The organism is Vibrio sp. 10N.247.311.47 (assembly GCF_041467535.1).
GTDB classification, from domain to species: domain Bacteria; phylum Pseudomonadota; class Gammaproteobacteria; order Enterobacterales; family Vibrionaceae; genus Vibrio; species Vibrio crassostreae_C.
Genome location: NZ_JBFSUR010000014.1, coordinates 1 through 57,671 on the forward strand (window position 1 = coordinate 1; position 57,671 = coordinate 57,671).

42 protein-coding genes and 2 pseudogenes (1 of these 44 running past the window's edge) are annotated in these 57,671 nt (G+C 43.4%); 20 read left to right on the forward strand and 24 right to left on the reverse strand.

Annotation, left to right across the window (positions count from 1 at the left end):
* Window positions 1–113 precede the first annotated feature (113 nt).
* Window positions 114–524, reverse strand: coding sequence for a hypothetical protein (locus AB6E51_RS11150; protein WP_372058130.1), 411 nt, complete (start codon window positions 522–524; stop codon window positions 114–116).
* A gap of 66 nt (window positions 525–590) precedes the next feature.
* Here AB6E51_RS11150 and AB6E51_RS11155 point away from each other — a divergent pair, with 66 nt between their 5' ends.
* From AB6E51_RS11155 to AB6E51_RS11170, 4 genes and pseudogenes are all read left to right on the forward strand, one after another.
* Window positions 591–953 (forward strand): hypothetical protein, encoded by a 363-nt coding sequence (locus tag AB6E51_RS11155; protein ID WP_372058129.1) that lies wholly within the window; start codon window positions 591–593, stop codon window positions 951–953.
* 9 nt (window positions 954–962) lie between these two features.
* Window positions 963–2,154, forward strand: a pseudogene (locus AB6E51_RS11160) (tyrosine-type recombinase/integrase).
* A 145-nt stretch (window positions 2,155–2,299) separates the two neighbouring features.
* Window positions 2,300–3,238 (forward strand): DUF2971 domain-containing protein, encoded by a 939-nt coding sequence (locus tag AB6E51_RS11165; RefSeq protein ID WP_372058132.1) that lies wholly within the window; start codon window positions 2,300–2,302, stop codon window positions 3,236–3,238.
* A 637-nt stretch (window positions 3,239–3,875) separates the two neighbouring features.
* A complete protein-coding gene (locus tag AB6E51_RS11170) occupies window positions 3,876–5,144 on the forward strand; it encodes an O-acetylhomoserine aminocarboxypropyltransferase/cysteine synthase family protein (protein ID WP_136973934.1) in 1,269 nt (422 codons plus the stop codon).
* A gap of 221 nt (window positions 5,145–5,365) precedes the next feature.
* On the opposite strand, the gene AB6E51_RS11175 is transcribed toward AB6E51_RS11170, so the two are convergent.
* Entirely contained in the window at window positions 5,366–6,493 is a 1,128-nt protein-coding gene (locus tag AB6E51_RS11175; protein WP_372098810.1) for an IS4 family transposase, read from the reverse strand.
* 466 nt (window positions 6,494–6,959) lie between these two features.
* Between AB6E51_RS11175 and AB6E51_RS11180 the strand changes: the two are divergent.
* Window positions 6,960–7,512, forward strand: a pseudogene (locus AB6E51_RS11180) (IS21 family transposase); the annotation flags it as partial.
* Window positions 7,513–7,691: 179 nt separating this feature from the next.
* Here the strand turns inward: AB6E51_RS11180 and manA are convergent.
* The 3 genes from manA to AB6E51_RS11195 all read right to left on the reverse strand — a co-directional run bounded on the left by manA (window position 7,692) and on the right by AB6E51_RS11195 (window position 11,269).
* A complete protein-coding gene (gene manA / locus AB6E51_RS11185; RefSeq protein WP_372098809.1) occupies window positions 7,692–8,900 on the reverse strand; it encodes a mannose-6-phosphate isomerase, class I in 1,209 nt (402 codons plus the stop codon).
* A gap of 153 nt (window positions 8,901–9,053) precedes the next feature.
* Window positions 9,054–10,349 carry an anaerobic sulfatase maturase gene (locus AB6E51_RS11190; RefSeq protein WP_372098808.1) on the reverse strand — a complete coding sequence of 432 codons (1,296 nt, stop codon included), beginning with the start codon at window positions 10,347–10,349 and terminating at the stop codon, window positions 9,054–9,056.
* A 56-nt stretch (window positions 10,350–10,405) separates the two neighbouring features.
* On the reverse strand, window positions 10,406–11,269 hold the full coding sequence (locus AB6E51_RS11195; protein WP_372098807.1) for a sulfite exporter TauE/SafE family protein: 864 nt from the start codon (window positions 11,267–11,269) through the stop codon (window positions 10,406–10,408).
* A 181-nt stretch (window positions 11,270–11,450) separates the two neighbouring features.
* Here AB6E51_RS11195 and AB6E51_RS11200 point away from each other — a divergent pair, with 181 nt between their 5' ends.
* From AB6E51_RS11200 to AB6E51_RS11225, 6 genes are all read left to right on the forward strand, one after another.
* Window positions 11,451–12,989: a PTS transporter subunit EIIC gene (locus tag AB6E51_RS11200; protein ID WP_372098806.1), complete on the forward strand. Its 1,539-nt coding sequence runs from the start codon at window positions 11,451–11,453 to the stop codon at window positions 12,987–12,989.
* 57 nt (window positions 12,990–13,046) lie between these two features.
* Window positions 13,047–14,807, forward strand: coding sequence for a sulfatase (locus tag AB6E51_RS11205; protein ID WP_372098805.1), 1,761 nt, complete (start codon window positions 13,047–13,049; stop codon window positions 14,805–14,807).
* Entirely contained in the window at window positions 14,807–15,658 is an 852-nt protein-coding gene (locus AB6E51_RS11210) for a hypothetical protein (protein ID WP_372098804.1), read from the forward strand. The genes AB6E51_RS11205 and AB6E51_RS11210 overlap by 1 nt, the downstream gene beginning before the upstream one ends.
* A gap of 73 nt (window positions 15,659–15,731) precedes the next feature.
* Window positions 15,732–16,586: a MurR/RpiR family transcriptional regulator gene (locus AB6E51_RS11215; protein ID WP_372098803.1), complete on the forward strand. Its 855-nt coding sequence runs from the start codon at window positions 15,732–15,734 to the stop codon at window positions 16,584–16,586.
* Window positions 16,587–16,661: 75 nt separating this feature from the next.
* Window positions 16,662–17,024, forward strand: coding sequence for a YidH family protein (locus tag AB6E51_RS11220; RefSeq protein WP_372098802.1), 363 nt, complete (start codon window positions 16,662–16,664; stop codon window positions 17,022–17,024).
* Between the two features lie 6 nt (window positions 17,025–17,030).
* Window positions 17,031–17,330, forward strand: coding sequence for a DUF202 domain-containing protein (locus AB6E51_RS11225; RefSeq protein ID WP_372098801.1), 300 nt, complete (start codon window positions 17,031–17,033; stop codon window positions 17,328–17,330).
* Window positions 17,331–17,388: 58 nt separating this feature from the next.
* Here AB6E51_RS11225 and AB6E51_RS11230 read toward each other — a convergent pair whose 3' ends face one another.
* The 7 genes from AB6E51_RS11230 to AB6E51_RS11260 all read right to left on the reverse strand — a co-directional run bounded on the left by AB6E51_RS11230 (window position 17,389) and on the right by AB6E51_RS11260 (window position 27,881).
* Window positions 17,389–19,080: a hypothetical protein gene (locus AB6E51_RS11230; protein ID WP_372139894.1), complete on the reverse strand. Its 1,692-nt coding sequence runs from the start codon at window positions 19,078–19,080 to the stop codon at window positions 17,389–17,391.
* Window positions 18,971–20,512: a TnsD family Tn7-like transposition protein gene (locus AB6E51_RS11235; RefSeq protein WP_372098799.1), complete on the reverse strand. Its 1,542-nt coding sequence runs from the start codon at window positions 20,510–20,512 to the stop codon at window positions 18,971–18,973. Before AB6E51_RS11235 ends, AB6E51_RS11230 begins: the two co-directional genes overlap by 110 nt.
* A gap of 56 nt (window positions 20,513–20,568) precedes the next feature.
* Window positions 20,569–22,152 (reverse strand): ATP-binding protein, encoded by a 1,584-nt coding sequence (locus tag AB6E51_RS11240; RefSeq protein WP_372098798.1) that lies wholly within the window; start codon window positions 22,150–22,152, stop codon window positions 20,569–20,571.
* Window positions 22,145–24,226: a Mu transposase C-terminal domain-containing protein gene (locus AB6E51_RS11245; RefSeq protein WP_372098797.1), complete on the reverse strand. Its 2,082-nt coding sequence runs from the start codon at window positions 24,224–24,226 to the stop codon at window positions 22,145–22,147. Before AB6E51_RS11245 ends, AB6E51_RS11240 begins: the two co-directional genes overlap by 8 nt.
* Window positions 24,216–25,037 (reverse strand): TnsA endonuclease N-terminal domain-containing protein, encoded by an 822-nt coding sequence (locus AB6E51_RS11250; protein WP_372098796.1) that lies wholly within the window; start codon window positions 25,035–25,037, stop codon window positions 24,216–24,218. The genes AB6E51_RS11245 and AB6E51_RS11250 overlap by 11 nt, the downstream gene beginning before the upstream one ends.
* Window positions 25,038–25,170: 133 nt before the next feature.
* Window positions 25,171–27,003 carry a glutamine--fructose-6-phosphate transaminase (isomerizing) gene (gene glmS, locus AB6E51_RS11255; RefSeq protein WP_017061405.1) on the reverse strand — a complete coding sequence of 611 codons (1,833 nt, stop codon included), beginning with the start codon at window positions 27,001–27,003 and terminating at the stop codon, window positions 25,171–25,173.
* 107 nt (window positions 27,004–27,110) lie between these two features.
* Entirely contained in the window at window positions 27,111–27,881 is a 771-nt protein-coding gene (locus AB6E51_RS11260) for a DeoR/GlpR family DNA-binding transcription regulator (RefSeq protein WP_017061404.1), read from the reverse strand.
* A gap of 429 nt (window positions 27,882–28,310) precedes the next feature.
* On the opposite strand from AB6E51_RS11260, the gene pykF reads away from it, so the two are divergent.
* Both pykF and AB6E51_RS11270 read left to right on the forward strand, forming a co-directional pair.
* A complete protein-coding gene (pykF, locus tag AB6E51_RS11265; RefSeq protein WP_017061403.1) occupies window positions 28,311–29,723 on the forward strand; it encodes a pyruvate kinase PykF in 1,413 nt (470 codons plus the stop codon).
* 176 nt (window positions 29,724–29,899) lie between these two features.
* The gene (locus tag AB6E51_RS11270; protein WP_080582236.1) at window positions 29,900–30,571 is read left to right on the forward strand and encodes a GntR family transcriptional regulator; all 672 of its coding nucleotides are present in this window, start codon (window positions 29,900–29,902) and stop codon (window positions 30,569–30,571) included.
* A 576-nt stretch (window positions 30,572–31,147) separates the two neighbouring features.
* On the opposite strand, the gene AB6E51_RS11275 is transcribed toward AB6E51_RS11270, so the two are convergent.
* From AB6E51_RS11275 to AB6E51_RS11320, 10 genes are all read right to left on the reverse strand, one after another.
* A complete protein-coding gene (locus AB6E51_RS11275) occupies window positions 31,148–33,031 on the reverse strand; it encodes a diguanylate cyclase (RefSeq protein ID WP_372058128.1) in 1,884 nt (627 codons plus the stop codon).
* 113 nt (window positions 33,032–33,144) lie between these two features.
* Window positions 33,145–33,639, reverse strand: a complete 495-nt coding sequence (gene ilvN / locus AB6E51_RS11280; RefSeq protein WP_008219984.1) for an acetolactate synthase small subunit — start codon at window positions 33,637–33,639, stop codon at window positions 33,145–33,147.
* A 1-nt stretch (window position 33,640) separates the two neighbouring features.
* Window positions 33,641–35,398 carry an acetolactate synthase 3 large subunit gene (locus tag AB6E51_RS11285; RefSeq protein WP_017062926.1) on the reverse strand — a complete coding sequence of 586 codons (1,758 nt, stop codon included), beginning with the start codon at window positions 35,396–35,398 and terminating at the stop codon, window positions 33,641–33,643.
* A gap of 460 nt (window positions 35,399–35,858) precedes the next feature.
* Window positions 35,859–37,667: a long-chain fatty acid--CoA ligase gene (locus AB6E51_RS11290; protein ID WP_017066937.1), complete on the reverse strand. Its 1,809-nt coding sequence runs from the start codon at window positions 37,665–37,667 to the stop codon at window positions 35,859–35,861.
* A 201-nt stretch (window positions 37,668–37,868) separates the two neighbouring features.
* Window positions 37,869–38,828: a transcriptional regulator LeuO gene (leuO, locus tag AB6E51_RS11295; protein WP_372058127.1), complete on the reverse strand. Its 960-nt coding sequence runs from the start codon at window positions 38,826–38,828 to the stop codon at window positions 37,869–37,871.
* A 346-nt stretch (window positions 38,829–39,174) separates the two neighbouring features.
* Window positions 39,175–40,230: an MJ1255/VC2487 family glycosyltransferase gene (locus AB6E51_RS11300; protein WP_372058126.1), complete on the reverse strand. Its 1,056-nt coding sequence runs from the start codon at window positions 40,228–40,230 to the stop codon at window positions 39,175–39,177.
* A 54-nt stretch (window positions 40,231–40,284) separates the two neighbouring features.
* Entirely contained in the window at window positions 40,285–40,809 is a 525-nt protein-coding gene (locus AB6E51_RS11305; protein WP_017062930.1) for a phosphatase PAP2 family protein, read from the reverse strand.
* Between the two features lie 293 nt (window positions 40,810–41,102).
* Window positions 41,103–44,210, reverse strand: a complete 3,108-nt coding sequence (locus AB6E51_RS11310; protein WP_372058125.1) for an efflux RND transporter permease subunit — start codon at window positions 44,208–44,210, stop codon at window positions 41,103–41,105.
* Window positions 44,207–45,544 (reverse strand): efflux RND transporter periplasmic adaptor subunit, encoded by a 1,338-nt coding sequence (locus tag AB6E51_RS11315; protein WP_017062932.1) that lies wholly within the window; start codon window positions 45,542–45,544, stop codon window positions 44,207–44,209. Before AB6E51_RS11315 ends, AB6E51_RS11310 begins: the two co-directional genes overlap by 4 nt.
* Window positions 45,544–46,203, reverse strand: a complete 660-nt coding sequence (locus tag AB6E51_RS11320) for a TetR/AcrR family transcriptional regulator (RefSeq protein ID WP_372058124.1) — start codon at window positions 46,201–46,203, stop codon at window positions 45,544–45,546. Before AB6E51_RS11320 ends, AB6E51_RS11315 begins: the two co-directional genes overlap by 1 nt.
* A gap of 568 nt (window positions 46,204–46,771) precedes the next feature.
* Between AB6E51_RS11320 and leuA the strand changes: the two genes are divergently transcribed.
* From leuA to AB6E51_RS11345, 5 genes are all read left to right on the forward strand, one after another.
* Window positions 46,772–48,319, forward strand: coding sequence for a 2-isopropylmalate synthase (gene leuA / locus AB6E51_RS11325; protein ID WP_017066940.1), 1,548 nt, complete (start codon window positions 46,772–46,774; stop codon window positions 48,317–48,319).
* A 97-nt stretch (window positions 48,320–48,416) separates the two neighbouring features.
* Window positions 48,417–49,508 carry a 3-isopropylmalate dehydrogenase gene (gene leuB, locus AB6E51_RS11330; RefSeq protein WP_017061390.1) on the forward strand — a complete coding sequence of 364 codons (1,092 nt, stop codon included), beginning with the start codon at window positions 48,417–48,419 and terminating at the stop codon, window positions 49,506–49,508.
* A gap of 117 nt (window positions 49,509–49,625) precedes the next feature.
* Window positions 49,626–51,038 (forward strand): 3-isopropylmalate dehydratase large subunit, encoded by a 1,413-nt coding sequence (leuC, locus tag AB6E51_RS11335; protein ID WP_017062936.1) that lies wholly within the window; start codon window positions 49,626–49,628, stop codon window positions 51,036–51,038.
* Window positions 51,039–51,052: 14 nt separating this feature from the next.
* Window positions 51,053–51,655 carry a 3-isopropylmalate dehydratase small subunit gene (gene leuD, locus AB6E51_RS11340; RefSeq protein WP_017062937.1) on the forward strand — a complete coding sequence of 201 codons (603 nt, stop codon included), beginning with the start codon at window positions 51,053–51,055 and terminating at the stop codon, window positions 51,653–51,655.
* A gap of 156 nt (window positions 51,656–51,811) precedes the next feature.
* Window positions 51,812–52,594, forward strand: coding sequence for a DUF547 domain-containing protein (locus AB6E51_RS11345; protein ID WP_017061387.1), 783 nt, complete (start codon window positions 51,812–51,814; stop codon window positions 52,592–52,594).
* A 95-nt stretch (window positions 52,595–52,689) separates the two neighbouring features.
* On the opposite strand, the gene AB6E51_RS11350 is transcribed toward AB6E51_RS11345, so the two are convergent.
* Both AB6E51_RS11350 and djlA read right to left on the reverse strand, forming a co-directional pair.
* Window positions 52,690–53,235 (reverse strand): DUF924 family protein, encoded by a 546-nt coding sequence (locus AB6E51_RS11350; protein WP_017066942.1) that lies wholly within the window; start codon window positions 53,233–53,235, stop codon window positions 52,690–52,692.
* A 57-nt stretch (window positions 53,236–53,292) separates the two neighbouring features.
* Window positions 53,293–54,147: a co-chaperone DjlA gene (djlA, locus tag AB6E51_RS11355; RefSeq protein ID WP_372058123.1), complete on the reverse strand. Its 855-nt coding sequence runs from the start codon at window positions 54,145–54,147 to the stop codon at window positions 53,293–53,295.
* Window positions 54,148–54,296: 149 nt separating this feature from the next.
* On the opposite strand from djlA, the gene lptD reads away from it, so the two are divergent.
* Entirely contained in the window at window positions 54,297–56,624 is a 2,328-nt protein-coding gene (gene lptD, locus AB6E51_RS11360) for an LPS assembly protein LptD (protein ID WP_102332753.1), read from the forward strand.
* 43 nt (window positions 56,625–56,667) lie between these two features.
* Window positions 56,668–57,671, forward strand: the 5' portion of a protein-coding gene (gene surA, locus AB6E51_RS11365) for a peptidylprolyl isomerase SurA (RefSeq protein WP_065584690.1). It continues 295 nt past the right edge of the window; the window shows 1,004 of its 1,299 coding nt (coding positions 1–1,004); the start codon lies at window positions 56,668–56,670; the stop codon falls past the right edge of the window.

A 57,671-nucleotide genomic window follows, 5' to 3' on the forward strand; every position in this document is an offset into this window, starting at 1 on the left:
AACTCTTTACCATGCTGTTCAAAAAACACTCACGAAAGATCAACACGCCCTAGTAAAAAAAAGTAAGGATGCTACATATGGCACCCTTAAATTAATTGGCATTGAAAAATAAGTTAGTGATAACTTTCCACTTCATACTCCTCTCTTTTGAAAGTTGGCTCGACCCTAACAGAACTAACCCACATTCCAAAATCAACCCATAATCGCATGTAGTATATTTCGTTTGATTTATATTCTTGGGTAGTAGCTCTGCGTATGAGTAGTGGTATTTCACCGTACACTTCATGAATGCCAGGTTTCACTGATAGCTTTAATGGCTTTTCTGAAGTAACAAGACCAACGGGTTGGCGATCTATGTAGAGTGAGAAATCATCAACCATTCCCTGTTCATGGAAGATAATGATAGTAGCTTCATCCTCTTTCAATAAGGAAGAATCCAACGGCACTGTTATCAATGAACTAGAGCTACACCCATTAATCACAGCTGCAAGTATAAAAATCAAAAAGGGTCGTATGATATCCATTTACCGTATCTACCGATTAATCAAGAGCATATTAATTTCATGATACCAATAATCATGGAGTTTAATATGATCAAGGTTGCAACTTTAGAAACCCTCTCAACCCTTCCAATCACTACTACCCTACAAGAACAAGTCAAAGCCATACTCACCGAACCATTCCACGATGAAACTGAAACCCAGCAGGCATGGGACGAACTGCAATGTGAACTTTGGTTCCTTACTTCAATTACTGACCTAAGCGCTGTCGTTGTCGACGATATTGAACTGCTGAAACGAGCTCTAACCTATATCGAATTCGAAGATGAACTAGATTACGGAGCTTCTATATCCCTAAGCATTGTCGAGGATAACGGCAAGGGTATTTACCTACTGATGCCTAAGACACTCCGTACTGAATTACACCAGCATTTCTCAATCTCTGATGAGTAAGGGGGACTGATGCAATCTCGTAAATTCAAATTCAATAAACGCCAACTTGATTCATTACCGCCGACGCCGTCGACAAGTCGAAGCAAAGAAACAGAGTATACGGATGAGCTCTGTAGCGGCCTGAAAATAATTATCAACAGACAAGGGAGACGCAGATTCCTATTCAGGTACACCTATTTTGGCAAAAAAAAATCGTTACAAATTGGCGAATATCCAGCGCTAGATATCAATACCGCTAGGCAGATAGCTAATGACCACAAGCGAGAGATAGCTCTGGGTAATGACCCTAAGGCTATGAGGGATGAAAAATCCAATGTACTAACCTTCTTCGAGTTTGCGGAAGAACACTACTTACCCTATGCCCGAATGAACAAACTCACTGCTAAGAATGATATTGGTAACTTAAAGCTTCATTTCTATCCCAAATGGGGCAAGAAAAGTATCACCGATATCAGCCAACAAGACATTCAAAAGCTACTCGATGGGGTCCTAGAAACAAGGAAACCATCAACAGTGAATAGATTACGTTCCTTAGCCCTTAGAATGTTCAGATTAGCGATGGAGTGGGGGATTCGTGGACAAGAATCCGGGGCAGTACATAAGGAAGCTTAAGGAGAATAATTTAAGAAACAGATTCCTGAACCGCAAAGAAGTTTCATCTTTCATCAAGGCATGCAACGAGGAACCCAATCGTACTCAAGGCAACGCCTTAAAATTCGCCCTGCTTACCGGAATGAGAATTGGTGAAATTACTAACTCTAAGTGGGACTGTCTTACCGTCGACGACGACGGCAATTGGAGCCTATTTCTTCCCCACACAAAATCGGGGTTATCAAGGACGGTTTTACTCAATAATTTAGCTAAGGAGGTAATAAATGACCAACGACGATTTCAGATACGTAAGAACCCCTATATCTTTGCCGGAGATGCACCCGGTAGACCTATCGCACATCCAAAGAAGGCATTCGCTCGAATCAAGAAAGCAGCAGGGATCTATGATGACTTCCGTATACATGACTTAAGGCACTCTTTCGCTTAAATTTTAATCAATAGTGGTAACGCTACGCTCTATGATGTTCAGCATCTACTTGGGCATCAGAGCCCTCAAACGTCGACTAGGTATGCTCATTTGGCTAGCTCTAGGCTAAGAGAGGTAAGTGCTAATGTTTCTGAGTTGGTGGGGGATGTGAGTAACGGGTAGTCTAAAAGCAGTGGGTATGTGGCACGCTGTTTTTTTGGCATTAAGAGCATCAGGTTCATTATCACGCTTGCTTGTTAGAAATACTTTTACTTATATTGTCAATCAGATACCCTTATGACAGAAAGGTTCTCGGTGTCTGTTAGTGATGAAAATACTATATAAATATGTAGAAAATCCAAATTTTATTTTGAAGGATGGATACATCCGAGCTTCACAATTATGCGCGTTAAATGATCCTTTTGAAGGGAACTACTGTAAAGAAGGGCTAAGTAAGCTAGCCGAAGAAATTAAGTTTGGTTATGGGATTGATACAAATTTGTGTGAGTTTGTTGAAAATAACAAACACAAAATTGGTGTTGTTTGCCTTACCGAGTCTAAAGAGAACCTGTTAATGTGGTCACATTATGCCAAAGAACATAAAGGCTGTGTAATTGGATTTATTGTTAGCTCTAAACATGAAACAGAACCATTTCACTTATTTGATGACCTTTTTGAGCATGATAATTTTGATATAGTCCCATCACCATTCAATGGAGCATTTGAAGCAGTTAGTTACAGAAAGCAGCCAAGGTATCGCATAGATAGCTTTGACTGTGATTACTCGAACTTTCATGAAGAGCAAATTTTGTACGAGATTTTTCAAAGAAAAAGCGATGAATGGATATATGAAAAAGAACACAGAGCTATTCTAAGGCTGTCACAAGCGGATAAAGTCGTTCTTACAGAAGAAGCGCTACTAACCCACAGAGATCCTTCACACTTTCTAGAGGTGGCAAACGATTTAAAATGCTACGAAAAAGTAAAAAATGAGCATCATTTCTTACTAGAAAAAATTTCAGATCGTTGTGAGCGAGGATCTATGGCAGATGCATTGGAGAATTTTTCAAAACATAGAGACGTACTATATTTGTTCAAGCTTGATAAATTATCTATTAGATCAATAACATATGGGTACAACTCTTCACTTATCGATAGCGCTTGTGAGTTTAAAGAAATTTTTTCTACTAGATTTTTTGAACACTGGGAAACCTGTTTAAATAAGACTAATTATACTCTTGATTTTAAAGAAATTGATTTTATTTAAACTATACCCACCCCATCCTAAAATCCTAAGTCTCTGGGTCGGTCACTCTAGACTGGCCCTGTAATCTCTCTCTAGCCCTTGCTCTACCTGACTTCTTCAGTAATTACTTTCCCTAGGTTTTGTTGACGGCGTCGTCGGTCCGGTCCTAGTCCGGTCTTTTGAGTCAATTCTAGGGTTGATAGAGTTAGGGGAGTTGCCGAACGGATTCATCATCTATTTCAGAACCAACCTCAGTAACCCTGTTAACCCTTCCAACTCCGACATCCCCATCAACCTCGTCGTCGACGTCAGAGAAATCATGCGGATAATCAGGTGATGTGATTTTGCTGGTGGATTTCAGAGTGATTCGGGGCAGGGTTACTATGTTGATTACAGGGCTGAAGCTTGGCTCATAATCGTTCGGTCCCCAGTTCAAATCTGGGAGGGGCCACCAAATTAGAAAAGCCAGAACAGTTCATGCTGCTCTGGCTTTTTGCTTTTCTAAATCTGTACAACTTACGCCCTGCATTTCCTAACCAATAACGAATCATCCCGCACACAATTCCAATTGCCTCTCTGTGACTAAACATACTTTTCTTTTATAAAAAAATCGGCAATATGAGTGTACACAAATCATTCAATAGTTCAGGGAAGAAACATGAAAGACGAAACACTCTCGATTCACTTCGGCTACGAAACTGATCCAACAACCAAATCGGTTGCCACACCTATTTACCAAACCGTCGCTTACGAATTCGATGACGCACAACATGGCGCCGACCTGTTTAACCTTGCGGTGCCAGGTAATATCTACACACGGATAATGAATCCAACCAATGATGTGTTAGAAAAACGCATGGCAGCCTTAGAAGGGGGGATTGCAGGCTTAGTGGTAAGTGCGGGCAGTGCTGCGATCAACTACGCGATTCAGACGTTGGCGCAAATCGGTGACAACATTGTCTCAACGCCTCAGCTTTACGGTGGTACTTACACCCTATTTGCTCACATGTTGCCAAACCAAGGAATTGAAGTTCGTTTTGCTAAAGACGACAAACCAGAAAGCTTAGCGGCACTGATCGATGAAAAAACCAAGGCGGTTTACTGTGAAAGTATCGGTAACCCAGCAGGTAATATTATCGACTTAGAGCGTGTTGCTGAACTTGCTCACGCACAAGGTGTACCTGTGATTGTTGATAACACGGTGGCGACGCCTGTACTGTGTAAACCTATCGATTTTGGTGCTGACATCGTGGTGCACTCACTAACTAAATACGTGGGTGGTCACGGTACAACGTTAGGTGGCGTGATTGTCGACTCAGGTAAATTCCCATGGGCACAGCACAAGGACCGCTTCCCTGTGTTTAATCAGCCAGAGCCTTCTTATCATGGCGTGGTTTATACCGAGGCCTTTGGTGAGGCTGCGTTTATTGGTCGTGCTAGAACGGTTCCCCTACGTAATACAGGTGCGGCACTGTCACCAATGAATGCTTTCATGTTGATGCAAGGTTTGGAGACGTTGTCGCTACGCATGGAGCGACACACAGAGAATGCCTTGAAAGTAGCGGAATACCTCAAGCAACACGAGAAAGTCAGTTGGGTAAGTTACGCTGGCCTGCCTGATTCAGAATTCTATCCACTCGCTGAAAAGTACATGCAAGGTAAGCCATCGGCCATTCTATCTTTTGGTTTAAAAGACGGTTATGAAGCCGGTGTTCGCTTCTATGATGCACTGCAAATCTTCAAGCGCTTAGTTAACATTGGCGATGCGAAATCTCTCGCTTGTCACCCAGCTTCGACGACACACCGTCAACTAAGCGAAGCTGAACAGAAACAAGCCGGTGTATCACCGGAGATGATTCGCCTATCAGTAGGTATCGAGCACATTGACGATATCTTGGCTGACCTAGAGCAAGCACTGAGCGCTTAATGACGCTACAGCTAGCTCTAACACTGATCGTTAACTAACAGACATAAAAAAGCCCATCACAGGATGGGCTTCTTATTATCTATTGTCGGAGGACAATATAGTTTGCTCTGAAATGTGCCTCTTTCGAGCTCCCTATAACGGTATGACCACTAAAGTTTGATCATTTTGAGGCGCGTTGCTAGCAACAAGACTTTATGAGATGACAATAAAGATTGATCAATTTATGAATAACTACAGGTATTGAAAATCTGGGTAGTCCGGCTCAAAGTACTTGCACTTGTGATACGTGTGATCAGCTCCAGCAGTTTTGGACATCGGGTTCTGGCGGATCCCCTCATAATTCTCCCAGTCCACCACATAATAATTTCTGCCATTAACGCCATAAGTAGCAATATGTCGATTCGATTAGTACAACGTGTCCGATTGTGACGAAGGGCTAACCCGTAAGCAGGGCTTTTCAAATCTCGAAACGACTCTTCAATTTGCATCCTTTTGGCGTATAAATGCGTTATTTTTACGCCATTTAGTACATCGTTGGGGATGTTGGTAACCAGAAGCCAAGGCTCTTTTGCGCCCTTGTGGAACACTTTCCCCGCAGAGTGCTTTTGACAGGTTCGGCTATGTCGATGTGCTTTTCTACCTTTGGGAATGCTTTTGTATAAGTAGGCAAAGCACAAGAGTGGCGAGCGTCTTGCTAACTGGCTTGCACCTAAAAACTGGACCTTGTTCGTCGCTTGAGGGTAGAAAGTTTTGTTCCACTGCCAAGGCGCTTCACCACACTTTATTGAGACCTCACCGCGTACACGCCCAAGCCAAAACCAACCCTTATTGGCAACTTGACGAAACCATGTATTCCTAAAGCCCGCATCAGAGACAACAATAGGCGTACAGCCATTTGGGAGCAGTGTTTCTAACTTATCGAGGAAGAGTTGATGGCTCTTGGGTGAGTTGTAGTTTTTATACTCAAATGCCTGTTCATAAAGGGTGATTGCTCGCCCCTTAACGGTAACAGAAGCACGCAATGTCATATATCTGAGTTGCTCTCTCACATCAGACCAATCGACGAGAACCACAGGAAAGGGATTTGCTCGGGTAATGAACGACGCATGCCATTTATAAATCGCATCTTTTTCTCTGTGCAGGTTTCGGTTCCCCAGAAGTCGGTCAATGCGTTTTATAGCGTGTTTTACGGTGGTCTTCGTCTCAAGTGCTCGTCCAATTTTAGTTAATGTAAGGTCCGAACCATCGAGTACCGTTTTAGTTGCAAGCATCAGATATCTAAGTCGTTTTTTGTGAATGTTTGGGCACTGGTTTTCGATAGTTTGCTGTAGAATTTGAACATCGCGCATCGTTAGGAATTCCTATTAAATCCATTTAATCAAGTGTGTTTTTGGCGAAATTCATTAGATCAGAATGAGCGATGTGCGTCTACTCATTGTTTTATATGGAAATTATGAGGGGATTCTTAAGCATCGGGGTAAATTGACCAGCTCCCCGCTTTCTAATCCACCCAAAACTTAGTAATGTTCATCTATCAGGAGGAAGGTGAATATGAAGAAGCAATTCAACGAACAGCAGATCATTGGCATTTTCAAGGAAGCAGAAGCGGAATTACCCGTCAAAGAATATGCCGCAAGTGCATACTCCGACCCATGCTGAACACTCATTCCGGTTCAATGTGAACACCTATTCTGGACTCACTGTGAACACTTTTGCCCACATTTTCGAAATCACTGTTCACGTTCCGCCGGAACCCCTTTCAACGTATTGATCTTCAACTTATTTGGTAATCTGTTTCCTATTTAGAGCAGGACTATGCCAGCAAAGAGACTTGCAATGCGTAAAATTCGAGATGTACTCAGGCTGAAACTGGATACCAGGTTGTCAATTCGGCAAATCAGCGCGAGCACAAAACTCAGCGTTGGTGCTATCCAGAAGCTGCTCCAGAAAGCACAACACTGAATCTGACTTGGCCGCTCCTGATTCACTGACAGATGATCAACTGGCCCAACTGTTCTACCCCGGATCCGATACGCGGACCTCGAGCCGATATCAGGTTCCCGACTGGGCAGCTGTCCATCAAGAGCTGAAACGCAAGGGGATCACCAAGCAACTGCTGTGGGAAGAATATACCCAGCAATACCCCAGCTACAGCTACTCGCAGTTCTGTGACCGTTACCTTCACTGTAATAAGCAGCAAAGACGCTCCATGAGACAGCTGCATAAGGCCGGGGGGAAAAGTGCTTTATCGACTACTACGGCCAGACGGTTACCATTATCTGCCATTGCACCGGTGAAGTCCGACATGCCCAGGAGTTCGGGCGCATCCAACTATACCTATGCGGAAGCGACAGGGTCCTTACCACTCGGTTACATTGACGCAACAGTCACTGATACAAGTAAGATTGTCATTAGCGAAATTATGTACGTTTTTCTGAGGCTGAAGAGCAAACCACCTCCTCCGCAAGAGTAGGTGGCAAACTTCCTACTACCGCCCGAACTTAAATCCGATGGAAATGTTCTGAAATGTCATGAGCGAGCAGGCTATTAGAATGCACGAGCTACCCTTCCTAAGCTTGTGACAGAAAATGACTGAGTCGCATATGGAATAAATACAGACTCTCCCTTATTAATAACAAGACAATTTCCATTGCGGTCTTCGAACCTTACATCACTATCAATGGCGAACCAAATCTCAGCACGAGTGACTTCAACAAAGCTTTGGCTTGGTTCTGAATAAACAGAAAATGAAAAATCACCAACAGGAACAGGAAACTGTTGCTCAGATCCTCTAATGATTGGCGCTGTAAAAATTTTCTCTGGATTCATTGCCTTAAAGTTGCAACGATTGACTAACTCAGGTACGTCAATATATTTCGGTGTTAGGCCAGCACGCAGCACATTGTCTGAATTGGCCATGATTTCTATCGCTGTCCCTTTTAGGTATGCATGAGGAGTTCCTGCATGCAAGAACATTGCTTGTCCCGGGCTAAGCTGTATAACATTTAACATCAATGGTGCAAGCAAGCCGATGTCATTCGGGTAAAGCTCATTTAATTCTAAGACCAATGCAGCCAAAGAATCATCTGACTCACGTGCCCATGCTAAAAGTGCCAACAGAACATCGTCTTTGACTTGGTTATTCAAATGCAGGATACCCGAGAAAAGCTGGCTTAAGCCACTCTCAGTTCGATCTCCAGAAAAACTATCAATTTGCTGTTGTAAAACAGGGCACCGAATGGCCGTAAACAAATCCACAATCTGATCGTATGGGCGAAAGCCATTCATAGCAAGGAAAGGCGTGAGAGCATAAACTAATTCTGGTTTATGGTTAGCATCCTTATAATTGCGATCAAATGCATTAATATCAATACCTTTCTTGTTCTCCATCTCAAAGCCGGCGCTTGCTTCTTCTTTTGTCGGATGAACTTGAATTGAAAGCGCTTTTTCAGCTGCTAGTACTTTCAACAGGTATGGTAGCTCAGCATATTCTTGATACGTTTTGGATCCAAGCATGGCCTCTGCGTAGATCTCAATCAACACATTTAACGACCTAGACTCACCGTTGAATGTGATAGACGAGCTTGCTTTAGGATGTGCTCCCATCCAAATTTCAGCCATTGGCTGGTTATTCTGATTTTCGATACCAAATAGCTCAGGGATTGATGTCCGACTTCCCCATGGATAATCTTGAACAATATTACTTAATTTATAAAATCCACCAACATTCATATATGCATCTCTTGTTTGGTTCATAATAGATTCATCGAAATTTGAAAGATATGAAAAAAACGCCCATATATGGGCGCTCAGTCAATAGAAGGGGGCGACTGTAAAGATTGCTTGCACAACGTATATTGTTGAACAATGTTCTAAAATAAATAGATAATTGTTCTTGTATTTTGTGATTTATTTTCCGCAACATCGCTTGTACTTTTTACCACTCCCGCAATTACATCGAGAATTTCTTTCCTGCTTATCTTGATTAATTATTTTTACCCCATCACTCTCTATAGTATTAGCAGGCTCGACCCCAAAGATAACTTGTTCTCGAATTTGGTCTAGATAAGGTTTAGCGTGGTTAAAAAAATGCTTGTATCCAGCACACAGATAATTGTGGCCCATTTGATTATCGGACGACAGTGAGAACCTATGTTTTGGACACCCCCCATTACAAGCAAATCGGAACTCGCACTTTTGACATTCGCGTGTCAATGTTGTTTGCTTATCTAATCCAAACTGGACCGCTTGCTCAGTTCGATTTAGGTCTAGTATCGATTCAGTATGAATATTGCCGAGCTTATGTTCCGGGTAAACATAGTGGTCACAGTTGTATAGGTCGCCATTGGATTCCAAAGCAAAAGCATGCCCACATGTAGGAGAGAATACACACATACTTGCAGGCTGGTTGCACCATGCTCTCAGCGCCGTATCAAACATTTGTACATAAACATGCTCAATATCCCTTTGGACCCAAGTATCGAAAATAATATTTAGGAATTCACCAAACTGCCACGATGGAACAGACCATTTAGTCAACCTAGCGGTGCTTTCTCCAGGTAAAACCAAGCGAAGTCCGTCATTTGCTGTTGTCGTAGATTCTCGTTCGATTAGCGGAATAAACTGTATATGCCGAGATCCTATCGAAAGTAGAAACTGATAGACTTCTGTTGCGTATTCAACATTGTGCTTACCTACTACCGTCAATGTGTTGAATTCAACATTATGTTTTTGCAAGATAGCAATGCCTTGCATGACTTGTTTGTGAGTTCCCTTTTTAGCTCTATTTACACGGTGTTGGTCATGAATATGCTCAGGCCCGTCAATAGAGATACCGACCAAAAAATTATGCTGAGATAGGAAAGCCCCCCACTTGTCATTTAATAAAATTCCATTTGTCTGTAAGCTATGGTGGATTCGCTTTCCGCTAGAGTGCTTGCTGCAAAGTGATACCGCCTTTTCAAAGAACTCTATACCCATTAGCGTCGGTTCTCCGCCCTGCCAAGCAAAATCGACATCCAGCCCAGGTTGTGCCTCGATATGTTGCTTAACAAACTCTTCCAACGTAGCGTCCGACATTTTCCAATTGTTTGCTCTGTCAGGGTATAACGCTTCTTTTTCAAGATAGAAGCAATATGTGCAATCAATATTGCATACAGATCCTGTTGGTTTAGCCATCACATGGCAGCCTCTATTACCATTCATAATTCGCTACCTACGTTTACAAGTGTTGTGTTTTGGACAAGTTATACATCAATTACTCAGAACAATAAGGTCAAAGCTAGAGCAAACAAGATAACACCTAATGTCAGCGTGTAGAGATACTTCTCTTCAATTTTTTTCACTATTCTCACAGCCAGTGGCACCCCCAATAGTGCTCCGAATGTCATTAGGCCTGCAGTGGTCCAATCAGCCTGCCCACCCTTGCTGTAATTGAGTGCAGTAATTGAAGACAATGCCAACGCCATAACAACTGATGAACCAATTGACTTCTTAATATCAACACCAAGAAACGAGTTGAACGCAGGTAACAGCATGACTCCCCCCCCAACGCCTGTTGAACCTAATACAGCACCACAACCCGCCCCAGTACACACCGCTTTTCGTTTCTTTATGTCGCTTGCTATAGCCTCCGAGTTTTTTCTTTTACCAAGATAGAGAGACAGCAATGAAAAAAGCATCACACCAATAATCATCCAGTCAATCACTTGATGAAGCATCACTGAATGCGCTTCGTCAGAATTAATTCTAAGAATTAATTCTGTAATAAGTAAAGTACTCGGAACAGCTCCAAGCAACATGAAGGCTACTGGACGCCAGGCTACGTTCCCTGCACTTATGTGTGATATTCCAGCACCTACTTTAACTAAGGCAGAAATAAGACTGGCAGTCCCTACTGCCAGGACCGTGCCCATGCCAAATACTACTTGAAGGATCGGTATTATTAAGACCCCGCCTCCAACGCCTGTCATACCTAAACAGAAACCGATAACCCCACCCAGAGCAAGCTTTAACAAGCTATCTAGGTTTAGTATTAACATTATCCAGTCCATAATTACCCCAAACCACTTAATTCCGGATAAATTAAAACACAAAGTAGCAAACGCTACAAACATATTTGGCATTTAAAGCTTAAAAAACCTACACTAGCAATATAACCTAACTCATAAATGTTGATTTATCTCTCATTTCACTCTATTTCACCCACCCAACATGTTAACCGCGTCAAACTCGGGCAAATAAATGTAGCATTCGCTACATCAGAGTTTACTATAGTTACTCCTAACGTGTTTTAAGGTTCGTTTCATGAAAAATCAGCTCTTTTCTAAGGCTCAAAATTTAGGCAAGTCTTTTATGCTGCCTATTGCGGTATTACCCGCTGCGGGATTGTTACTGGGTATCGGTGGAGTTTTCTCAAATCCGGTTACAGTTCAAACATACCCAATTCTCGACAACACATTTTTACAGGCTATTTTCATTATGATGAGAATGGCTGGAGAGATCGTTTTCGCCAACCTTCCACTACTATTTGCAGTAGGGATAGCTGTAGGTCTAGCAAAAAACGACAAAGGCACCGCTGGCTTAGCTGCTGTACTGTCATTTCTAATAATGAATGTAACTGTTAAGGCTCTACTCACTATATCTGGGAGTATAGCGGTTACTGATCTAGCGGTGCATGGTCAAGCTTCTGTGCTTGGTATCACAACTCTTCAAACGGGAGTGCTTGGTGGGGTGCTTTGTGGCTTGCTAACCGCATACGCTCACGGAAAGTACAACAAAGTCGACCTACCTATGCTGCTCTCCTTTTTCAGTGGCTCAAGGTTCATTCCTATCGTGACCTCGTTCTTTTCAATCTTCCTAGGTATCGCTCTTTTCTATATCTGGCCTTACTTTCAAAGTGGTATAAATGGTCTGGGATCGCTAGTTGATGAAACTGGATATTTGGGCACTTTTTTCTTTGGAGCATCTTTAAAAGCGTTGTTACCTCTTGGTTTACACCATCTATTCTATATGCCGTTTTGGTTTACTAGTGTCGGTGGCGAAATGGTCATCAATGGCGAGCTAGTTCAAGGTACTCAACCAATTTTCTTTGCCCAGTTAGCCGATCCAAACACAACGCAATACTATGAGGGTGTCTCTCGCTTTATGGCTGGTCGCTTTGCAGACTTCATGTTTGGTTTGCCTGGTGCAGCTCTTGCCATCTACCACTGTGCAAAAGTTGAAAATCGCAACAAAGTTGCCGGAATTCTTTTGTCTGGTGCGCTGACTGCCTTTGTAACCGGTATTACCGAACCACTAGAATTCATTTTCTTGTTTGCTGCACCACTACTTTATGTCGTGCATGTTATCGGAGTAGGTTTAGCCTTTATGCTTAGCCATATGTTCGAAGTCACTGTAGGGCAAACGTTCTCAGGTGGTGTCATAGATTTTATCTTGTTCGGTGTACTACAAGGAAACGATAAGACCAACTGGATTAATGTGTTACCGATTGGTGCCGCCCTATTCTGCTACTACTACTTTAGCTTCAGATTTATTATCACGTGGAAGAACTTAAAAACTCCAGGGCGTGAAGATAATGACGACGGATTAGAAATCGTAGAAGGTGAAGAAAAGCTAGCCGGCATTATCGAAGCATTTGGTGGGAAAGGTAACATCTCAATATTAGATTGCTGCGCAACAAGATTAAGAGTGACTGTATTAGATACTCAACTAGTACAAAAGGATGCCTTTAAGAAATTTGGGGCTGTTGGTACTGTTGTTAAAGGTACGGGTATTCAGGTTGTGTTTGGCCCACAAGTTTCTGTTATTAAAAATCAACTAGATGATTATCTAAAACTAGCGTAGTCAATAGTATTATTTTGAGGGAAGCGATATTTTAACTTCCCTCTTTTTGGAGTTTTTATGAAAGCTGTCGTTTTAATGTTTGATACATTAACCAAACATCATATATCTACTTATGGTGGAAGTGCCATTACACCTAATTTTGAGCGCCTTGCAAAACATAGTGTTCAATTTAATAACTTTTATGTCGGTAGCATGCCATGTATGCCGGCACGAAGAGAAATGCATACTGGTCGATATAACTTTTTACATAGAAGTTGGGGACCATTAGAACCCTTCGATTTCTCGATGCCAGAACACCTTTCAAAAAACAAGATCCATACGCACCTCGTCACCGACCATAAACATTACTGGCGTGATGGCGGAGCGACTTATCACCCTCGCTATTCAACATTCGAGTTTATTCGAGGGCAAGAAGGTGATAACTGGAAAGGTCATGTTGCCAAGCCGACGGTTAATTACGATGGTAAAGAAGAGCAAGCTGTCATTAACCGACGAGTAAAAAGAATGACTCAGGACTTCATAAACCGAGACTATATGAAGACCGAAGAAGAACATACGTTGACGAGAACCGTTGAAAAGGGACTGGAGTTTATTTCCAAAAACTCTGAACAGGATAATTGGTTTTTGCAATTGGAATGTTTCGACCCTCACGAACCGTTTTTTGTGCCTGATAAATACTTAGAAATGTATGGCTGCTGTCAAAAGGATTTTGATGGTTGGATGTATTATAACGCCAACACGGATTCTCCCGAAAAACAAACATTAATACGTAAGTTCTACCAAGCACTCATCACAATGTGCGATGAGTACTTAGGAAAAGTTCTTGATAGCTTTGACGAACATGATCTTTGGTCTGACACTATGCTCATGGTATGTACTGATCATGGTTTCTTGTTGGGAGAGCATGATTGGTGGGGTAAGAACATTATGCCCGTCTACAATGAGATCGCTAATACGCCATTTTATCTCTGGGATCCTAGAGTTGGGAAGAGAGGTGAGCAATCCAATGCCCTCGCGCAAACAATTGATATCGCTGCAACAGTTCTCGAGTACTTTGATTTTGAAATACCGAAGCAAATGGAAGGACGTTCCATTAGTCAACATCTAGCCTCAGGCGATAAAATCCGTGACTATGCTTTGTTTGGTTACTTCGGGGCTCATATCAATATCACCGATGGCCAATACGTGTATATGAGAGCGCCAAGAGATCGAAATAACACGCTTAACGAATACACGTTAATGCCTACACATATAGATAGCCGATTTGGTATCAAACAGTTATCACAAGCTGAATTGCACGATGGGTTTGACTTTACTTTGGGCGCAAAATTGCTAAAAGTTCCAACCTCGATCAACTACACAAATGCATTTCGTTTCGGTGACAAGCTATTTGATCTAGAGGCAGATCCCACGCAAGAAACAGCAATCGCAGATCACCCAAAAGCGCTAGAATTTTGCGACGCAATAAAGAAAGAACTTATACGGAATGAGGCTCCTAAAGAGCTTTATGCTCGCTATACGCTCGATGAGTTTGATTTAGCATCAATCAAACGTGAACACGATTCCTTTGTTGCGTATCAAACAAGTCTGTTTGCCAACGTGGACTTACTCCATCACTCTGTGGCTGAAGGTTTAGAAATTGTGGTTAACGTTGGCGACGATAGAGAAAGCACGCTTTCGACCGTTTTAAGCATTATCAATAAAATTGATCAACCAGTATCACCGCGAGATGTTTTTGACATTGCTGAGTCTATTTTTAAAGGTGAGCAACTTAAAAAAGCCATCTACCAACTGAACATGGCGATGAGATATTACTAATGAAATCTAGTGAGCTTATTACCATCGCGACAGGTCAGTTTGAGGCTACAATAAACACACTTGGCGCAGAGCTAAAAGAATTTTCTGCTGGCAAAGATAAAAGTAACTGGTTATGGAACGGTGAACAATGGGCGCATACCGCGCCTATACTGTTCCCTATTGTCGGCAATTTAAATAATGGTAAATTTGTGCACGATAATAGCGAGTACTCGTTACCGCGGCATGGATTCGCTAGACAAAGTTTATTTAAAGTCGTCGCCAAAGGCGATGACTTTCTCAAACTTCAGTTAACATCTAACGCTAGTACTTTTGAAAACTATCCGTTTACCTTCACGCTTACCGTTGATTTTTTCGTTAACCCGAAAGGGCTCACCGTTGAATACAACGTGGAGAATACATCTGAAAGCTCAATGTGGTTCTCTATTGGCTCACACCCTGGCTTCAATTCAAGTTCGGATACCGTAATCGAATTTGAAGACGTAGCTCAACCGTTTATAGGAAAAGAAGGCTTTACCGAGCTCAAGGAACACGCTCCGCTGTCAGTAAGGAACAACTCGGTTAAATTGGAGGAATGGGACTTTAATAAAGGTCCCCTTTACTTCAAAAACCTCAAGCGTCAGTGTATCAAAATACATGATAACAAATACGGAACCAGGTGCATAAATATACCTTGTACACCTTACTTTACTTTATGGAAAGTTCCTGACGCTGACTTCGTGTGTTTAGAGCCATGGCATGGGATCACAGCAGATCCGACAGATACAGTAAACCAACTGAGTGATAAACGAGGTATTATCCACCTTGAAAGTGGTAATAAATTCGGCACTTACTACCAGTTATCCCTTGTCTAACAACCTACGGTATTGAGCTTCCGGGTTATAGCGTTTACATTACCAATTTGAATAGTTATAAAAAGGTAAACACGTGAGTTCAATACCCATTTATCAACAATTGAAGCAAGCTCGCAGCAATATGACAAAGTCTGAACTAAAAATTGTTGACTTGCTCCTTCAAAATCCAGCATTCGTTATTCGTTCATCAGCTCGAGACTTCTCGAAACTAGCTAATGTGAGTGATGCTTCAGTGATTCGCTTTTGCCAAAAATATGGGTTCACTGGCTATTCAGAAATGAAAGAGCTACTCAATCAAGAACTTATTGTTAGTTCAGCAGCCGTTATTCCACCTTTAAGTGCAGATATTTACATAGAGGACTCACTACTAGAAACCATTGACAAAATTTCAGAGATCGTGACTGTTTCTGTAAACGATACTAAAAGCAAGCTATCGGTGGACGATTTAGAGTTGGCAATTAAGCTTATTGACAATGCTCAGCGATTGTTCTTCGTCGGCGTCGGCGGCTCAGGTTTAACCGCGCTAGAAGCCCAATATAAGTTTTCTCGTATAGGCCTTGATGCGACGGGATTTTTTGAAAATCACTCAATGGCATACAAAATACAATACACTAACGACCGAGATATCTTAGTGGCGATATCTCACTCAGGAGAAAAACACGAGATCATAGAAACTGTAAAGACCGCAAAAAGCAATAGCACATTTTGTATTGCCATAACAAACAACAGGAACTCAGAACTAGCTTCTCTATGCGACTTAACGCTTGATAATTGTAGCCAGGGGGAGTTGTATCAAGGTGACTCTATCGGTACTCGTGTATCTCAAATGTTCATCGTTGACATTCTCTATACCGAAATGCTAAAAAAAAGATTTCCTAATGTAAAGTCATCTAAGATTATGATTAAAAATAAAATTTCAAAAAGTTAACGATTTTCAGAACATAGATCGGTGGATTACGACTCACCGCTTCCACGAGGTTTTACATTGGCTATTGGAGCAAAAATGCGCAAAGTGAAATATAATGCCAACTGGCGGAAAACAGGAGTGGAGCCAGATTATCGCTTCTCTTTAGCCAATGAAAGAACGTATTTAGCTTGGATTCGAACAGCCCTCGCCTTGCTTGCTGGATCCATAGCTCTAGACCAAATGGCAACCCAACTTGCACATCCGCAGCTAAAACTAATCATATCAATGGTATTGGCCTTGTTTTCAATAGCCATTGCTATTTTAGGTTATTTGCGTTGGTCAAAGCATGAGAAAGCGATGCGTCAAGAGTTGCCTTTTCCCTATACCTCGCTGTTAAAGGTCACAAGCGTGTTTATAGGTCTCATCACGTTGCTTGTTATTGTTTTTCTATTAGTATGAACAATTATGCTTGATTCTGGCCTGCAATTAGAAAGAACTGTACTAGCTTGGATTCGAACATTGTTGCTATTGATTGTGAATATAGTACTAGTGGCTAGAGGGTTAGTAGTAGATACTTTTAATTTGTTCACTGCGCTAGGTATTGTCACAGCTATCTGGGTTTCTCTTCTAAGTTTTAGTTTATTACGCAATTTCAATAGTGGTGCTAGACGAAACTCAACTCACTTCCTGTTTGTCTCTTTGCTGAGCCTAACTTTAGTTGGGTTATATTGGATTCGCCGTATTTGTGTCATCATGCAAATTTAACTTCTACATATAATTCTCAACTCAATGCCATTCGCCTAGATAACTGAAGCTGGGTTACCTAAACACTTACTTTCCTTGGCTCTTGTGTCACTGCTCGCTTAACAGCTTTATCAATAGTTTCTATCCATGCGGTTTCATACTCAATTTCTGTTCTGAGGACACTTTCACCTTCCACTTTTTTGGTTCTAGAAGGGTGCTTAATTTCAACCACTACTGAACAGTGTTCTTGGTTTGCTTTAGCATCCCATCGAACGCCTTTCTCGGAACATGCTTTCATTACTTGAGCTAGTCCATCTTTACCATTTTCAGAAAAACCAAATAGCCTTGAACCTAAACTGTGCTTGTCGTTAATATCGCTAATATCCACCTCAATGATGACAAGCGGGGTTTGCCGGTAATAGAAATAGGCACAATGAAAGGTTCGAGCCTCCTGTGTGAGCTTATTCTTGTATATCAGGGAAGCGTTGTCCGGCTTTGGCATCGCCAAACATCGTGTCCATTGGAATTGATAATCTGGAAGCATCATTAATTTCTGAATAACCTTTTCAAAGAGCTGAAAGTTACCAGTCGGAGCTACCTCTTTTGGAGCCTCAGGAAGAGTCGTATCATCACAATCACTTCGATTAATCGCCCAGTCTAATTCTTGCGCTGACCCTGTTGCTGTTCCATGGCCAACCGCTGAAACGTCAGGTTTTGGTTCTTCTGTGGCATTAACATTAGGTACTACTCTCGATAGCGCTTTTCCTGGCATTACTTTTACATCATCTTCTAAGTCACAAATAAACCGGAATCCCTTTTCACTCACGACATCCCTTTTTCTATAGTTTCCGGGTGTAGCTTGAAAATCCAACTGCGGGTCTGGATCAGTTCGATTAATTTCGGGACGCTTTCCATCGCTCGGCCCAACAGGGATAACATCCACTTTTTTGGGGTGGTAAATCGAGACCTTTTTGTCACACTTAAAACTCGATGGGTAAACAGTTATGATTTCTTCTACATAAAACAGCATCGGGTCGTCTCTGTCGTACTCACCTGCTATCTCTAATCTCCATTTTTTTAATGGTGGCGGCTCAAAGTTAAAGTTCCACTCCGTACTTTCATCTTGCTGTAGTTTACTATAAACACTATTAAAACTTTTTGTTGCCTCAGGATTTAGCAATAACCAGCTAAGATGTTTACATGCATCTTTAGAGTTCAAGTTTTTTAGAGGGTAATCCGATGACCTATTGAAACGAATAATGCACTCTTCCCCAGCATCATCCACAACAGCCATCCCATGCAACCCATTGGGCCTTAAGGCTGTACGTGTTAGATGTACATTGTGTAAAAAGAGTGCTCGAGCGAGCTCTATACAAGTGACAACAGCCTTTAAGTTGCCCTCCCTTAAAATGATTGAATGTGATTTGTTTGAAAAAGCTCTTTGAAAGTTATCTGATATTTTTATCTCGATGATTTCGCGCTTATGTGGAACCGTGCGTTCTTTGTTCGAATAATGAGAATTAACAACCAACATTGGTATCAGTTCCGCCGGAACACGACTTTTTGGGAAACCTGAAAATTGAACGTTGATATAAGGCCGGACCTTATTATTGAGGACGCGCTTGGTGTGAATACTTCCAATGTTGATTAACGGTACGTTTTCAGGAAAGTACCGCAGCTCTCTGCCAGGCTGGGATGTCCAATCGGAGAATTTCCCGTGCAGGTTTCCTGCTACGCGCACGGCTGAGTCCAGCAAGTCGTTCAATCTCACATACAGGCCTTAAAAAATATTTACACTCAATGAGTTGAACCATAACACGGCTTAACCTCCTAATTTGGTACTCTTCTATAGATTCGCTATATCGATCAAAAAACAGACTGCAAAGCGGTAACTTATACAGTTTTTTCTCAATGAGACTCTTCTGCTTGATGCTGGATGCAAACCACGACTTAGAGTGGCGAGGGTCTTTTATCCTATTATCGGCCCTATTTTTAAGTTTAATGAGTTTTTTAACTAGCAGCAGATCTCGAACCTGCCAGTCAACACGATAATTCTGGTAATTTGATACATGATTAGGTTTGTGAGCATTGAGCCACTTACGATCATATCGATAAAGCCAAGAATATAGCCTTGCACCAAGAGATGTGGCTCTGATCTTTTTAAGTGATTCAGCTTGTGAAGACTCTACAATACCAAGCCATTGGTTTCTGTTTGTATCACGCTTTACTATGTTTATTGTCGCTCTCATTGGTTGTGCTCTCCTTTCAATTTTAGGAAACGTACTAGCGAGATTTAACTCTAGCAATAAATCAACGTTACTATCTCGAAGTGACAACCAAACAATGAAGTGTTGCAGGTAACTGAATACTCTACGATGTTTCCTGAACATTGCGACTAACCATGTATTTGTCCCACAAAATGCTAAGCCTTGTGTGTTCAACCATTCATCTGACCAATATCTCCGCACAGAATCCGAAATTGCTTTATGGTCTATTCTTGAACCAATCATCATTCCTGCATCTCTCGCTAGCTTTTGATAGTAAAGCGTCCACTGAGCTAGTGAAACCGCTCTCAACTTCGAGTTAAGTAACATCTCTACCATTTGGGATAATTTTATCTCACAAGGGTTAGCGGCCTCAGAAAAACGTGTTTGGCATTGATAGCCACTCGCACCAACAAACTGGTGCCTATGTGGGGATTGAATTGGTATATGTGTACCTATCAAAATACACTTATGTTGTGGGCACACGTTGACACCAGGGGCTTGAAACAATCGCTGCCAGTAGGTGAAACCAAGAGCATCGCTTTGCTCTTGCCAACATTGAGGGCAGATCTTATATGTCGTTGGCCACTTGATAACCGAAGCTGGAATGCCAGCACGAGACATGCTTGGGTTTACTCGACTATGAATTAAATTAGCTTGCAGCGCTATATAGCGGTGTGATTCAACGAAGGGTTTGAACAACGGAAGGGACGTATGACGCTCCACGATTTGCTTAGGGTGCACTCCCCATACGTGGCCTACATGCTCCAAAAGATACGCAATATGGCCTTGTAAAAAAGGCGAAGGAACCATCATTCTATTGCCAAATAGGATGTCTAATGCAATCTTGTCATCTTTAATTCCCATTTGCTGGATAAACCGAGCAATAATACTAGTGAGCAACTCATCTTTCTGAGCGGCTGGAAAGTGGGTCAACATCTTTAACTACCAAACAACTCGTTTCACTTCTTTGAGTATAGTTGGCTGCTTCATACCTAGAGGTATGGCGTGATGTCAAGAATCATGCCTTCACGTTTTAGGTTATTGTAGGTGGACATTGGTTTGTCACTTCTCAGTAGCCGAAGGTCGTTATCCACATAACGAGGTTCTAGCTTGGTTACTTTTGATTTTTTAGGCTTACTTTGTGTTGCAGGCTTGTCCTCTAGCGACTTTATATGAGCAACTAATCCAAACAGATCCTCGTTAGGCTTTTCATCGATGGCTTGTCTCGCCGCTAGTTTAGCCACATCCTCACCGAGTCCCATGCGAATCAACATATCAGTGAGTTGCATCAATTTGTCATCAGTTTCCTCAATAGTAACTTCAGGCGCATCCACATCGCTATCGCCAGCTTGCCCAATAATACGAACTGAATCGGCAGGTAAGTCTAAGTCCGCATACTTAACGATTTCTTCTTTTCGACCGCTTTGGAGCGCTCGAATCATAGGATGAATGATCGACAACTCTTCGTTGAACACATCTTCGACTAACTTGAGGGTAATCACTTCTTTTCCTGCAACTACCGCCCTTGCTTGGCAAAGATAAAACAATGAAACGGCCACATGTGCAACACCTTGAGTTAACTCCCAAAACAAATCTTTCATTGGTTTCGTAATCGGTGTCGGTGATTGAAACCACTGCAATTTCCACATTCTGTTGAAAAAGCGATCCCATTCGCTTTCGTCAGCTCTATTTGATAGGTGCTCAAATCGATTCCAATTCAAACTACCAAACTGTGCAGCTCGGCGAGCAGACCTCAGTGTAGGAGAAAAAAGCTCAAGAGCTTTTGGAGTGCCAATGAACAACACTGGCACTTTGATTACGTTGGTAAGAGTAACGAAGAAATTAAGTAGTTTAGTCGCACCGCCGGAGCGCGCGGCATTAAGGTGCTGGATTTCATCTATGACCAAGATACCAATAGAATGAAGGGCGCATACTCTAGCTATGTCACCCAACATAGACTCTGCTGATGATCTCGACTTAACGTAGAGCATTTCGTAGTCGCTTCCAATCGCATCGTCTACCGCACGAAAAAAGTGGATGCATAGACTCTTTGCCGAACCATCATGAGGGCAGTCAATCTTTAGCCATACCAACTGTGTATGCTGATACTCGGGATGATAGATAGCCTGATGCTTGTATGAATCTAATATCGCTTGTACCGCGGTAGTTTTACCTGTTCCAGAGCAACCAATGACAGTCGTTGCCAACGCTGCGCTACCCGCATTTATTGATGCAGTTGAAAAATCAACATTATCGACGTCTAAAAGATTTCGCTGATAGTCAATCGATGAAATGTTTCGCCCTAAATATCCTCGACGAATCATCCCTGAAATCATCTGTTCTAGTTGAAGGTGAGCTTTTGTCGGGTATAGAAACCCATCAAGTATTCGCATCATCGCATGACGACGGATGTACCCAGGCAAGGTCTTTTCAGAATCTCTCACCTTAGGGTAGCGGTTTAACTCTTTGGCCGTATTTTGCGGCGAGTTCAATAAAGGTAGTGCATTGATCAAAGGCTGATCTCGATAATCTTCTATTTCTGGAGCAGCGTATTCCGCATGGTGAATTTTAATCATCGTCATCTCCTAAAAAATCATCCAGTGACGGATATTCAATGCTATCCGAATTGTGCCCCGTTTGAATATCAATGACTTTAGCACTACTTTGTTTTGACTCAGGCTTGAGATTGACTGAGGTATTGTCTCGCTCAAATTCCCTCTCTTCATCTCGATTATCCTTAATACCGGCCAATCTTTGTGAGTCCGTTAATTTAAGCGCATTTGCCTTTTTGTTCCGCTCTCGTTTAGCGATACTCTCAATCGCTTCCTGTAGGTCAGGAGCCTCAAAATCCTTATATTGATTCGCTGAAGCCTCTGCAACTTTAGAAGACTTGAGAATACCCGCAGCATCCACAAAACTCATTCCTTTATATCGACGGCTACGATCTGAAAGCTCACATATCCAATAGGATTGATAGCTGTTATCAGGCCTCAGGTAAACGACATCGGTTCGACGCGGGTCAAAAGCCACCTCAACTGTATTCGGTCTTGTATGCTTAAATCGGTCAAACCAACCTTCAGCCATTGCTTCACGGCAAGTGTATTTCAGTCCTTTGAAACCAATACCGACCTCAGACACTGTCCCTTTTTCAGTGGGTAACAAGTTCACTTCAACCATCTCTTTACTGCATGGTCTTAACTTACCGGTGCGATTTTTGATTCCCCAGTTCCAAAGCTGAATGGGGACTGCGGGCAAGTCATTAGACATATCTTCGGCAAAATCATAATCTTTAACTACATGCCTAGTGTTGTAGTTGATAATGATGTGAATCACTGTCTCAGTGAATGCATGCAAGGTTAATTCTGCGTCTAGCTCATATCGGCGTCCCAAGCGCTTCTTGCCGTTGACTGGCTCGACAATACCACCGACATAGGGCCTGAATTTTGTTTGAAGAGTATTGAAATAGCGTTCCACGCCGCCTTTATCATCCCCTCGGTAGGAGCGCGAGTTACTCAATTGGATGTTAAATGCATTGACGAGAATGTCAGCCTGCCTATGCAAAAGCTCGCCTTTATCCGCCATGATAGACGCAGGAATACCAACAGAAGGCCACATGCTAGGCTCGATTTCTATTCCGTAGCTCCGACAATACTCTGTTTTATCAAGAAAGGCGTTAGACATGGCCATCATTGCCGCAACCCATGATGGGTTTTCCAAACCGACGTAAAGCCCTGTTACCATGCGACTAAAGACATCTTTAACCACGTAAACCACTGGCCTACCGATGATTTTATTCGGGTCTTTCTCTGAAACTAAATAGAGATCCGCAATCGTTGCATCAATCTCATACCGCCCTCCTGGTCCGATATTCATAAAGGCTGATGTGCTTGTTAGCGCTCTAATATCCTTGTCGTATGTTTTGGATGGTGTTCTTCGTCTTACTACATCATGTTCCTTGTAGTTAGATTCATAGAAATAGCGGAATTGGCGAAGAGTCGGTATGGAGGTCTTATCAGAGTCGGGATATCTGGATTTATACAAGCCAATTGCTTTATCTTTGGCGTCTTTGATAGAGAACTTATCGTTTTGAAGAAAGAAGCCATCAATTGCTAGACTGAAAATTTCTGCGACATCATCGGTAATGATGGCACCTACGCCCTCGGCAGTTGTTCGCTTACGCCCGAGCTTATTGCCCACGTCACGCCTAGATTTACCTTTCCCACCTGACTTATGATAATCAGACAGCAATGCATTGGGTGTCATCCCTCTTTGCCAATAGCGACGAAGTTGACGAATGAAGTAAATACGAGGTTTTCCGGTCACTTCAACCGCGTTTCTAATTAGACGATTGCGCGACGCCTTATCAAATAATTCACAGTGGTCTTTTAGTAGAATTTTAAGCAGCGTATAGGCTTCATCTCGCTTGAGAGCTTGTGCACCGTCGAGCTCAACATGAGAGAAAGTAAAAGGTTCACTGATGCACTCTATCGTTTGTACTGCGATCAGTTCATGTAACTCAGAGGTTGGCATAAGTATAGGCCAAGCCGATTCATCATCGAGACTGATCAGCCAGATGAACTCTAACGTTTCGTACACCACACGTATTCGCTCGTTTGAATCTGCGTATTGATAGACTTGATTAAGAAGCATTGCCGACCTCCAAATCTCTATTACCACTAATTAAGAGTTCGATATCTTCGCATTTCCACTCAGTAAACGGTGTTTCAAGTGATGCTTTAAAATATTGATTGGCGATACCATAGCGAAATATTCCGATATGCGTGCCTTCCTCTAGTTGGTATTGATCATCCAATTTTGCACAATGTCGGGCTACATAAGCTTTGGGTTTCTTCGCTAATCTAGCAGCAAGATCAATGACATCTTGCTTGGAGAATGGATATTCAACTTCAGTATCTATATCGATAAGTGGTTTTATCCACTTCAGGTTCATTTTGAGTTCGTTGGATACTTCTTGATCGGTAAAAATGGGACAGGGTACTTTTATTGCTTCCCAGTACGCTTTCTCTATTTGAAGCTTTTCGACAATGCGCTTGTCATCAAGCTTTAGAGCTGGCTTTACGGGGATTGCTAACTGGGAGCCATCAGCAAAATCGATGATTAAGTCCGTAGTAACTATTTTAAGCTCGCCCTTTTCTTGAGGATGACGAATACCTAGTTGGCGACAAATAATCAAAGAATCAGCAAGAGGGATAGGAAACTGCTCTCGAATGTCGATAACCTCTTCACACCAATCGAACACCAGAAATGCGGCAAGCTCATTTCCAGAAAAAAAGTGATGAACTCGACCAACAGTGGCACTTTTAACACGAACGCTTTCGCCAGAACCGCTGAACTCTCCGACTTTAATGAAAGGAACATAGTCCTTTCCCGTCCCTTCGCCTCGTTTTTCTTCTAAACGCTTTTGGTCTTTCTTATTGAGTGGCTTATCTGCATCTGACATAAAAAACCTCCGACTAAGCCAAACTTAGCAGGAGGTCAAAAAACGATCAATCTTTATTATGTATGATCAGACTTTATTGTAACTGATCAAACTTTATTGTCTTCCGACATCTATATCTTAGGTAAGCTGTCGATTACTCAACTGTTACCGCTTTCGCTAGGTTACGAGGTTGGTCAACGTCGGTACCTTTTATTAGTGCGACATGGTAAGACAGCAGCTGCATCGGTACTGTGTAGTAGATAGGCGCTGTTACTTCACTTACGTGAGGCATCTTGATGATCTTCATGTTCTCATCGCTTTCAAAGCCCGCATCTTCATCAGCGAATACGTAAAGTAGACCGCCACGAGCACGCACTTCTTCAACGTTCGATTTCAGCTTCTCTAGCAAGTCGTTGCTTGGTGCAATAACGACTACAGGCATATCTGCATCGATAAGAGCCAAAGGACCGTGCTTAAGCTCACCAGCTGCGTATGCTTCTGCGTGGATGTAAGAGATCTCTTTCAGTTTAAGAGACGCTTCCATCGCGATTGGGTAGAACTCACCACGACCCAAGAACAGTGTGTGATGCTTATCAGCAAAATCAGGTGCCAGTGCTTCAATTTCTTTATCGAACGCTAATGCTTTCTCGATATCAGCAGGCAGTTGGTGAAGTGCTTGAACGATTTCCGCTTCTTTTTCTTCATTGATACGACCTTGTAGACGACCAATTGACGTTACCATCATCAGCATCGCTGCTAGTTGAGTTGTGAAAGCTTTAGTAGAAGCAACACCGATCTCTGTTCCTGCGCGAGTCATGAAGGCAAAATCAGATTCACGAACCAGTGAAGAACCCGCAACGTTACAGATAGTCATTGCAGACATATAACCCTTCTCTTTTGCAAGACGAAGTGCAGCAAGCGTATCCGCCGTTTCACCAGATTGAGACAGAGTCACCAATAGGCTGTTTGGACGAACAACGAAATCACGGTAACGGAATTCAGAAGCAATCTCTACGTCACAGCTTACGCCAGCTAGAGATTCAAACCAGTAACGCGCTGCCATGCCTGAGTTGTAAGACGTACCACATGCGATGATCTGCACGTGTTCAACCTTGCTTAGGATCTCTTCAGCTTTAACGCCGATCGCGTTAGTGATAACCGAAGTGTCAGAGATACGGCCTTCCATTGTATTGATCAGCGCTGTTGGCTGCTCGAAGATCTCTTTCTGCATGAAGTGGCGGTATTGACCTTTGTCACCTGCGTCGTGTTCAGCGTTTGACTCAACGATTTCACGCTCAACACGCTCACCCGCTACATCAAATACCGTAACATCACGACGAGTTACCTCAGCAACATCACCTTCTTCTAGGTACATGAAGCGACGAGTTACGCTCAGTAGCGCCAGTTGATCAGAAGCAAGGAAGTTCTCGCCGACACCAAAACCGATAACGATCGGGCTACCAGAACGAGCTACAACGATACGGCTAGGATCTTTACGATCAACCGCAACCGTGCCGTACGCACCGTCTAATTGTTTTGCTGTTTTCTGTAGCGCTTCAACCAAAGAAGCTGAAGTGCGAAGTTCCCACTCAACTAAGTGAGCAATAACTTCTGTATCCGTTTGTGAAGTAAATACGTAACCACGCTCTTGCAGCATAGCGCGCAGTGCTTCGTGGTTTTCGATAATGCCATTGTGTACAACGGCAATATCACCAGACATGTGTGGGTGTGCGTTCGCTTCAGACGGCTCACCGTGTGTCGCCCAACGTGTATGAGCGATACCTGTACCACCAATCACTTGTTGCTCTTCTACTGCGTCAGCTAGCTCTTGTACTTTACCTAGACGGCGTACACGAGTTAGGTTAGATTCAGTATCGACTACAGCGACACCAGCTGAATCGTAGCCACGGTATTCTAGACGACGAAGGCCTTCTACTAAAATTTCAGCTACATCACGCTGTGCTACTGCACCAACAATTCCACACATAGTTTCACTCCATCAATTTTGTTTTATTCCTATTGGCAGCAAGCAAAGGCCAAATCTTCATTAAGATCAATTATAGGAAGGTAAATGCATAATACTTAAATTTGTTTTTACGCTGGATCGGTCAGGATCACTCGAACATCATGTGATTCGATACTTGCTTTGGATTCTTCGCCTAAGTCTGTATCGGTAATTAAGATGTCAATGTGTTCCCATGCCAGCTCTAAGTTCGGGATCTTTCGTCCCACCTTTTCCGACTCAACCATCACGATCACTTCTCGTGACACTTCAGCCATTACTTTGCTCAGGCCAACCAGTTCGTTAAACGTGGTTGTGCCTCTATCGAGGTCGATACCATCAGCCCCAATAAATAGTTGGTCAAAATCGTAAGCACGAAGTACCGACTCTGCAACTTTGCCTTGGAAAGAGTCCGAATGGGTATCCCAAGTGCCGCCAGTCATTAATAACGTCGGCTCGCTTTCAAGCTCATTAAGCGCATTAGCAACGTGCAATGAGTTGGTCATAACAACCAAGCCACGCTTAGCATTAAGCTGCTGAATTAGAGCACCGGTCGTACTGCCACTATCGATCACGATGCGGTTATGGTCGCGAATTAAATCTGCAGCGGCTTTTGCCAATGAAATCTTTCGAGTCGAAACTTGTTGACCCAGTTCTTCGTTGACAACCTCTTTCGGTAACGAAATCGCACCACCATAACGGCGTAAAAGCTGACCGTTTTTCTCTAAAGACGCCAAGTCCTTTCTAATAGTGACTTCTGAGGTTTCGAACTTAGCGGATAATTCATCAACACTAACCTCCCCTTTTTCATTCACTAGGTTAGAAATTGCATGTCTTCTGAGCTGGGTGTTTCGTTTCGACATTTAAAAAAGGCCATTAAGTTTCGATATGAAACATATTATAGTTACAACGAAACTATTTAGTCCATTTATTTTGATCCAAAAAATTAATAAATAGCGATAAAACCTTGTCCTAAGACAATTGTTAAGCAGTGATATTGAACTCATTAGGTGGTAGAATCCGCACCCGAAAAGAAAAAAAATTACAAAACTGACTGTTATTTTTTTGCAACTTACCCCCTATATAGTGGGGTAAGTCACAGAAAACCGATATTGAATCAAAATCTTTTAGTCATAAAATGACTAAAATTGATGAAAGACTTACAACTCTGAAGGACATATTGGAAGTCCCGCGCTTTTACACAACAGGCACAAAATGTTGATGTAGCGGACCAATCTTCAGAACTTAAATAAATTTCAAATTGTAACAATACTTACCGGAGAGTACCTTCCATGAAAAAGACCAAAATCGTATGTACGATTGGCCCTAAAACTGAATCTGTAGAGAAGCTAACTGAACTAGTAGATGCTGGCATGAACGTTATGCGTCTTAACTTCTCTCACGGTGATTTCGCAGAGCACGGCACTCGTATCGCGAACTTCCGTAAAGTAATGGAAAACAAAGGTGAGCAACTTGCTATCCTTCTAGATACTAAAGGTCCAGAAATCCGTACTATCAAACTTGAAGATGGTAACGACGTAGATCTAGTAGCTGGTCAAGAGTTCACTTTCACAACTGACGCAACAGTTGTTGGTAACAAAGACGTAGTAGCAGTAACTTACCTAGGTTTCGCTAAAGACCTAACAGCAGGTAACACTATCCTTGTTGATGACGGCCTAATCGAAATGGAAGTTATCGCAACAACAGAAACTGAAGTTAAGTGTAAAGTTCTTAACAACGGTGCTCTAGGCGAAAACAAAGGTGTTAACCTTCCTGGCGTTTCTGTTCAACTTCCTGCTCTTTCTGAGAAAGACAAAGCTGACCTTAAGTTTGGTTGTGAGCAAGGCGTAGATTTCGTTGCTGCTTCTTTCATCCGTAAAGAAGAAGACGTTAAAGAAATCCGTGAGCTTCTAAACGCTAACGGCGGCGAGAACATCCACATCATTTCTAAGATTGAAAACCAAGAAGGTGTAGATAACTTCGATTCAATCCTTGAAGCTTCTGACGGCATCATGGTTGCTCGTGGTGACCTAGGTGTTGAAATCCCAGCTGAAGAAGTAATCTTCGCTCAGAAGATGATGATCGAGAAGTGTAACCGTGCACGTAAGATGGTTATCACTGCAACTCAAATGCTTGACTCTATGATCAGCAACCCACGTCCAACTCGTGCTGAAGCGGGTGACGTTGCGAACGCAATCATGGATGGTACTGATGCAGTAATGCTTTCTGGTGAAACTGCTAAAGGTAAGTACCCAGTTGAAGCTGTTACTATCATGGCTCAAATCGCGAACCGTACTGATTCAGCTCTTAAAGCTGAGCTAGGTTCTCGTCTAGACAGCCCACGTCTACGCATCACTGAAGCAGTATGTAAAGGCGCCGTAGACACAGCAGAGAAGCTAGCTGCTCCTCTAATCGTTGTTGCAACTGAAGGCGGTAAATCTGCACGTTCAGTACGTAAGTACTTCCCAACTGCAAACATCCTAGCTCTAACAACTAACGAAAAGACAGCTGCACAGCTAGTTCTTACTAAAGGTGTTAAGCCAGTTCTTGTTGACTCTATCGAGAACACAGACGCGTTCTACATCAACGGTAAAGAAATCGCTCTACAATCTGGCCTAGGTAACAAAGGCGACATCGTAGTTATGGTTTCTGGTGCTCTAGTAGCTTCTGGTACTACAAACACGGCATCTGTTCACGTTCTATAAGAATGAACCGATTCGCATAAAATATAAAAGAGGGCTTCGGCCCTCTTTTTTTATGAAACAAAATCTTGCCTAACTTTTCAGTACGCTGTATTATCAATCACAATAGAACTACGTACTGTTAACCTCCAACTGACTCTTTCTAAGAGACGGATTAGCAGACTAGAAATCATATATAGATGAGGTTTGTAATGTCTAGTCCTACGCTCACTGACAAAGTATCAAAGATGATTCGCCAAGATATTCTTAATGGTGAGTTAACCCCAGGCCAAAAGCTTGTTGTTGCTGATCTAAAAGCACGCTACAACGTTGGCGCATCCCCTATTCGCGAAGCCTTGGTACAGTTATCTTGGAGCAAATACGTAAAGCTAGAGCCACAAAAAGGCTGCTGGGTATCTCCTGTATCAAAGAAAGAACTGAATGACCTATACGAAAGCCTTCGTGTTGTATCATCGGTTCTGCTTAAAAAAGCGATTGCAGCAGGTGATGAGAGCTGGGAACTGGATGTACTAACGTCTTACCATAAACTATCGCGAGTACAGTACGTATCTGAAGAGTTTGACTGTGTAGAATGGGAAGAGCGCCACCAGCAATTCCATGTCGCACTGCTTGAAGGTGCAGATTCAGAGAACATGTTTAAGTTCTTTGATGACCTAATTAACCAAGTGAAACGTTACCGCTTCCTCGCTATGTCTGCAGAAAGCGCATCAGATGATCTGTTCAATATTGATGAACACGAAATGATCATGAAACTAGTACTGTCTAAGAATGTAGAACAAGCGACTGAACTGCTTGATCAACACCTGCTAGGTTCAATGAAACGAATTGAAGAAGTTATCGAAGCGGCATAACGCTAAAGTAGCTTCTAACCAAATAAAAACGGAGCCCAGCGGCTCCGTTTTTTTGTTTCCAGTACCACGACTGAACTACCACCCAAAAAACTCTTTGTGATGAGTATTGAGCAGCACAACCATAGGTAAAAAATACAATGCACTAAGTTGAAAGCCAAGAATGGCTAATGTGCCTATGGTTAACCTCACTAAAAAATCGACAAACATACCACGCCTCTTTTAACCAGACTGTATGATCCCCAAACTATTGCTCCAGCTAACCTAATTCTACTGCTGCCTTTCAAGTTATTGATAAGGCAAGCTAACCAGCTGAATTAAGTTAACGGTGTCATCCTTTTACATCTGGTAAACACTCTATTTATTACATCGTTTAACACGATGTAATCTGAAGCAAAGTAGTTTACTTACTGTTAATTTTAGCTCAAATTTCCACCAACATTAGACTTTAGTCTAACTGTATAGATTTTGTGACACAGGTCGCTCAAAAGTGAGATTCCTAATAAAAAGAGGGAAAGGAGTCGGGGCGCGACTTGAAGAGGTGAAGCAAATAGAAGACAGGACTAGATAGAAGCGAACCTAAGCGACATCATCGTAGCTAGGACACATAGAGACCGTATTACGACCAGACGATTTAGATTCGTAAAGCGCAACATCGGCACACTTGTATGAGCGAGTACTGTTACTTGTTAAATCAGTAAAGCCAACACTCACCGTTACCTTAGTTCCGGCCGCTAGCTCAATCTCGATTCGTAAGCGATCCAATACGCGCTTTGCTTCTGGCAGTGAGGTGTGTGGCATCAAGAGTGCAAACTCTTCCCCTCCGACACGTGCAACAAAATCCGTCCCACGAAGACTGTCTTGCAGAAGCTTGGCGACACTTGCTATCACTCGGTCGCCTTCGTCATGACCAAGTTCGTCGTTGATTCGCTTGAAGTTATCGATGTCCACCAAGGCTAAGCAGGTGGTCGCTTCGATCGGGTAACGCTCAACTAAGCGAGAATAGTAGGCCAGCTGCTCTTCGAATTTTCGTCGGTTCCAGAGATTACTCAAAGAGTCACGTTCACTTAAAATCCTCAAACGTACCTCAAGCTCCTTCCTTACGGAAATATCAACCAACGAGGTGATGTAGTAACTGACTTTGCCTGAATTGTTTTTGACCGCATGCACTCGCATGATCGCAGTAAAAGGAATACGCAGCTTGTTCTTACACTGAACCTCCCCTTCCCATACTTCTTCTTGCTCTAAATGACTCCAAATAGCCGAGCTTGAGAGCACTTGGTCGGTATTCTCAAGCAGCAACTGCAATGCATTTTGACCGATCACCTGTTTTTTGCAGTACCCAGTCATGTTCTCAAATTCGTTGTTGATCATCATTGTGCGGTGCTGCTTGTCAGAGATCATCACTGCCGACATACCATTCAATGCGGCTCGTGCCAATTTACTCTCTAGGCTTCGGCGTCGGCAGTGCGTCACCAGGTAAGCAAACGGGAAAGCGAATATCAGCACCGTAATCAGAACAATGATCTCTTCATGGGCCAAATCATCTAGATCACGCTCAGCCCGATCCATCAGTTGCTTTTGATTAAGTTGAATCAGTAAATGGACCTTTTGACTGTTCGCGAGCATAACCGTGTTAAAGGCAAACAAATTACCATCTTCAAAAACGTATCCCACCTGATCATTGGAGATCGCATCCCACGTCTTCGGCGCGATATTTTTCAGGTTATAGCCTTTTCTTTCAGGAATAGAGTCTCCGAACAACTTACCGCTGTTGTTACTCGCGATGAAGTAACCCGCGTCATTGAGAACTTCTGCTCTAAGATCGTTATCTGGTGAAAAGCTCAGACGCGACGATAAGCCCCATACATCAAGATTGATGACGAGGTAGCCTACTCTTTCGTCAGGGGTTTCTACTGGGGTAAAGACACGGATTACCGGCGAATAAGGGAAGGTGACTTCACCATGCTCAGTTTCAAGCTCAATACCCCAACCGCCAATCTGTTCGGCTTCTAGTTTTTGAGCGTATTGGAAGTAGTTAGAATCCGACCTATCTTGCAGCTGTTGAGGAAACGTCACTCTACCGGTATCAGAGGAATAGTTAACACGCACCAATTCTTTGCCAGTGACATCTAACAGATGGATTTGTGTATACCACTTCTGGTTCACGAGAACAGATTGCCAGACCTCTTCAAGTAGATGTTTGGTTTGGTCTGAGGGAGAGGAAGCAAAGTTAACCAAGCTCTGGCTATGACTGAGTAGCTCCATGACCGAGACTAACTGAGTCTTGAGAAGATCATAATCTCGCTTGGCATACACTAACTGATGAACGGCTTGCTTAGCTGAGTAGTCAAAGCTCTGCTGTTTTACTTCTTTGTAGCGCTGCAAATAATACAGACATACTGCAGAAGACAATATGATAGAGATAATCAGCAATGTAATTATTGATTTTTTATTTCGCATTGCTAACTCAGATGAATGGAAGTGCAGCGCGGGATTATAGCACTCTAAAAAATTAACAAAATAAAAGCCGCTTAAAAAAGCGGCTTTAAAGTTATTTTTTAAAGACTTATCGTCTAGGCTTTCAACGCACGTTCGCCTCGTGCGATGCCAACAACACCACTTCGAGCTACTTCAAGCACTTCCGTCACTTCAGACAGCGCCTGAATGAAGGCATCCAGTTTCTCGCTAGTACCCGCCATTTGAACCGTATATTGAGAAGCCGTAACATCAACGATCTGACCACGGAAGATATCCGCTGTGCGCTTCACTTCCGCACGAGCAAAGCCGCTCGCACGTACTTTTACCATCAACAGCTCACGTTCAATGTGTTCAAGTTCAGACACTTCTTGTACTTTAAGTACGTCGATTAGCTTATGCAGTTGTTTCTGAATCTGCTCAAGCTGCATTTCGCTCGAGTTAGTAGTGACGTTCAAACGAGACAGCGTCGGATCATCGGTTGGAGATACGTTCAAAGACTCGATGTTGTAGCCACGCTGAGAAAACAAGCCAACCACACGAGAAAGCGCACCAGGTTGGTTTTCCATTAGTAGTGAAATAATGTGTCTCATATTATGTTCTCTCCGTTTTGCTTAGCCACATGTTATCCATACCCTCGCCTTTGATCTGCATTGGGTATACGTGCTCGGTGTCATCCACACTAATATCGACAAATACCAAACGGTCTTTCATCGCCAGTGCTTTTTCCAAACCTGATTCCAATTCATCCGGAGATGAAATGCGCATACCAACGTGGCCATAAGCCTCAGCGATAGCAGCAAAATCAGGAACAGAGTCCATATATGAGTTAGAGTAACGGCCTTGATAAACAATGTCTTGCCACTGTTTTACCATGCCTAGGAAACGGTTGTTAAGGTTAATAATCTTAACCGGGATATTGTATTGCAGCGCAGTCGACAGCTCTTGGATATTCATTTGAATACTGCCGTCACCGGTTACCACAACCACCTCTTCATCTGGCTTAGCAAACTTAACGCCCATACCAGCAGGCAGGCCAAAGCCCATCGTGCCTAGACCACCAGAGTTAATCCAACGACGTGGCTTGTTAAACGGGTAGTATAAAGCAGCAAACATTTGGTGTTGACCTACGTCAGAAGCAACATAGGCATCGCCATTGGTTACTTTATGCAGTGTTTCAATTACTTGCTGTGGTTTGATGCGCTCAGACGATTTCTCGTAAGCTAGGCAGTCACGCTCTTGCCACTGCTTGATTTCACTCCACCAGCTTTCAATCGCTTCTGCATCGTTAGTGCCGCCTTGCTCAACGAGCAAGTTCACCATGCTCTCTAGAACCTTTTCAGCAGAACCTACAATCGGTAGATCCACTTTTACGTTCTTAGAGATCGAAGATGGGTCGATATCAATGTGCATGATCTTCGCATCAGGGCAGTACTTATCTAGGTTATTAGTCGTTCGATCATCGAAACGTACGCCAATACCAAAGATCAAATCCGCATTGTGCATCGCCATATTGGCTTCATATAAACCATGCATGCCTAACATACCCAAAGAGTTCTTATGGGTGCCAGGGAAAGCGCCAAGCCCCATTAGGGTGCTTACCACAGGTAAATTCAGTGCCTCTGCTAATTTTAACAGCGGCTTATCTGCCTCAGAAATAACCGCACCACCACCGACATAAAGTACCGGCTTCTTCGCTTCAAGAAGGGCTTTTAGCGCCTTTTTGATCTGACCTTTATGACCCGTAACCGTTGGGTTATACGAACGCATTTTGAGCGTTTCTGGGTATTCATAAGGAAGCTTGATTTGTGGGTTTAAGATATCTTTCGGCAGATCAATAACCACAGGACCGGGACGCCCTGTCGTTGAAATATAGAATGCTTTTTTAACGACTTCAGGGATATCTTCCGCTTTCTTAACTAAGAAGCTGTGTTTAACGATCGGGCGTGATACACCCACGATGTCACACTCTTGGAAGGCGTCATTACCAATGAGGTTATTTGGTACGTTACCAGAAATAACAATCATTGGGATTGAGTCCATGTAGGCGGTTGCAATACCAGTAACGGTATTGGTCGCACCTGGACCAGAACACACAAGTACTACACCCGGTTTACCGGTAGAACGAGTATAGCCATCTGCCATGTGGGTAGCGGCTTGTTCGTGTCGCACTAATACGTGTTTAATTTCAGCAGTTTTAGCATGCAACGCATCGTAGATATCAAGTACAGAACCACCTGGGTAACCAAAGATTTGTTCTACACCCTCTTCAATTAGAGACTGCACCACCATCTCAGCGCCGGATAACATTTCAGCGCCGGATGACATGGCTGTTTCAGGTTTTGTTGTCATATTGCTCTCCTCACCAGTTTCCAATCATATTTGGTGAACATGTTGGGCTGGTTTTTCATAGTCTAGGGCTTATTCGTAGCCTAATTCGAAATACTTCCACTTTTTCGGCTATGGCTGTCTGTCGTGATAACAACAAACAGTAATACGAAACAACTTTAACGCTTTATTATCATCTGGTCTAACACCTGTTATTCGGCAACTGTGCCAAAAAACCAACTATTAGCTCAAAGCATTAAATAAAACCCAACTCAGCCCCCCACGCCAGGTTTAAACACTAGTTAGAAAACAAAAAAAAGCACTTAATATTTTAATAGATCGCTATTTATCGATAAACCGCGAGCTTGCTGGTGTGCGCTTTCGCACATTGTGCTGTGTCATTAGATACAAAAAATCCCCCTAAAAATGCAATCACATTCGTAGGGGGATTTTTAAACAACTGAAAATTTATCTAAGCAGAAAACTACTTATCTTTAGGCTTTTCGTTGTACATTTCTTCGATTTCGTCTTGATACTTATCGTTGATAACTTTACGACGCAATTTTTGAGTTGGTGTCAGTTCACCATCATCCATAGAGAATGCTTTTGGTAGCAGTTTGAATTTCTTTACTTGCTCAAACTTAGCCAGTTCTTGCTGTAGGTCATTCACACGCTTTTCTAGCATCTCGACGATTTGGTGATGCTTAACCAGCTCAACGCGATCGTGATACTTGATGTTCAGTTCTTTTGCATACTCTTCTAGCGAGTCATAACAAGGAACAATCAGCGCAGAAACGAATTTGCGTGTATCAGCGATAACAGCAATCTGTTCGATAAAGTGATCTTTACCAATCGCGCCTTCAACCACTTGCGGGGCAATATACTTACCACCAGAGGTTTTCATCAGCTCTTTGATACGATCAGTAATGAACAGGTTACCATTTTCATCAAAATGACCCGCATCACCGGTTTTCAAGAAACCGTGCTCATCGAATGTCTTTGCGGTCTCTTCTGGCATCTTGTAGTAACCGCGCATCACCATTGGACCGCGAACAAGAATCTCGTCCTTAGCACCAATCTTAACTTCTGCGCCCGGCATCGACATACCGATAGAATCAGGGTTAAAGCAGCGGTCATCCCAGCAAGACACCGTTGCTGTGGTTTCTGTCATGCCGTAGCCAAGTTTTACGTTGATACCGATAGCATGGAAGAAGCGACCGATGGTTTCATCTAACTTAGCTCCACCACAAGGCATGAAGTTGATGTTACCGCCGAGTAGAGCGCGCAGTTTAGATAGCACAAGCTTATCAGCTAGCGCATGGCTCTTCTTCAGCATCAACGATGGAGTACGACCTTCTTGGTGACAAACTGAAAGCTTTGCTCCCATGTTCACCGCCCAAGTAAATAGCACTTTACGAATAAATGGTGCTTTAGATACCTTCTCGTGAATCGCAGAGAAGATCTTCTCGTAGAAGCGTGGAACCGCACACATTACAGTAGGTTTCACATCACTTAGCGCATCACGCACTTGCATCGTATCTTGCAGGTAGCAGTTGGTTGCGCCTTTATAAAGAACGTAGAACGTCCAAGCACGCTCAAATACGTGTGATAACGGTAGGAAACACAATGAGACATCGTCTTTGCTCAGGCTAAGGCGCTCATCGTGGCCTTCTAACTGGTAGCCAATGTTGGTGTAATCAAGCATTACGCCTTTTGGCTGACCTGTGGTACCAGAGGTATAGATAAGAGTCAGCAGGTCGTCCATGCTTGCATCAGCAAGACGCACGTCAAGTTCAGCTTGTTGTGCTTCAACGCCACGCGCCATGAAGTCATTCCAAGATACGGCAAAGCTGTGTCCTTGCAGGTCGATGTCATCAGACATAGCCACAACAACTTCTAGCTGCTCGCACTCTTCAAACAGGCTAACCGCCGCATCGAATTGAACTTGCTCACCAACGAATAAGATCTTCACATCTGCATTTTGGATGATGTAAGAAGACTGTGCTGCTGTATTCGTTGGATAAATCGGCACAGTCACAAGGCGTGCTTGTAACGATGCAAAATCTGCCACGGTCCATTGAGGCATATTGTTCGAATAGATACCGATCTTATCCTGAACTCTCAGTCCTTGAGCCAACAGTGCTAATGAAAGCGTATCGATTTGTTGTCCAAACTGCTGCCAGCTAATACCTTGCCATACATTATCTACTTTGTGCTTCAAAGCTGTACGGTTGCCGCCTTGGGCAATTTGGTCACGAAGTCTTTTTACGATATGAAAATCTAAATTGGCCATCTCTTTACCTTTGGCTTACACCTGTAAGCTTTTTTGAGCGCACAAGTGTACCTCTGATCATGGAAAAGGCAACTGATGAAGCTCAAAGTTATAAGTAATAGTACGTATCACGCTAAGTTTTCTATCAACAAAAATAGCAGGTACAAAAAAGCCCCAAGCCAGACTCCCAGCTTAGGGCTTATAAATCATAGAGTTTAGTGCTTAGTTAAGCGCCACTACTTCGCCACAGATCATCATTAACTGATCTCGTAACCAAATGTGTCCTTTATCCTTTTCACTTGATTCGTGCCAGCTTAGGAAGCCAGAAATCGCCGAATTATCGAATGGGAAATCTAGAATCTGAAGCTGCTCTTTGTTTGCTGCATGTTCTACCATCCAACGAGGAGCAATTGTTACTAGTTCAGACTGGCCTACAACGTAAAGAACGTTGCTCAAGCTCGTACCTTCGTAGAAAGGCGTGCAATCTAGGTCACGGTAAGCTTGCTCAGAGAAGCTACGTTGACCGTGGATACGAGACAATTTCGCGTGCTTTTCGTTAAGCAGCTCTGCCGCTGTTACTTCACCGTTAATGCGTGGGTGAGAAGCAGAAGCGACAACAACCAACTCATCTTGGAAGATTTCAGTGCTTGAGAAACCTTGCTCATCAAAGCGAGCGTAATCGATCACGAAGTCGATTTCTTGGTAGCGCATACGCTCAGAAAGCTGACGATCGAACTCAGCGTCCATGTGCAGTTTAACGCTTGGTGCTTGCTCGTTAATTGTCGACATAATCTTAGGTGCAAAACGCATGTCACAAGGGCTGCAAATCGCAAGTTTGAACAGGCGAGAAGACGACTCTGGAGAGAACACAGAACTTGGTAGTTCGTTGCGTACTAACTGTAGCGCTTGGCGGATAGGACCAAACAACTGACGTGCACGTTGAGTCGGTTGAATACCACGACCTTGACGCATGAATAGTTCGTCGTTGAACATCACTTTTAGACGAGCAACAGCGTTACTTACAGCAGGCTGAGACATACCCAGATTGTGAGCTGCACGTGTAATGTTTTGCTCTTGCATAACTGCATCAAATACAGTCAAAAGATTTAAGTCGACTCCACGAAGTGTGCTTTCCATTCTGTAGCTTGCAATAGCACTCATTGCGTCTTTCTTATCTAACATTCAAGTTGCCTCTTGTCGGTTCGACAGCGTTAAATTGGTAATGGTATGAGAATAGATAACCACTAATTCTTATATTTATCAGACCGATGTTTTTCGGATTGACATTACTATTAACCAATGCATCTCGAGCTACCAACAAGATTGATAAAGAATAATTTTATTTTACCTTAATTATTAAATAACATCTAAAAATCAATTATTTATAGAGTTATAAAAAAACATAAAATGCGTCACTTATGAGTTTAATTTCGACTTATTTAGCTGTTCTATCGTTTGGTTACATTTGTTACAATTTATTGAACTCGTGAATTGTTCAACTGGTCAATTCAGAAATAGCACTTATGAGTTAGGTGAGCGATGCATAACTTGGAAAGTCGACCTTGTCCCAAAGTTGCTTTCTTAAATCATCTTGATTAGACCAATTCCCTGCTAATACCCACTCAACGAGTGCACTTGCCACGTCTGGATAGGTGACCACTTCGGCCTGTTTTACACTGAGCCAAGCGCGCAAGATAGCCGCATCTAAAAAGGTCATGGTTTGAGCTAACCCAAGGGCCTCTAGCGTCGCCACATTGCTCTGTTGTTCGAACTGCCCTTCGAGTGGTTTGAGAAGCAATTTCTTCCCTAAGGTTAAGGCTTCCGATGGCAATTCAAAGCCGCCATTTGCGACCACACCAGAGCACTGATTGAGGTCGAATTGGAAGCCAGCATGACTCAGTGGTTTGAACTCAATATTTTCGACTCGGCTATGCTCAATCACATCCGGGTGGTAACAGACAAAGTTTTGCGAAATGAACTTCATCAGCAGCTCTGAGATCGACTCAAGATCCTCAAATGGCAAATAGACCAACGTAAAGTCTTGTGCTGTTTTGGTTTGTTGCTCACCAACCAGCGTGTGAACGATAGGCGGCAAAATCGGCTGTTCAAAGTGATACCAGTGCAAGCCAATAGAGTGCTCGGTTGGGGCGAAATGTTGAATCACTGAATGTTCAATCCAGTTGCCCCCTTCTTTGGGTACATCATAACGAAACGCATTCTGGTGGCTTATCCCAATGCATGGCACACCTTGTCTCTTAGCCGCCCATGCAGTGACAGGCTCAAAATCATTAATCACTAAGTCATAAGGCGTAAGATCGATCTGGTTAATCTCACGGAGAAATCGCCAGATGTTGTTCTTCATGAATGTTTTGCCGTATTTAACCTGCCCCTGCTCGCTGTAAAAAGTTAAGCCGCTGCGGGTCTGATAGTTGCCAAACGCTTCCATCGAAAAGTATTTGCTCTCATCTCGCCCAGAGAACAGAAAATCGACATCAATATTTTGTTGACGAAAAGCGACGGCCATTGCTCTCGCTCGAGCGATGTGCCCATTTCCTGTGCCTTGTACGCCATATAAAATTTTCATGCATGTTCCTTTAAATTTACCACTTAAGCTCGGCAGTGGTTGCCAACAAAATAATTACAGGATGAAGCTGATAGCTAGGCTGGTACAAGCGATGCCCAAGGCTGCGCCAATCAGTACGTCCGTTAAAAAGTGCACACCGAGCAGGATTCGAGAGCCTGCAATCGCAGTTGCCCACACCAAGCTAAAGAGGTACAAGCTCGGATAGAAATGCCCGATTAGGGTCGCCATAACAAAAGCAGCAGCGGAATGCCCTGAAGGCAGACTGTATTTATCGGATGGCACAATATGAGAGTGAAGTAGTGAAGAGAATTCAGCTGGTCGACGGCGCTTGAGGGTATTTTTAGCAAACCAGTAAATAGGCAGTTCGATTGCGAAGGCGGTTAAGCCCACCAAAAGAAAGTCTCGACCGGTGTTGCTATCGACCAGCAGTGCAATCAAGGCAATCAAAACATAAAGGTGTCCATCTCCAGTATGAGACACCGCTTTACTGAGCGTTGCATGTTGCCCGCCATAGCGGTTGTTTAAACAGAAAACAGAAAATGCCACATCCCAGCGGACAATAGGTTCGATAGTACGCATACAATCTCCTTAACAATCCTTATTCAGTTAAGGCTCAAGTTATGCTCAACAAATGACAGTTAAGTGACATTTTGAATGAACTAAAATGAAATTTCCCATGCTTGATAGGCTGGTCAATGGATCAAGTCAGGATGGCGATAGAAGCGACCGATAAAAATAAAGCGACCCAAGGCCGCTTTATTCTTCTATGTTTTTACTTCTTTATATAAGCAAGCAAACGCTACTTCTATCGTGTTAATGGTTATAGCGTTCGCTAATGATAATAGAGCTCGCAAATAATTAAACGCTAAAGGCTATAGCGCTAGTGGCTCGTGCTTTTTAACCAAACCGAAATCCGCCAATATCGCGTAAGCAGCAGGGGTCATAAACAGCACCAGTAAGGTCGAGGCAAATATGCCGAATACGATCGAAATAACCAATGGCTGGATAACCTGAGCCTGTAAGCTGGTTTCCGTCAACAGCGGTAGCAAACCTGCCGCAGTCGTCATTGAGGTCAAGAATACCGCTCGGAAACGCTCGCGACTGGCTTTCACCACCGAGTCATGCACGCTATCTCCCTCATCGACATGGTGACGAATGTACTGCACCAACAAGATGGAATCATTAACCACAATTCCGGCAAGCGACACAAAGCCCATCATGCTTGGCATACTCAAAGAATGGCCAAGTATCCAGTGACCAACGACCACCCCAATAAAAGCGAGTGGAATCGCTAACATCACGACCACAGGCTCTAAATAGCTTCTGAACTGATAGCTAAGAATCGCAAACACGCCGAATAAGCCGAGCAAGAATCCTTTGCCCATCGAAGCGCCAGTCTTGGCTGCATCCTTGGCCTCCCCTTCGAAATCAAAGCGTAAACCCGGGTACTTCTGAATAAGTTTGGCGGCTTCATCTTTTTGGAACTGAGCCAAAATCGCGGATGAACTCGCTTTCTTATTATCAATATCACCAAAAATACTGATGGTTCTCAGCCCATCAATACGCTGAATTCGCACGTAGTTACGCTGGAAATCTAATGTCGCCAACGTTGCTAGCGGGATCTGACTGCCATCTGCGGTAATGATTGGGAAGTTAGCTAGCTGCTGTATGTCGCCCGCTTGTTCCTTATCAAGACGCACTTCAATCGAGATATTTTCAACGCCGATTTGAATCTCATCCGCCGTTTGCCCAAAGAAAGCCGCTCGTAACTGAGACGCAATCATCTGCCCATTCACATTGTAGGTTTCGGCTCCAGGGCGCAGCTTAACCAAAATCTCTTCTTTACCCATGCGCATATCATCAAGCACGCCGTGCACGCCATCAAACTGATTAAGGTATTCCTGAATATCCAAAGAAGCCGATTTCAATGCGCTCAGGTCATCATGCTTAGCACGAATCTCAATCGCACGGCCGCCCGGTCCCATGGTCGGTTGCTTGAAAACTAACGAGATAGGATCAGCCAAGTCACCGATGTCTTCTCGCCATGCATCAATAAAGTCATCAATAACCGTGTTACGGCTCTCAGCTCCGCGTAAGTCTAAGCGCACGGTAGCTAAGTGCGGACCAGATTCGTTGGCATCTGCGTTGGCATTAAATTGGCTAGTAATGTGCTCAACCAAGGTGTTGCCTTCTTCAACCTCTTCGCTCCATTGCTTGTTCAAACGCTCAGCAGACGCGACAATTTTGTCGACCACTTTCTCGGTTTGAGACAGTGATGCGCCCGGCGGAAGAATAATACGCGCCTCGGCAATATCACCATCCAGCTCTGGGAAAGGTTGAAACTTAACAACACCACCAGCAATCAAGGCGACTGAAAGCAACAACAGCGTAATCACTCCGCCCATAAAGGCGTAGCGGAAGGTCACGACTTTCTCAACCATGTTCATCAAAGTGGTATTACGGAAGTTCTCAAACTTCTCAAGCAACACCACTTTGAAGCGCAGCGCTGGCTTATCGTTTTTTTCTTTATGCAGCGAGTGAGACAGGTGATTAGGCAGAATTAGGAAGGCTTCGATTAAGCTCAACGACAGCACCAAAATCAATACTTGAGGAACGGCCTTAAGCACCGCGCCCATCTCGCCATCTAGGAACAGTAAGCTACCGAAAATACACACCGTGGTTAAGAAAGAAGACAACACTCCGGGAAACACTTTCTTAACGCCGTTGTACACCGCATCATCAACGTTTTGCCCCCGATCTAAATGGGACGCTATCGATTCGGCAATCACGATGGCGTCATCCATCATAATACCGATTGCCATTAATAAGCCGACCAGCGACATAATGTTAATCGATAAACCAAGATTGGCCATTAAAAACAAACCACCAAGGAAGGCTACCGGCAACCCCGCCGCTACCCAAAACGAATAACGTAAGCTGAAGAACAACCACATGGTGGCGAACACCAGCACAATACCTTGCCAGCCATTACGCGCCATCATGGTTAAACGATCCCAAAGCACAGATGAGAGATCGTTGGTCATTTGTAGTGTCACGCCATCAGGAGCAATCGCGCTTTGATCTTCAACGAATCGTGTTACGTTCTCTTTGATTCGCAGCGCATCGTCTTCTTTGTTCTTACTGATCTTAAGCAGCGCTGAAGGCTTGCCATCAAATAGCACCTTTTGCTCATCAAGCTCAAAGCGGTCGGTTATTTTGGCTATGTCTCTCAAACGAATCACCGAGCCATTAGGCGCAGATCCAACCACGATGCTTTCCAGCTCAACAGGCGTAACTCGTCTCTCGTCGAAACGAATCAGAAAGTTTTTGTCTGGTGTTTCAACGTTACCACTCGGTAGTTTTACATTCTGTCGACCAATTTGATCCGCGATATCACCGACACTCAAACCCAACTGACGAATAGCTTGGGTATCCAGTTCCACTCGATATTGATGATCCGAGAAGCCGCTAACCTCGACCAAAGAGACATCGTAATCAAGCTTCATGGTGCGCTTAAGATCTTCCGCGTAGGCCTTAAGTTCTGGCCACGACGTTTCGGCTGTTATAGCGATATCGACAACCGGTTCATTCCAATCTAGCTCTTGAACAACAGGCGATTCAATCTCAGTTGGGAAATCATTGATCGAGTTGATCTGGGTTTGGACATCCACCAGCATTCGGCCGATGTCCGCTTTTTCATTTAACTTTAGAATTAAACGAGCGCTGCCTTCGATGGCTTCACACTGAGTTTCTTCAATGTTGGCTAAGCCGTCTACTGCATCTTCCATTCGCACACACAAGCTCTCTTCCACTTCTTTTGGAGAGGCGCCGGGATAAACAATCGCAGCCATAATGTAAGGCGGATCGTAAGCGGGGAAGGTTTCACGTTTGATGGTTGATAGTGAGCTTATACCCAAGATCAACAACCCAAGCATCAACAAGTTTGCTGCTGTTGGGTGCCGAGAGAAAAACTTGATCATGACGCACTCTCCTGAGTATCTGATTCAAGCTCAGCCTCTTCAGAGTTGGACTCTCTCAGTAACATGCCTTCTATTGCTGGCAGGACATCATTGAGAACCAGTTTATCTCCAGTTTGTAGCTCTCCACTCACAACCACTTGATTGTCTCTGCGATAAAGCACTTCAACATTGACCACTTGCAAACGCTGGTTGTCATCCATCAGGTAAACCTTATCACCATGCAGTGCTCGCTCTGGAACCACCCAACTTAGATTCGCGACACCCTCAATCTCGGCTTTGACAAACATACCGTTAACCAAAGGCGTTGCGCTGTCTGGTTGCAATTGCGAGTAATCTTGAGCGATCTCGAGAATAATCCCCGCCGTCGCTTGGTTTTCATCAACCGTTTCACTGATTCTTGCCACCTTCGCAGGCCAACTGAGGTTAAGGTTGCCACTGTTAAGTTGAATGCTTGCTTTGATTGGCGCTTCATAAGGATTAGGGATTCCTGCAGCATCACGAGGGAACTGGTTAAAGCTGGAGGCTAAAGTTTGCATATCGTGAATAGAAAGTTGCGCCTCCACTTCCATGACATTAATCCCGTGAGCAATAAACATCTCCTGCTGAAGGTTAACTACTTGATTTTGTTCGATATCAACCTGAGCAATTCGCATCGCTCTTGGCAAAGTGATCGTGGTCTTATCGAGAGAGCGCTGCGCCTCTTTTACCTTAGACACGTTGACCTTAATCACCGCTTCCGCAACACGCTTTTCATCTGGCATCAACGCGATTTGGTTCGCGATATCTAATACCAACTTCTGCTGAGACAATGCGCTTTGTTGTTGCAGGTCGACATCCGATTGAGAGGTGAGCCCTTTCTTACGCAGATCCTGTTTACGTTGTAGCTCTTTATTGCTGATCACCAAACGATTCTTTTCGATCTTAAGAGTCTTATTAAGGTTGTCTTCTTCTTGATTCAATTTCGCTAATGAGGTTTGGCTTGATTTTAGATCCGCCTCTGCTTGTATCAGTTTCAATTCGTAATCCAATGGATCAACCTTGAGCACGACCGTTCCTGCAGGGATCACCTGGCCTTTTTCAAGATCTGGATGTCGATACACGATCTGTCCTGTCACCTCAGCAATCGCTTTCCATTCAACTTTAGGCACTACTTTGCCAAAGCCAACCGCTAACGGCGCTATCAGTTGTTGCTCTAGGCTTACTGTATCAACTAAGCGGGCTCTATCACCCGCAGGTTTGGTTGGAAGATCCGGCTTCAAGTTAATCGCGGCGACAAGGCCAATAACACCAACCGCAAGTGCTGGAAAGAAGAGTAGTTTTTTATTTATTTTCATTATCTTTGGTCCTGCACGGAAGAAGGGCTCGGTGCGTTAATAAAGCCTTCAGTCATCAATTGAATGTTGTGTTCGATTAAACGATTAAGAAATTCTTCATTAATATCAATCCCATGAATTGCCAATAAAGGCGGCGGAGCGATGAAAGGAAACACCATCAAGCTTACATACGAAATACGGCACAATTTTGGATCCATGTTCTGTTTTAAGATGCCTTGTTCAACCAACTTTTCAAAAATGACATCTTGGGCTGGCTTTGCAACATCGAGGAAAACCTTTTCGAGCAACTCTCTTTGCACTTCAGAGGGAGGCATATTCATCACTTGGGCTATCAAGCGAGGAAACTTCGGCACTTTGACCATCTCTTTGTAGTAAGTCCGCATTAAATCAAGAAAGTTCTCATGACTGCTTTCATCAACGAGTCTCTGCATTTGTAATTGCATAGGGCGTAATGTTTCACGCAGCATCGCCTCAAACAATCCGGCTTTACTGCCAAAGTAATAGCGAATCATCGCAATATTCACACCCGCTCGCTCAGCAACTAAGCGAGTCGATACCTTGTCGTACGGTTGAACCACGAACAGATCTCGAGCGTGCTCAATGAGTAACTGCCGTACATCTAGATTCTGTTGAGGTCGCCCTGCTTTACGCGCTGCCATCACTGAGACCTATCCCTATAATTAATCACACGATTAATTATAGGGATAAATCGACATGGTTGTAGAAGATTAATTACTCACTATTTAATCAAATGATTAATTAATTTAGCCGCCCTTTTAATTTTATTGGTGAATCGTTCCATCAAAAAGATTTACTACAAAGTTTTAACCTACACATCAGCCAAACGATAAACTAACCGCCCAGTACAAAACACTCAATCAGCTGATAACACCAGCAAACAACACGCAAGCAGCACAAACCAAAAAAAAACACCGCCAAAGCACGCTGATATTGGATTTTCTTGTTTGACGCTCAGAATAAATTGCGGTAAATATGGTGTTAACAGTTTATTTACGGATATTTGTGTAATGATTTTTTCTTCTTCTCGACTGCTGAAACTTCTCCTTATCGTGAACCAATCGCGCGGGTAAGTTGTGGGTCAAGAACTACACAAATATTAAAACCCGCGCTGAGCGGGTTTTTTTGTAACTGGCACTTTTAAAAGAACATCATTCTTAATAATAATTTGGATAGCAATCGATTCATTATCGATATAAGGAAGCACCCATGAACGATCAAGTGATAATTTTTGACACGACCTTACGTGATGGCGAGCAAGCGTTGGCTGCAAGCTTAACGGTAAAAGAGAAATTACAGATCGCTTATGCACTTGAACGACTGGGTGTAGATGTTATTGAAGCGGGCTTTCCGGTGTCATCACCAGGCGACTTTGAGTCAGTACAAACCATCGCAAAAAATATTAAAGACAGCCGAATCTGTGCACTTTCTCGTGCTGTAGCGAAGGATATCGATGCCGCTGCAGAAGCGTTAAAAGTCGCTGAGCAGTTCCGTATTCACACCTTCATATCTACATCAACGGTTCACGTGCAAGATAAATTACGCCGTAGCTACGACGATGTTGTCGATATGGCAGTAAAAGCGGTAAAGCATGCGCGCAACTACACAGACGATGTTGAGTTCTCTTGTGAAGATGCCGGTCGTACACCTATCGACAACCTATGTCGTATGGTTGAAGCGGCAATCAACGCGGGCGCGAAAACCATCAACATTCCAGACACAGTGGGATACACAGTACCTAACGAGTTTGGTGGCATTATCAAAACGCTATTTGATCGCGTTCCAAACATCGACCAAGCAATCATCTCTGTTCACTGTCACGATGACTTAGGCATGTCGGTTGCTAACTCAATCGCAGCGGTACAAGCAGGTGCTCGCCAAGTTGAAGGTACCATTAACGGCATTGGTGAACGCGCGGGTAACTGTTCTTTAGAAGAGATCGCAATGATCATCAAGACTCGTCAAGAGTTATTAGGTGTTCATACCGGCCTAGATCACCAAGAGATCCACCGTACCAGTAAATTGGTGAGCCAGCTTTGCCACATGCCGATTCAAGACAACAAAGCAATCGTTGGTGCTAACGCATTCAGTCACTCTTCAGGTATCCACCAAGATGGCATGCTAAAGAACAAGAACACTTACGAGATCATGACACCTGAGTCTATTGGCTTGAAAAACAAAGCATTGAACCTAACAAGCCGCAGTGGTCGTGCAGCCGTTAAGAGCCACATGGACGCAATGGGCTACAAAGACAATGAGTACAACCTAGATTCATTGTACGAAGACTTTTTGAAACTGGCTGACCGTAAAGGCCAAGTATTCGATTACGACCTAGAAGCACTAATGCACTTCGCAAATCTACGTGACGAAGATGACTTCTATAAACTTAACTACCTAAGCGTACAATCTGGTAGTGTTATGTCTACCACTAGCATCAAGCTGCAATGTGGTGATGAAGAGAAATGCGAAGCGGCTGTCGGTAACGGACCTGTTGATGCTTTATACCAATGTATCTACCGCTTAACGGGTTACGAAATTGCATTGGATAAATTCGACCTTACCGCGAAAGGTGAAGGCGAAGATGGCTTAGGCCAAGCTGATATTATTGCTAACTATAAAGGCCGTAAGTACCACGGTACGGGCGTTTCAACGGATATCGTTGAGGCCTCTGGTCAGGCGCTACTGCACGTTATTAATAGCATTCAACGCGCAGACACCATTGCTGAAATGAAACAGCAAAGAATCGCAACAGTTTAAACACCCAATAACAGAGCCCTAGAGCCGATGTTATTGGCTTTAGGGACAAAATTTAAAACGAGCGAAAGAGCTCAGTAACAAGAATTAAAGGATTAACATGACTGATAAATCATACAAGATTGCCGTACTACCTGGTGATGGCATTGGCCCAGAAGTAATGCAGCAAGCACACAAAGTGCTAGACGCGATTGAAAAGAAGCATGCGATTAGCTTTTCTCGTGAAGAGTATGATGTTGGTGGTATCGCAATTGATAACCACGGCTGTCCACTTCCAGAAGCGACAGTAACAGGCTGTGAAGAATCTGACGCAGTACTATTTGGCTCGGTTGGCGGCCCTAAGTGGGAACACCTTCCACCAAACGATCAACCAGAGCGTGGTGCCCTACTTCCTCTCCGTAAACACTTCCAACTGTTCTGTAACCTACGTCCTGCACAAATCCACAAAGGTCTAGAGTCTTTCTCGCCTTTGCGTGCTGACATTTCAGGTAACGGCTTCGACATCGTGGTAGTTCGTGAGCTAACAGGCGGCATCTACTTCGGCCAACCTAAAGGTCGTGAAGGCGAAGGCGCAACTGAGAAAGCTTTTGATACCGAGGTTTACCACCGTTACGAGATCGAACGTATTGCCAAGATTGCGTTTGAATCTGCACGTCTACGTAACAAAAACGTTTACTCAATCGATAAAGCAAACGTTCTGCAGAGCTCTATCTTATGGCGTGAAGTGGTTGAAGAAATCGCAAAAGATTACCCAGATGTCACGCTAAACCACATGTACATCGACAACGCGACCATGCAGCTAATCAAAGACCCATCTCAGTTTGACGTAATGCTATGTTCAAACATCTTTGGTGACATCATCTCTGATGAGTGCGCAATGATCACTGGCTCTATGGGTATGCTTCCTTCTGCAAGTTTAAATGAAAGCAACTTCGGCCTATACGAACCAGCAGGTGGCAGCGCACCAGATATCGCAGGTAAGAACATCGCAAACCCAGTCGCGCAAATCCTTTCTGCAGCCCTAATGCTTCGTTACAGCCTAGGCGAAGAAGCGGCAGCACAAGACATCGAAGCAGCGGTTTCTAAAGCACTTTCTGCAGGCGAGCTAACGGCAGACCTTGCTGGCAAAAACCAAGCGCTGACTACCTCTGAAATGGGTGACAAGATCGCTGAGTACATCTTAGCTTCATAAGCTAAAGGCTCCGATTAGAAGCAAGTACATAAGAATAATATCAAGCCAAGTCAGCGTAAACCGCATGACTTGGCTCGAAACAAACACTGGGACTGATGCTCCCAAGGAAGAAAAGCTATGTCGACAAACCAGCACGCAAAAACCTTATACGAAAAAGTTTATGACGCTCACGTTGCGGTTGCAGCGAAGGGCGAAACACCAATTCTTTATATCGATCGTCACTTAGTCCACGAAGTAACGTCGCCACAAGCCTTTGATGGCCTACGTGAAAAAGGCCGTAAAGTTCGCCAAGTAGGCAAAACTTTTGCGACCATGGATCACAACGTATCGACACAAACTAAAGACATCAACGCTTCTGGTGAGATGGCTCGTATCCAAATGGAAACGCTATCGAAGAACTGTGAAGAGTTTGGTGTCACGCTTTACGATCTAAACCACAAATACCAAGGTATTGTGCACGTAATGGGTCCTGAGCTAGGTATTACGCTACCGGGCATGACCATCGTATGTGGTGACTCGCACACGGCTACACACGGTGCATTTGGTTCACTAGCATTTGGTATCGGTACTTCAGAAGTGGAACACGTTCTAGCTACGCAAACGCTAAAACAAGCTCGCGCTAAAACCATGAAGATCGAAGTAAAAGGCAAGGTTACTCCTGGCATCACTGCAAAAGACATCGTGCTAGCGATCATCGGTAAAACAACGGCGGCTGGCGGTACTGGCTACGTAGTTGAATTCTGTGGTGAGGCAATTACCGACCTTACGATGGAAGGTCGTATGACAGTATGTAACATGGCAATCGAGCTTGGCGCTAAAGCAGGCTTAATCGCTCCAGATGCAACGACATACGAGTACATCAAAGGTCGTAAGTTCTCTCCAGAAGGCGAAGACCTAGAAGCAGCAATCGAATACTGGGATACGTTAAAAACCGATGCTGATGCAGAATTCGATGCAGTTGTTACATTAGAAGCGGCAGACATCAAACCACAAGTCACTTGGGGTACCAACCCAGGTCAGGTTATCTCAGTAGACACACCAATCCCTGCACCAGAAAGCTTCGCAGACCCTGTAGAAAAAGCATCAGCTGAAAAAGCGCTGGCTTACATGGGTCTTGAAGCCGGTAAATCTCTATCTGATTACAACGTAGATAAAGTGTTCGTGGGTTCTTGTACTAACTCTCGTATCGAAGACATGCGTGCAGCAGCAGCGGTAGCGAAAGGCCGTCAAGTAGCGAAACATGTTCAAGCGCTTATCGTTCCGGGTTCAGAGCAAGTTAAAGCACAAGCTGAGGCTGAAGGCCTAGATAAGATCTTCATCGAAGCAGGCTTTGAATGGCGTTTACCGGGTTGCTCTATGTGTCTTGCGATGAACAACGACCGTCTAGGTCCACAAGAGCGCTGTGCTTCTACATCAAACCGTAACTTTGAAGGTCGCCAAGGCCGTGATGGTCGTACGCACCTAGTTAGCCCAGCAATGGCAGCCGCAGCGGCTATCGCTGGTCACTTTGTCGATATTCGTGAACTTTAATTAGAGGATTTAACATGTCAGGTTTTCAACAACACACCGGATTAGTCGTTCCTCTAGATACGGCCAACATCGATACTGATGCGATCATTCCAAAGCAGTTTCTACAGAAAGTAAACCGCATCGGTTTTGGTAAGCACTTGTTCCACGATTGGCGCTTCCTAGACGATGCAGGCCAACAGCCAAACCCTGATTTTGTAATGAACGAAGCTCGCTACCAAGGCGCTTCAATTCTTTTAGCTCGTGAAAACTTCGGTTGTGGTTCATCTCGTGAACACGCACCGTGGGCGCTTGCCGATTACGGTATCCAAGTAATGATCGCACCAAGCTTTGCCGACATTTTCTACGGTAACTCGATCAACAACCAAATGGTGCCAGTTCGATTGACTGAGCAAGAAGTGGATGAGCTATTCCAATTCGTTGAAGCGAATGAAGGTGCAGAAATTACGGTTGATCTAGAAGCAATGAAAGTCAGCGCGAACGGCAAAGAGTACTCGTTTGAAATTGATGAGTTCCGTCGTCACTGCTTACTGAATGGTTTAGATAATATCGGCCTTACACTTCAACATGCCGATAAGATCTCAGAGTTTGAAGCTAAGATTCCTAGCTTCCTAAAATAATGAGACGTTTCTGAATAAATCTAAAGGTTGGCCAAGTGCCAACCTTTTTTATTTGGCTAAGCTTTTAACTTAACTTCATATGTTTATTTAAATGAAGAGCAATGAAAGAAAATGGTAAGCCTTAAGGTCTTAGTAGTCAGTCATCAGGAGAATGCCATGAAACAACTACTTTTTATTGTCAGCCTACTTTTCTCAACCTTAGCTTGGTCTGCGCCTAAATCCGATCTTTGGCCATACTGGAAGCAAAGCGACGAAACCAACCTAGAACAGGTATCTCATCAAGATTGGCAGCAATTCCTCGATAGCTACTTGGTTAAACAGGGGCAAAATACGTTAGTTAGCTATAAAGCGGTGAACACTGCCGATAAGACCAAACTTAAGCAATACATCAAGCAACTCGAACAGGTGAATCCGCTCAACTATTCAAAAGCGGAGCAGTATGCCTACTGGGTTAATCTATATAACGCCGTGACTGTCGATTTGATTCTTGATGCCTACCCGATCAAATCCATAACTAAACTTGGCGGACTATTTAGTTTCGGTCCGTGGGGAGATGATGTGGTAGTCGTTAATGGGAAATCACTGACACTCAATGACATTGAACACCGAATCCTAAGACCAATTTGGCAAGATCCTCGCACGCATTATGCAGTGAACTGTGCCAGCCTAGGTTGCCCTAACTTACAACCTGACGCTTTTACCTCTAAAAATACTGAAGCCTTGCTAGAGCAAGCTGCAACTGAGTTTGTAAGCAGTGACAAAGGCGTGATGGTTACAAACAATAAGCTTCAACTATCATCGATTTACGAATGGTTTGCTGTGGATTTTGGTACGAAGAAACAGCTTATTCAGCACTTAGAACAATATCGAATTGAAGCAGTAACCAATACTCAAAACATCAGTTATGAATACGATTGGTCGCTCAACCAAGCAAACTAGCTCTAAGGCTAAAGTTGATCACTAAAGTAAAAAAGAGGCGAGAGGTTTTTATTAACCTCTAGCCTCTTCTCAATTCTTTGACCGTATTTCTACAATTAAAAGCTTGAGCTCGGTTGCTGCAAGAACTCAATCTCTTCGGGAGTCGAAGCTCGCCCTAACACCTCATTACGGTGCGGATAGCGACCAAATCGCTCAATGATAACCTTGTGCTTAAACTCAAAGTCCAGATTATGCTCTAATCCCGTTTGAGAAAAAAGTTCCACGGCTTGTTCATGGACTAACAAAGATTCACTGTGCATATAAGGCATATACAGGAAGCTTTTCTGTTGCTCGTTAAGCTGGTGATCAAAACCACCCGCTACCGCCTCTTGGGCTAGAGCCAACGCCATCGGATCAGCAGAAAATGCTGTCGGACTTTTTCTACCAATATTTCGAGAAAACTGATCAAGTACGATAATCTCAGCCAATCGTCCTTGCGCAGTTTGGCGCCACTCAAATAGCTCGCCTTGAATGGCTGCTTTATGCAATTCAGAAAATCGAGACTCTATCAAAGTGTCAATCTCGGCGCCGCCAGTAAACCAATCTTTAGGCGTCAACTCATCGAACCAAAACTCTAGAACATCCTGATACGTTACCGTCATATAATTCCCTTTAATAAAAAACCGAGTAACTTTGTTATTACTCAGTTTAGTGTTCAATTACTTAAAACCTTTTACTTTCTTTATCAGGTCATAAGCATTCTGAATTTCTTGCGATTTCTCTTTCGCAACATTCATCATCTCAGGCGGTAAGCCCTTCGCCATCAGTTTATCTGGGTGATGTTCATTCATCAGCTTGCGGTAGGCTTTCTTCACCTCTTTACCGTCAGCACTTTCACTCACACCAAGAACCTTATATGCGTCGCCAAGTTGGTTCTGTTGCGAAGCCTGTTGCCAACCTGATGATTGCCCATGCCCCTGATGGCCACCAAAGCTTCCACCTTGCTGTTGGAAACGGAACGCAGCTTCTTGCATCTGCAAGCGGCGTTCTAGTTGTGCTGCCGAAAACCCAAGCCCTTGCGCTATTTTATGCAGAACTTGACGTTCACTCGGGTGCAAACTTCCATCCGCAAATGCGGCAGATACCTGAAGCTCTAGAAAGAACTGCAGAAGATCAAAACGACCACCCGATGAGATTTTAACTCGCTCAAGTACGTCGTTCAGAGGGAAGTCGCTCTCTTTGCCGTCACGGAATGCATCTTGCGCTGCTTTACGCTGTTCGCCATGCAGGTTCATACGCTCCATCATGGTAGAAGCGAGTTGAATCTCTTCTGGCGTTACCTGCCCTTTCGCTTTAGCAACGTGCCCCATAACCGCAAAAGCGGATTTAAAAAACTCGTTCTGTCTTTCTGCTTGGCTTAGACCTCGACCAAAACCAGAGCTATTGAAGCCTGATTGGTTCAATCCGCGAGCTTTATCGAATTGGTGTCCTAAAAACAGACCAAAAACTAAACCGAGTGGCCCTCCAAATAAAAAGCCAAAAAACGCGCCCAAAATTTTGCCAAATATTTGCATTATGTGTTCTCTATCTATGAATTTTATCTGAGTAATGCTGTCTGATGATGCTGAATGCTATTATTTCCTTTATCATAAGGAAAATGCTTTATTAATTGGATTGATACTAGATCAACCCTTCATCTAGTGACACAGGATAGTTCAACTTCATGCAATCTTTTTCCCGCACCTTGTTAGCCGCGTCTATAAGTACGGCGTTATACGTGTCGACAACTCAAGCTGAAACAATCACCGATAGTAGTGTGCAGGAAATGCCCTCTATAGATCAATGCTTGATCGAGCCCGCTGCAGAAAACGAGACACAGCTACCCGCTCATGTTGAGTCAGATCGCTTAGAAGCTATCAATGGTGACAAGGCAATATACTCAGGTGACGTAGTCGTTACGCAAGGGAACAAGACCATCCTTGCAGATAACGTAACCCTGCACCAACAAGAAAATATCGTTGTAGCTGAAGGCAACGTAAACTTTAGTGATGGTCAAATCAAATCTATCTCAGACAGAGCGACCAATAATCTGACTACAGATGAAATGACGCTTGAGAACACCGATTACGAATTCCTTTGCGAGCCCGGTCGCGGAGATGCTGTTTATATAGCAAAAACAGGTAAAGCGGTTTATGAGATTGAAGATGGCTCCATTACCTCTTGCCCGATTGGCGATAATGCTTGGCGTCTAAGAGCATCGAGCATCAGTGTCGACCAAGACGAAGAACAAGCCACTTTTTATAATCCACGTTTTGAAATCCAAAGTGTTCCCGTCTTTTACTTACCTTACTTAACAGTACCGGTGGGTGATACACGTAAAACCGGTTTCTTGTACCCAACAGTTTCGTATGGTTCAAGCGATGGTTTTGAAGCTGAAATTCCTGTTTATTGGAACTTAGCACCAGACTACGATTTGGAAACTACCTTCAAGTACATGCAAGAGCGTGGCACTCAACTCAACAGTAAATTCAGATATTTAAGCGATTTTGGTTCCGGTAGTATCGAGTCTGAATATTTACCAGACGATCAAAAGTACACTGATCTAGGCGATCGTTGGGGTTTCCAACTAGAACATTCAGGAATATTCCAACAATCTTGGTTATTCGAAATTGATTACTCTAAAGTCAGTGATATTGACTACTTTTCGGACATGAGCTCAAATATCGGTAACCGTGAAGATGGACAACTGCTTCAAGAAGGGCAAGCAACATACCGTTCTCAAAATTGGGATGCGTCTGTACTTGTTCGAGACTTCCAAGTTCTTACCACCAGCAATAACTTGCCTTATCGTCTAATGCCACAACTCGAGTATAACTACTATGCTCCAGAGGTAATGGATTACCTAGATTTTGACTTAATCAGTCATATATCAATGTTCGATACCGACGCATCAGGCAAACCATCAGCCACTCGTGTTCACGTTGAACCTGGTATTACAATCCCAGTAGGTAACACTTGGGGCACTTGGACAACCGAAGCACGATTACTTGGTACATACTACCAACAGGATCTGAATGACATTGATAGTGAGTATGAAGATTTAGAGGAATCAGTAACACGTGTAATACCTGAGTTTAGAAGCCACGCAGGTATCGTTCTTGAACGTGATACAAAAATTGTAGGTAATTACACTCAAACACTCGAACCTCAAGTTCAGTACCTTTACGTGCCAGAAGAAGATCAAAGCGAAATTGGTCTTTACGATACAACACTACTACAGACTGATTACTATGGCTTATTCAGAAGCCGCAAATACAGTGGTGTAGACCGCATTGCGTCAGCAAATCAAATTAGCTATGGCGCATCATCTCGCTTTTTTGATGATGAGTACCGAGAGCGCTTAAACATATCTTTTGGTCAAATTTTCTATTTTGATAAAGATACAAAGCAAACTTTAGGCAACGAAGACTCCGCTGACAAAACTAATTATTCATCTTGGGCTATTGAAATGGACTTCAACTACGATGATTACCTTTTCTACCATGGCGGTGTGCAATACGACATTGATTCATCTTCGATGCAACTTGCTAACAGTACCATTGAGTACCGTTTTGCCGGCGGCTATATACAAACCAACTACCGCTACGTTACAGAAGAATATATTGAGGATAATGTAGGCGAAAGTATAAATGTTGGTTCAATAACTAGAGATGGTATCTCACAAGCAGGCTTACTTGGTGCTTACCAGATTTCGCGGAAGTGGAATGCCAGTGCTCAATATTTCTATGATTTAACCACACAAGAAAATCTAGAATGGTTGGCTCGCTTGAACTATAAATCGGATTGTTGGTATATCGGATTTACGTATAGTAACCAGCTGACAAATAACATTAGTGATCCAAATGTCACGCCTGAATATGAAAATAACTTTGGTGTGAATTTCGGTATTATCGGCTTTGGTACTAACTTAGGCTCTGATTCAGGCGCTGTTGGGGATAGCAGTTCTGATAACTCATTGAGCTACGGTCGCCCATTCTTCTTAAACAACTAATTTTCTTTACTGATAAGAAATCAGTAAATTTAAAGGATTACACATGACATTGTGGAAACGCACATTAATTGCTATTGCAGCGACTTGTACTTTATCAACAAGCTTTGCAGCACCGGTTGAGCTAGACAGCGTAAAAGTTATCGTTAACGAAGGCGTTATCTTACAAAGCGACATCGATGCTTCGATGAAGACACTGCGTGCCAACGCAAAAAAAAGCGGTCAAACACTGCCATCGCAAGATGTGCTCAATGAGCAAGTACTAGAAAAACTGATCATCGATACTATTCAAACTCAAGAAGCAGAACGTATCGGTGTTCGTATTGATGATGCTCGACTTGATCAAGCAATTGAAGGTATCGCTAAAGACAACAACCAAACGGTAGAACAACTTACCGCATCGGTTGCTGAAGAAGGCCTTAGCTACAATGCATTTCGAGAGCAAGTAAGAAAAGAGATTGCAGCAAGTGAAGCTCGTAACGCCTTAGTTCGTCGCCGTATCAATATTCTTCCTGCGGAAGTTGATAACCTAGCAGATATCTTAGCGCAAGAGACTAACGCGACCGTTCAATATAAAATTGGCCACATTCAACTGCGCTTTAATGATGACCAAACCAAAGAAGAGTTAGAAGCTCAAGCTACTGAACTGGTTGAAGAACTGAACTCAGGCAAAGATTTCAGCACCATGGCATATACTTACTCTAAGGGTCCTAAAGCGCTGCAAGGTGGTGATTGGGGTTGGATGCGTAAAGAAGAGATGCCAACCATTTTTGCTGACCAGATCAAAATGCAAAATAAAGGCAGCATCATCGGTCCTTTCCGTAGCGGTGTAGGTTTCCACATTCTAAAAATTGAAGATGTGAAAGGCTTAGAAACCGTAGCAGTAACGGAAGTGAATGCTCGTCATATCTTGATTAAGCCAACCGTAATCTTGAGTGACGATGGCGCGAAAGAACAACTTGAAGAGATCACGCGCCGCGTAAACACAGGTGAAGCGAGCTTTGGCGACCTTGCACAGCAATACAGCCAAGATCCAGGTTCTGCAGTACA

Bases quoted from the DNA above. Each gene is read 5' to 3' on its own strand.
- ilvN (WP_008219984.1), bottom strand. From the start codon at position 33,639: ATGAGACACATTATTTCACTACTAATGGAAAACCAACCTGGTGCGCTT.
- AB6E51_RS11150 (WP_372058130.1), bottom strand. From the start codon at position 524: ATGGATATCATACGACCCTTTTTGATTTTTATACTTGCAGCTGTGATT.
- AB6E51_RS11305 (WP_017062930.1), bottom strand. From the start codon at position 40,809: ATGCGTACTATCGAACCTATTGTCCGCTGGGATGTGGCATTTTCTGTT.
- AB6E51_RS11225 (WP_372098801.1), top strand. From the start codon at position 17,031: ATGCTTGATTCTGGCCTGCAATTAGAAAGAACTGTACTAGCTTGGATT.
- AB6E51_RS11315 (WP_017062932.1), bottom strand. From the start codon at position 45,544: ATGAAAATAAATAAAAAACTACTCTTCTTTCCAGCACTTGCGGTTGGT.
- AB6E51_RS11245 (WP_372098797.1), bottom strand. From the start codon at position 24,226: ATGCTTCTTAATCAAGTCTATCAATACGCAGATTCAAACGAGCGAATA.
- AB6E51_RS11195 (WP_372098807.1), bottom strand. From the start codon at position 11,269: ATGCCAAATATGTTTGTAGCGTTTGCTACTTTGTGTTTTAATTTATCC.
- leuO (WP_372058127.1), bottom strand. From the start codon at position 38,828: ATGTTAGATAAGAAAGACGCAATGAGTGCTATTGCAAGCTACAGAATG.
- AB6E51_RS11320 (WP_372058124.1), bottom strand. From the start codon at position 46,203: ATGGCAGCGCGTAAAGCAGGGCGACCTCAACAGAATCTAGATGTACGG.
- AB6E51_RS11155 (WP_372058129.1), top strand. From the start codon at position 591: ATGATCAAGGTTGCAACTTTAGAAACCCTCTCAACCCTTCCAATCACT.
- AB6E51_RS11250 (WP_372098796.1), bottom strand. From the start codon at position 25,037: ATGTCAGATGCAGATAAGCCACTCAATAAGAAAGACCAAAAGCGTTTA.
- AB6E51_RS11290 (WP_017066937.1), bottom strand. From the start codon at position 37,667: ATGGCCAATTTAGATTTTCATATCGTAAAAAGACTTCGTGACCAAATT.
- lptD (WP_102332753.1), top strand. From the start codon at position 54,297: ATGCAATCTTTTTCCCGCACCTTGTTAGCCGCGTCTATAAGTACGGCG.
- AB6E51_RS11170 (WP_136973934.1), top strand. From the start codon at position 3,876: ATGAAAGACGAAACACTCTCGATTCACTTCGGCTACGAAACTGATCCA.
- manA (WP_372098809.1), bottom strand. From the start codon at position 8,900: ATGAACCAAACAAGAGATGCATATATGAATGTTGGTGGATTTTATAAA.
- leuD (WP_017062937.1), top strand. From the start codon at position 51,053: ATGTCAGGTTTTCAACAACACACCGGATTAGTCGTTCCTCTAGATACG.
- AB6E51_RS11175 (WP_372098810.1), bottom strand. From the start codon at position 6,493: ATGCGCGATGTTCAAATTCTACAGCAAACTATCGAAAACCAGTGCCCA.
- AB6E51_RS11240 (WP_372098798.1), bottom strand. From the start codon at position 22,152: ATGATTAAAATTCACCATGCGGAATACGCTGCTCCAGAAATAGAAGAT.
- AB6E51_RS11300 (WP_372058126.1), bottom strand. From the start codon at position 40,230: ATGAAAATTTTATATGGCGTACAAGGCACAGGAAATGGGCACATCGCT.
- leuB (WP_017061390.1), top strand. From the start codon at position 48,417: ATGACTGATAAATCATACAAGATTGCCGTACTACCTGGTGATGGCATT.
- AB6E51_RS11205 (WP_372098805.1), top strand. From the start codon at position 13,047: ATGAAAGCTGTCGTTTTAATGTTTGATACATTAACCAAACATCATATA.
- djlA (WP_372058123.1), bottom strand. From the start codon at position 54,147: ATGCAAATATTTGGCAAAATTTTGGGCGCGTTTTTTGGCTTTTTATTT.
- leuC (WP_017062936.1), top strand. From the start codon at position 49,626: ATGTCGACAAACCAGCACGCAAAAACCTTATACGAAAAAGTTTATGAC.
- AB6E51_RS11220 (WP_372098802.1), top strand. From the start codon at position 16,662: ATGCGCAAAGTGAAATATAATGCCAACTGGCGGAAAACAGGAGTGGAG.
- AB6E51_RS11235 (WP_372098799.1), bottom strand. From the start codon at position 20,512: ATGTTGACCCACTTTCCAGCCGCTCAGAAAGATGAGTTGCTCACTAGT.
- AB6E51_RS11285 (WP_017062926.1), bottom strand. From the start codon at position 35,398: ATGACAACAAAACCTGAAACAGCCATGTCATCCGGCGCTGAAATGTTA.
- AB6E51_RS11210 (WP_372098804.1), top strand. From the start codon at position 14,807: ATGAAATCTAGTGAGCTTATTACCATCGCGACAGGTCAGTTTGAGGCT.
- AB6E51_RS11275 (WP_372058128.1), bottom strand. From the start codon at position 33,031: ATGCGAAATAAAAAATCAATAATTACATTGCTGATTATCTCTATCATA.
- AB6E51_RS11200 (WP_372098806.1), top strand. From the start codon at position 11,451: ATGAAAAATCAGCTCTTTTCTAAGGCTCAAAATTTAGGCAAGTCTTTT.
- AB6E51_RS11345 (WP_017061387.1), top strand. From the start codon at position 51,812: ATGAAACAACTACTTTTTATTGTCAGCCTACTTTTCTCAACCTTAGCT.
- pykF (WP_017061403.1), top strand. From the start codon at position 28,311: ATGAAAAAGACCAAAATCGTATGTACGATTGGCCCTAAAACTGAATCT.
- AB6E51_RS11270 (WP_080582236.1), top strand. From the start codon at position 29,900: ATGAGGTTTGTAATGTCTAGTCCTACGCTCACTGACAAAGTATCAAAG.
- glmS (WP_017061405.1), bottom strand. From the start codon at position 27,003: ATGTGTGGAATTGTTGGTGCAGTAGCACAGCGTGATGTAGCTGAAATT.
- AB6E51_RS11310 (WP_372058125.1), bottom strand. From the start codon at position 44,210: ATGATCAAGTTTTTCTCTCGGCACCCAACAGCAGCAAACTTGTTGATG.
- AB6E51_RS11260 (WP_017061404.1), bottom strand. From the start codon at position 27,881: ATGTCGAAACGAAACACCCAGCTCAGAAGACATGCAATTTCTAACCTA.
- AB6E51_RS11190 (WP_372098808.1), bottom strand. From the start codon at position 10,349: ATGAATGGTAATAGAGGCTGCCATGTGATGGCTAAACCAACAGGATCT.
- AB6E51_RS11350 (WP_017066942.1), bottom strand. From the start codon at position 53,235: ATGACGGTAACGTATCAGGATGTTCTAGAGTTTTGGTTCGATGAGTTG.
- leuA (WP_017066940.1), top strand. From the start codon at position 46,772: ATGAACGATCAAGTGATAATTTTTGACACGACCTTACGTGATGGCGAG.
- AB6E51_RS11165 (WP_372058132.1), top strand. From the start codon at position 2,300: ATGAAAATACTATATAAATATGTAGAAAATCCAAATTTTATTTTGAAG.